This window comes from Ochrobactrum sp. BTU1 (assembly GCA_018798825.1).
Classification (GTDB): Bacteria; Pseudomonadota; Alphaproteobacteria; order Rhizobiales; family Rhizobiaceae; genus Brucella.
Genome location: CP076357.1, coordinates 797,501 through 840,417 on the forward strand (window position 1 = coordinate 797,501; position 42,917 = coordinate 840,417).

The window sequence follows — 42,917 nt, forward strand, 5'->3', positions numbered from 1 at the left end:
TCTTTAATAGCGAATTCGAGATTGTCGGCAGGAGAGTGAGGACAATCCAGGATCATGCGATCGGCTTTTTTCAACTTGACCCAGACGTGCAGACTATTGTGTTGAACAGCGTGGTAAGCGCATTAGTATTATAGAGTGCCTGCGCCGTCGAATGGGTTTTTTTTATCCCACTCATTAGTGTTACTAATAGCAATGCGCCAGAGACATATTCCTCCCCTTCCTTCCCTCCGAGCTTTTGAAGCCACAGCCCGACTTGGCAGCTTCACGGCGGCTGCTGCGGAATTACACGTCACTCAATCTGCGATAAGTCAGGCCGTTCGGCAGCTCGAACAACAAGTTGGCCGCAGGCTTTTTGATCGGGTTGGCGGGATGGTCCAACTGACGCCGGAGGCTAGACGGTTCGGAAGCAGGCTAGGATCATTGCTTGATGAGCTTCTTGAGGCCACAAACGCGGTGGCAATAGAAGAAACGCCGCTCATGGTCGCCTGTGCTCGATCCCATTTAAATTACTGGCTGCTACCGCGACTTTCAGATTTCCGGAAGTTCCGGCCGGATATCAGTGTGGAGGTCGTTGGCACGGATCGGGGGGAAGGCTACGCGACCGCAGATATCGTGATTGTGACTGCGCCGGTTGCTGCTCCTCCTTTCGACGCCGAGCCGTTGTGGAAAGATCGCCTGGTGATGGTTGCGTCGCCTCAGATTGCTCAAGAGGCAATCAACGCCGGTGCCTCTTTCGGCAATATCCCGAAAATTGGCACTTTTGGTACCGACTGGAGCAGATGGTTCGCTGAAGAGCCAACTTCTGCCTCTTCGGGCACCGCTGTGAGTCTGCGACTTCGAGAAACATCGGCGGTAGTTCGTGCTGCGACCGAGGGCCTTGGTATCGCCCTGGTGAGCGAATTCCTGGCTTCGGGTGAACTTAAAGCAGGTCGTTTAGTATTGCTGAGCGAAAAGCGACTACTACGCGATCACGGTGTTTGGCTGCAGGTCCGATTGAAGACACTGAGTATGAACGCAACTGCTTTTGCGCAATGGTTGAGAGAAGAAGCACGGCTGCAATCAAGCGCATTGCCGCAACTCTGACGCAGGTTGGTTCTCTGAGGCAGGTCACATTATGCAAAAACGCCGTGAGCAGCGATTGGCCATCACGAACTCACGCAGGATGGCGAATTGTGCAGATATATGCTAACCGCCCTCCATACAACATCAGGAGTAAAGCCGTGAGCGGGACTAACGTGGAAGACGCAATCAACAATGTCTACGAATCTCTTCAGAACGACAATGCTGACATCGATCTGCATATCGCCACTCTAAAATCGGCTTTGGCGCAGGCTGGCCTAAAAGAAGTCGAGCTGGACCCCGAGAAGCTCGCTCATAACAATCGCTCGGGGCGGAAGCTGCTGCAGGCTTACTTTCGTCAGCGCGGTGTAACTGTCAAACTTCGTATGGCTTAATTGCGGACAAATTGTTTGGCAGACCTTTGACAGGTCCACGGCGGTTGCAATATTTGTGCTATCGGCTAGACGAAAGCGGAAGGGGATTTCTCACGGTGCTTTTTGGCGAGAGATCCCTTTGATCCATCTTTAAATCAACATATATTTGAAATCGTTGCCTCCAGATGAGCGAACCTGAAAAAGTGATGCTCTCCAATCAATACGAAACCTTCGCTTCGCGACCGATCGGCCGGTTGCTAAGGCATGTTTTTCATCATGTCGTGAGTGACCGGCATCATGTTCTCGTTGAGATGGTGCATAACCCAAAGCGACCCGGCAAGCGCGATTCCTACAATGATCAGGGTGAAGATCAATGCCATCATTGTCCAACCACCTTCAGATCGTGGGCTCATATGCAGAAAGTAGACCATATGGACAACGATCTGGACAGCACCAATCCCCATCACCAATATTACAGTGAGTTGTTTGCTGGTGAATACATCACCAATAACGAGCCAGAATGGGATGGCAGTCAAAATGACCGAAAGCACAAACCCGGTCATGTAGCCGCTGAAGGTTGAATGCACTTCATGCAAACCTGACGAGTGGTGATCGTGGTCTCCTGACGGTGTACTGTGCGGCTGACTTTGAACGCTCATCCGACTACTCCTACGAGATAAACAAAGGAGAACACTCCAATCCAAATGACGTCGAGGAAGTGCCAAAACATGGAAAGACACATAAGACGTCTGCGATTTTCGATTATGAGCCCGTGGCGCTGCACCTGTGCCATCAGGGTAATCAGCCAGATAATGCCGAAAGTCACATGGAGCCCATGTGTTCCGACCAACGTGAAAAACGATGAAAGAAATGCCGAGCGACCAGGTCCGGCACCTTCCCTGATGAGGTGGCTAAATTCGTAGATTTCTATGGCAAGGAATATTGCGCCGAAAACCCCGGTGATCGCCAACCAAAACAGCGTTCCTGTTTTTTCATCGCGCTGCATTTTAAGCATGGCAAAGCCGTAGGTAATTGACGAAAGAAGCAGCATTGTAGTGTTGAGCGCAACGAGATTAAGATCGAAAAGATCCGCTGGTGACGGTCCGGCTGCATAATTTCGCCCGAGCACACCGTAAGTGGCAAAGAGGACTGCAAAAATCAGGCAATCGCTCATTAAATAGAGCCAGAAACCCAGCAATGTGCTATTTTCCGGATGATGATCTTCGGCCAGATAGAATTGCGGCTTCTCGTCTTCGGGCAGATAAATGTCTGTCATTGTTATAGCCCTACCCTGCGAGAAGGTTTGAACGGGCGGCTTCCGTTTCAGCTACTGTTTCGGCAGCAATGTAGAAGTCGCGATGATAATTGAAAGTATGGCCGATTGCAGCGACCACCAAAGCAACTAACGAAACCGCGGCCAACCACCAGATGTACCAAATCAGCGCAAAGGCAAGCACCACGCTTATGGCGGCGAGCACCACGCCTGCTCCGGTGTTTCGGGGCATGTGTATTGAACGAAATCCGGTAAGGGGACGTTCATAGCCGCGATTTTTCATGTCGTACCAACTGTCATGATCGTGAACCACTGGGGTAAAGGCGAAGTTATAGTCGGGTGGAGGCGAAGATGTGGACCACTCTAGTGTTCGCCCTCCCCATGGGTCGCCGGTGAAATCGCGAAGTTGATCACGTTTGAGGTAACTGACAACGAGCTGAACGAGGAAAGATGCGATTCCAAGTGCGATCAACCCGACACCAAGTGCCGCGATAACAAACCAAATTTGCAGTGACCCATCTTCGAACTGACTGACACGGCGGGTCACGCCTTTCAGGCCAAGAATGTAGAGCGGCATAAAGGCGACGAAAAAACCGATTTGCCAGAACCAGAAGCTCATTTTTCCCCAGAACGGGTCTAGTTTGTAGCCAAAAGCCTTTGGCCACCAATACACCAGTCCTGCCATCAGACCAAAAACGACGCCGCCAATAATTACATTGTGAAAATGGGCTATAAGAAAGAGCGAGTTGTGAAGCACGAAATCCGCCGGCGGGATGGCTAGCATGACACCCGTCATGCCACCGATAACGAAGGTGAACATGAAGCCGATTGTCCATAACATCGGAACCTCAAAGCGAATTCGACCGCGGTACATTGTAAATAGCCAGTTGAACATTTTCGCCCCTGTCGGGATGGAAATGATCATCGTTGTGATACCGAAAAACGCGTTAACGGATGCGCCTGAGCCCATCGTGAAGAAGTGATGGAGCCAAACGAGATAAGAGAGGATCATGATAACGCATGTCGCATAGACCATTGAAGCATAGCCAAACAAGCGCTTGCCGCAGAAGGTCGCAACGACTTCGGAGAAAATGCCAAAAGCGGGCAGTACCAGGATGTAGACTTCCGGATGGCCCCAGATCCAGATGAGATTGATATACATCATCGGATTGCCACCAAGGTCATTTGTGAAGAAATTCGTTCCCACATAACGATCCAGGGATAGCAATGCCAGCGTAGCGGTCAAAATGGGGAACGTCGCAACAATCAAGATGTTGGTGCATAGCGATGTCCAGGTAAATATCGGCATTTTCATAAAGGACATGCCAGGTGCACGCATCTTCACTATTGTGGCGATTAGATTGATCCCGGACAGCGTTGTTCCCACGCCAGCCACTTGTAGTCCCCATATATAGTAGTCGACCCCGACATCCGGACTGTAATCAATGCCTGAGAGAGGCGGATAGGCGAGCCATCCTGTGCGTGCGAATTCGCCGACAAAAAGCGACATCATGATGATAACAGCTCCACCCGTCGTCATCCAGAATGAGAAATTGTTGAGGAAAGGAAAGGAGACGTCACGGGCACCGATCTGAAGCGGAACAACGTAATTCATGAGTCCGGTCACAAATGGCATGGCCATGAAAAAAATCATAATCACGCCGTGGGCCGTGAAGATTTGATCATAATGATGAGGGGGGAGATAGCCTTCGTATCCGTTAAAGGCGATTGCTTGCTGTATTCGCATCATGACGGCATCAGCAAACCCACGCAGCAACATGACCAGCGCCAGAATAACGTACATTATGCCAATTTTTTTGTGGTCCACACTTGTAAGCCACTCGTTCCACAAATAGCTCCACAGCCTGAAATATGTAATCAGGCTCACGATTGCTAACCCGCCAATTGCGACCACAACAAAGGTCAGTAGGAGAATAGGCTCATGATAAGGGATAGCCTCAAGTGAAAGGCGCCCGAATATCGTACTCGTAGGACTGTTACCGCCGATCATGATAGAACATTCCCGAAGTTACCGTTATCAGATCCCGGCTCCCCAAATTTGAGAGCCTAATTGTTTTAACGAGCCTGAACTTCCCAGCAATTAACCTTAACCGCAAGGCTTCTAAGGCGTGGTATGCATGTCATGACCCTGATCCTGCATAGAACCGGGTGATGTCTGAACATCCGTTGCGTCAACCGGCGTCACGTCTGTGGTATGACGATTGTCGTGTTCGAGCCGAGCCTTGTTCTGGCGACTCTCAAGACCACCCCCGCCCATTTTGTCGATATGCATCATTTCGCTCATGCACATCTGTCCGGGGCGCACACACATGTTGAGAACGGCTTCAAACAGGCCATTTTCTACGGCCCCGAAGTACCGGACAGGTTCACGACTGCTCGGCTTTTCCAGCTTAAGATACGTGTCCCGATTTAGCGGCGTACCATGTTGCTTCACGCGATTTATCCAGCTTTCGAAACCCTCAGCATCAACGCCATGGAAGACGAAACGCATATGGGAAAAACCTTCTCCGCTGAAATTTGAGGAAATACCCTCGTACTCACCGGGCCGATTGATGACAGCGTTTAACCGCGTCTGCATTCCAGGCATCGCGTAAATCATGCCAGCAAGTGCGGGAATATAAAACGAATTCATTACCGATGAAGCGGTAATCTTGAACTCGATGGGCATGTCGACCGGAGCTGCCAGCTCGTTGACAGTAGCAATGCCGTAATCGGGATAGAAGAATAGCCATTTCCAGTCGAGTGCCACAACCTCGATGGTTAGAGGTTTGGTTCCCGCCGCCACAGCGCGTCCGCTATCTATTCTGTCAAGAGACCGATAGGGATCAAGTTTGTGTGTGTTCACCCACGTGATCGCGCCTAGCGCTATAATAATCAGCAGTGGCGCGGTCCAAATCACGACTTCAAGAGCTGTTGAATGGTGCCATTCGGGATCATAATGGGCGGACCGATTGGACTCACGATAGCGCCAAGCAAAGAAAAAGGTGAGGAATATGACCGGTACGATAATGATCAACATCAATATCGTCGATATAACGATGAGATCACGCTGTTGAGCTGCAATGTCGCCCGAAGGTGACATGACGACCATATTGCACCCTGCGAGCGCTGAAAGAATGATCAGGCTCACGATCGACTTCTTCAATAAACTCGAGAATGCGTGCATGTCGTACCTGACCTACATTCCGTTGCCTCATCAATGATAAGGCACAATTGCAAATCGGAAAGCCCTAAAATTCGCCATTTTTTCAAATTCGTCGGCAAACCAGCTTTCATTGTGCTCAAAGCACTTTTTTTCGGACCTGCTTCTTGATATCGTTGGGTTGTGCGACATCCTAAAGCACATGATCCATTTCCATCGGAGAGTTTCATGAGTTCGTCCGCTACGCCTTCCTCTTCCGGTCTCGAAAGAGACGCGCGCCGTATCCATCGGGACGGCAAGCCCCTGTCACCAGGAAACGTCGCCATTGGCGTCGTCATAGGACGTACGTCGGAATTTTTCGATTTCTTCGTTTACGGACTTGGCTCAGTCCTCGTTTTTCCCAAACTGATTTTTCCCTTCGCGCCTGACGCGGTGACAGCGACCTTGATGTCTTTTGCCATCTTTTCACTGGCATTTATCGCCCGGCCAATCGGGTCTTTCGTCTTTATGTGGATCGATCGAGAATACGGACGAGGGACAAAGCTCACCCTTGCTCTACTCATCTTGGGCGGTTCAACGGCTTCGATTGCTTTTCTTCCAGGCTTCGAAACGATCGGATACTGGGCGGTCGCATTACTTGCCCTCTTTAGACTCGGTCAAGGTTTTGCGCTTGGGGGGGCGTGGGACGGCCTCGCTTCACTGCTAAGCCTGAGTTCTCCGCCCAATCGACGCGGTTGGTATGCGATGATACCTCAGCTTGGAGCACCTATCGGGTTTGCTCTTGCGAGTATTCTCTTTGCCTACTTCGTGCATAATCTCAGTGAAGCTGATTTTCTGGCGTGGGGATGGCGTTATCCGTTCTTTGTAGCATTTGCAATCAACGTGGTTGCGCTATTTGCGCGACTTCGCATTGTTGCTAGTAATGAGTTCGGTGCGGCGATGGAATCGCAAGAGCTACAGGCACGCCCTGTCTTCGAGATGCTTAGCAAGCATAGTATTGATGTGGTGCTCGGCGCTTTTGTGCCGCTGGCCAGTTTTGCAATGTTCCATCTCGTCACAATCTTTCCGCTGAGTTGGGTTCTTCTTTCTGGCGCCCAGCCAGTTGAACGTTTCTTGTGGGTGCAAGTCATCGGTGCACTAATCGGTATCATCGGTATCGTTTTGTCTGGATTCATTGCTGACCGGATTGGGCGCCGTAAAGAGCTGATGTTTGGTGCAATTCTCATAGCAATATTCAGCTTTTCAGCGCCGTTTTTGCTTGACGCCGGGAGTCGCGGGCAAGATGCTTACATTCTGATTGGCTTTGGCGTGCTGGGTTTGACATTTGGCCAGTCGTCCGGTGCAGTCTCTTCGCGTTTCACTCAGTATTATCGATACACAGGTGCCGCCTTAACATCAGATCTTGCATGGCTCGTTGGAGCGGCATTTGCGCCTTTGGTCGCGCTTGGTCTCGCAAGCAGTCTCGGTATCATTTTCATTGGTGGATACCTGATATCGGGCGCCATCTGTACTCTTACAGCGCTTAGCTTGTCGCGTGTTCTCGATCAGAATTGAACGGCGTCAGCCACTTAAACGCAACATCTGAAGGGATTTGGCATTAGGCTTTTGGGAAATTTTATACCCGATCATGAGAATGTTTCGAGCTAGAAACTTCTCATGACTGGGCCAAAAGCTTGCCTTTACTTGGGGGTGGATCGTTCAATATCGGCGGTGGGCCAATAATTCATATTCTGCTGTCGTTTGATTTCTTCATTTAATGTTTCAAGGCATTTCGTGACACCAATGTTTGTTTGAACCGGCGGACGGTTTACAATTGGATTATTCCCCGCCCTAAGCGAAACGAATTTGGCTCTCCTTTAGAAGCTACGATACGGTCTGCGGCCCTCTTTCCGAGAATCTAGCATCCCCGTGAAGGTAGAAGACTGCGACACTGTTGAGGGTTGAGCCACGACGTTTGTTCCAGCGGCGTAAGAACGCATAAAAATGGGTGGTAAAAACATTTTCGAAAGCTACAGTCAGAACAAAACTAAAAGGAGACTGTTATGGCGGATGGCAACTTTTCTAGCGCTAAGCGCAGTATTGTGGTTGATGGTTTCACCAATAGTGTTCTGGACCCGCACGAGCCCATGCTTGGTCCTTTGCAAAGCGGCGGCACAATCATAGCCAACACCGCCCCGGGTTGCTGGGGACCAATGATAACTCCCCGGTTGCGTGGTGGTCATGAGGTGACAAAGCCTGTTTTCATTGATGGCGCCGAGGTCGGTGATGGCGTCATTATTCGTATTCGGGACATTTCTGTCACGTCGTTAGCGACAGCTTCCGGCCATGACACAGTGTCTAACCAGTTTTGCTTGGGCGACCCCTTTGTGGCCGCACGATGCCCCACATGTGACGAAGTTTGGCCTGAAACACACATTGAAGGCGTTGGACAAGATTCTGTCCGCTGTAATAAATGTGGAGAAGCCATAAAGCCATTTACGATGGAGCATGGCTACACTGTTGTTTTTGATGACACCCAATCGGTAGGCGTAACGCTGCCGCAAGATGCGGCCCGAAAAATCGCCGAAAATGCAGATCATTATGCATCGTTGCCGGACAACTCGGTACAGCATTCCATACTGAATTACGCTCCTTCTGACCTTATTGGCGCCATCGTTCGAATGCGGCCATTTTTGGGTCAGCTCGGCACGACCCCGTCGATCGCGATGCCCGATTCCCACAATGCAGGTGATTTCGGTTCATTCCTCGTCGGAGCCCCTCACAATTACGCGCTCACCCCAGCGCAGCTTCTAGAACATAAAACAGACGGCCACATGGATATCGATGCTGTTCGTGCGGGTGCGGTGCTAGTCTGCCCGGTCAAAGTTAACGGCGCTGGCGTTTATATGGGTGACATGCACGCGTCGCAGGGCGATGGAGAAATTGCTGGTCACACGATGGACGTCGCAGGGAGTGTGACGCTTCAGGTCGAAGTCTTAAAAAAATATAATAATGATGGTCCCGTACTGTTTCCGCTGCTGGAAGACCTGCCCCCTTTGGCCCGTCCATTTACCGATGAAGAAAAGCTGAAGGCTTCCAAGCTGGCGAAACATTGGGGCGTGGAGCGAACTGAAGAGGTGGCGCCGATATCTGTCATTGGAACAGCGCAGAACATGAATGCCGCTATCGTCAATGGCCTGGAGCGAGCGTCCAACCTTCTTGACATGACGGTTGCCGAGGTGCGTAATCGCGCAACGGTAAATGGAGCGATCGAGATTGGACGTGACCCGGGTGTCATTCAGGTTACTTTTCTTGCACCCTTGAAGAAGCTGGATGCGGCTGGTCTCGGAGATATTGCTCGCAAGCAATATAGCCTCTGATGATCCGAACCTGATTAGAAAAGCGGCCGGAGGGCCGCTTTTTTTACCTACTCTCGTACAAGATAACTTTGTTGAACCTGTTGGTTTGGCTTCTAATTAACAAAATTGCTGCTGCATCTGCCGATTTTTACGATTTCCCATGGGGAATAGCGCAACACTTGAGCAAAGGCGGGCGGACTGGGGCCGCATGCGACTTCCACGTACTCGTGAAGTAAAGGCATCGGCCAAGTTCCACCCTCTCTCCCAACTGCCCGCAGATGGGGCATGATCGGGATTGAGCTTCAAATGTAACAGCAAGACGGCACTCTCTGGTGTCTTAGTTCAACAGCGACTGTGTAGCCAGAACCCGATGCGCCGACCACTTTTGGCCAGACCTTGCAGTGCAAACAGATCGCCGAAACTTCCCTATTCAGATCCGCTTGCGATCAAATAGGCGATCAGATCATCAACTTCAGATGCCCAAAGCCCCCAAAACCTCATCTTGGTATTGGGAACCACGTCCCTTGGACTGCTCACAAATGCTCGCAAAGTCTGCTCGTCCCAGATTAAGCCATTCGCTCCGGCCTCACGCATAGCGGAAGAATAGATAAAGTCCGGTACAGTACCTGCTTTTCTGTTCAGAACAGACTTCAGATGGGGACCGATTAAATTTCTTTCGCCATCAAGAACATGGCATGATCGACATCGCGCCTGGAAAACCATTTTGCCATGATCAATGTCCTGCGCATTGGGCAGTGACGGCCATCCAACAGTGAAGGCAAACAGACCAGTTGTGAGGACGAACGTTTTCATGGGCACAATTTGTTCTGATTGAATGGTTAGCGTTTCTGACGCGCATCGCGCACCAATAGTTAACCGAGTGAAAGTTTCAGCATTTTGCTTAGCGTGAATCAACCTTACCATTGTGCTGAACGTTCGAAAGGCAACGGTCGGCGACAGAACGGCGACATCTCTGTAGCGAAAGTCTGAAGAAAAAGGTCCACGCGCCATTGCAGGCCAATCGGGAAGGTTTGATCACTGGTGCGATGCGGACGGCTGCAAGGTGTGGAAAAGCTACGGTGATAATACAAAGTATGGTCCGCTCTGATTCAGTTATCAACACCCACAGCTTGGCGAAGACGCGTTAACTGGAGGTCGACAGATCTCAGCTATTCTAAGGCACGCCAAGAGGAGTGCATGTGCGATCTCTATGATATAACGACGGCTCATGAGACCTTTCGCCATCTCTTTCCCCAGTCTTGTGACATGACAAACCGTGTTGATCCGCAGTTAGACGTCTATCCAAACTATCCAGCCCCGGCTTTGCGAAATCTATCAGGTAGTGAACACGAGCTTACACATCTTCGATGGGGAATGCAGACGCCGCCTATCTACGTCAAAGGTGAAGCTGCCAAGCCGCTGCATTGGTTTGCTCACAACGAAGAAAAGCCGCTCTTTGCATTTACCGGCATCTGGACAACTTGGGACGGTGCGAGGAAGAAAAAAGAAGGCCCGGTTGAGGACGATATCTTTGCCTTTTTGACCACAGAGCCTAACGCGGTGGTAATGCCGGTCCATCCCAAAGCAATGCCTGTAAGCCTGTGCACGGTCGAGGAAATCGATACATGGTCGCGAGCACCGTGGAATGAACCCAAGCAAATGCAAAAGCCGTTGCCCGATGCTGACTTGATCGACCTGACGCCGAGTAATGACAATAAAGAAGTGCAAGCAAGCCTGTTTTGATGGCTGGGCGCCACTCTATGGCGCACTACATCCTTAAGAAAAAAGGAGGAGGAGATGCGAAGTCCGAAACGCGAAGGTTTTTATCCAGATCGTGATGTCGATTGCCAAGATGCCGTATCGCAGAGCATCGCCGATCTGATCGAGCAAGCCACCCTGTCAAGTACATCGGAAGCCGATGCGGCCGCTGCTATTTCCGACACAGCTATTCCAGGTATTCGAGATTTGATTGGCCACGCTGTTGCTGCGGGCTGGTCCGCTGAAGAGACCGCGAACGCGATCGAAGTTGTCTCTGACGGCATGTATGTCGGCCACACAAGCAAAGAGCCAGACGAATAGCATCGACACTTTCGGTGCGATCGACCTGCAACCTTACGATAATCTGGCTGTCGTGGAGAAAAAACTCCGAGCCGCCCTATCACGCGCGAACTAAGTCATTTACTCAGGCTCTCTATAGCTAATTGACTTCCAACCCAAATGAGAACATTATAAGAACACTAGCAGTGAAGGCGAATTAGAAAACACATGGCAATTAAGTTTACGAATACACCTGTCCGTCCAGTGGAACCTAAAATGGGCAAAGCCAAAGGTTCAAAAAAAACGGGCGGGGCTTCGACACCCGATAATTCCGACCTCGATAAAAACGCCAACGGAAAGTGATTTAAATGGCCAATGCGCGTCTCATCGTGGTTGCCGCCTTTGATAAGAATGATGATGGCGAACTCGTTCCCGCATTTGATCCAATGTCGTTTGAGACCGAAGGCCGCGCAATGAAAGCTGCGACAGGCCTTGAAGGAAAGCATTCTGGGATTGTTGCCTGGAGCCGGGAAGCGGATCCAGATATTGGTGAATATGGACCTCCAACCATAATTTTCCAGTTTGGTGATATTCCGGATATGGAATAACAATCACCTGAAATGAAAGACCAGCTTGGTGGCCGGCCATACAGTTATGAGTGGCTTCAACAAAAACTAGCGTTCAATGGGTTTTAAAACCGCCAAAAATTTCTTTCTTCTACTTAATCTAATAGCTATGCGATGTGTGTGCGGAAGTCTGATTGACGCGATCGGAGACCACGCATAACCTTGGTGTTCCGGGAAGAGCGCCAGGGGTTTTTCATCAGCAGGTGAACAGTAACTTGCCCGAATATCCCGGATTGTCGCCTTTGCTTCGCGAGATCGCTCGCCCTGCAAACACGCTGACCGTTAACAGTGACACAGCAGTATTTCGGCCGTTGTCAGGACGACTTACTCGCCAAAATAAGGCTTAATCGGTCTGCCAGACGTCGCCCACTTCATGGGCCGAACCTAACTGTGTCGAAGCCTGGGCAACTGATGGCTGGGCAGTCTTTCGCTTATTTAACCACTTGGCAGCCATATCTGTGCGATATCTAACCGACCTTGTTCGAGGGCAAGAGCAATAAGCGCCTGCCAGTCGGCGCGTCAGGGGGAATGAGCCACCCTGACCTTGGCATAGGCTTTGCCCTCGAAATGGAGTGACACGAATGGGTTTTATACCTGTGAGTGTCACACTTACGATAAAGAAAACCCGCACAGGCTGGCAAGCACATGTGCGGGTATACCGTCCCAACGATAAGAAATCAGCGATTCAGAAATCCTGCTGTCTTCCGAGATAGGCTAGCCGCTAAAAGTTTCAGACAATTATCGCTCACGCAGAGTTGAACGAAGCCGCATACATCCTATCTGAAATCAATTGGATTTCAAAAAAGGGCTTAACGATGCAGTTTCTAGCCGAACATCTTGCATTCTTGTCGACGCCTGGAGGGTGGGCTGCACTTATTACCCTTGTCACCATGGAAGTTGTTCTGGGAATCGATAACCTCATTTTCATCTCTATTCTTACGAACAAGTTGCCGGCGCATCTTCAATCAAAAGCTCGACGGATCGGTATTGGGGCGGCACTAGTCTTGCGGCTCGCATTATTGTTTACAATTTCCGTCATTGTTCAGCTCACCCAGCCCGTTTTTGAGGCATTTGGGCACGGTTTTTCCTGGCGAGACATTATTCTGATCGCAGGTGGTTTGTTTCTGGTCTGGAAAGCGACCAAGGAAATCCACCACACGGTAGATCCGCACGACGGGAAGGAAGGCATCGGCGGAAAGGTCGTACAGCTTACAATGGGTGCAGCGATCGTACAGATACTGATCTTGGATCTGGTATTCTCGGTCGACTCTATCATCACTGCTGTTGGCATGACCGACGAAATAGCGATCATGGTAATTGCTGTCCTCGCCGCAGTCACCGTAATGCTTCTTGCGGCCGACCCGCTATCGCGGTTCATAGCAGCTAATCCCACGATCGTGATGCTGGCGCTTGGTTTCTTGTTATTGATCGGCACGACCTTGATCGCAGATGGCTTTGGCTTCCATGTCCCGAAAGGCTACATCTATGCGGCTATGGGCTTCTCAGCTCTGGTGGAAGCACTGAACATGTTGGCGCGACGCAGAAAGAAGGTTCATTAACCTGTTCTAACCCTTATTCGTCTTGTACGTTGCTGAAGGCTCTTGAGGAAGGGCCACAGCTGCATGGAGGCGAGATGGACCATGAGGAAGTTAGTGACGAACTTGTCGTAACGGGTAGCTCTCCGGCAGTATTTTGGGCGTTACGCATTGGTCGTTGACCAACTCACAAGCGCGGTTCGCTCTGCAGGCTCTATCGGACAGCACGATTGCGCGCGGGTCGAGATAGTATAGAGTATTTCCTGTTTTGATTGAGTCATTGGAAATGCTCTATCCATTTTTTTGCACGCATCTTTTTCCGAAGGCCGCTTCGCACTTTTCGGGGTGCGCTCTACCAGCGTGTTAACGATCGGTCTGTCGTCCTTATGGCGTGTTGTCTCATGCCGAGCCGGATGCCATGGCGTCACGCGATATGGTTGTCCGCTGTCGTAGGACTGAGGACAGCGGACAACCAAGATGATCGCACCGACATCGTCGTTCTTTTGAGGCTGGTTAGTTTTCAAGATCAGGAAGACGAAGTTAGTGAAGTCCTTGCACGTCAGGCCGCAGATCGCGAAAAGCGATATGCGCGGGCGGATCGAACGTCAGCAAGCGTCGTGAGAGTGGTTTTCGAGATGTATATTTGTTCATTGCGGACATGCCAAAAGTCTACAGATTGACGCAATTGGCAGAACAAAGGTGAGAGTTGCGGAGATCTTCTGTGGCACATCTCTCGTCCCAACGTTTTAAACTGATCGGCGAACCATTCCACTGATGCAGTCCACTGATAAGGTCGAGAACAGGGCAACTGCTGGACGAGTTAAATCGCATGAGAAATCATGTCGAAAAAATACACCTCTGAAACCGTCTAATATCCATCGACACTCGCATGCAAATCACCGACATCTAATAGGAAGAGTGAACACCCAAGAGAAGATCATGACGGCAAAAATCATCGATATCTGGAATGCAAAGACCTTTACTGAAGACATCCATGCGTTTCTCAGAGAGCATTCCGAGACGATTATCAGATTTCATCGATACGAACCGCAAACTGATAAAAATCTGGAATCACTCCAGCGATATGAGCGTCGAAATCGAAACCCGTTTGCGGACAACTACAATAGAATTCGAGACAAACTCGTAACCTTGATATCGACCAAGACAATTCGTGCATTCCATTACACGCGAATGGTCGACGACGAAGTGGCACACGTGTTGACCAACGGATTTTTTGCGCCCTCTTTGGATACCACTTTTGCGCACCTTTCGGACCGTGTTCGTCGACTTGTTGAAACAGGAATTCTCTCGATCCAGGAGGGGGACCGCATCTTTTCCGCCTCGCCCTTGAACCAGTCCGATCAACTGAAATCTCGTCAGGGCTTCTGGATGACCACTATTCCAATCACTCCTGAAGACCCTTCCATCAGTTTGCTGGTCAACAACTGGGGTGGGGAAGTGGGTTATTTCTGGCTAGACGAAAGCCAAGACCCTGAGTTGCTGACACGCGTGCAGTCAATCGGTCGCGGCCGTATTTTCGAATTGGCCGTTCCTATGTCAGATAAGGATGGACGTCCATTGCCGGGGTGTTGGTCGGCAGCAAAAGATATCGTGAATGTTCTGGCCAGGAGCCATGGCTTCCATACAGACACTCCTGGCTTCGACTTGTCAGTGAAGAGCACCCTGCCTGCTTCCGCAGTCATCACTGTTCACACGGAGGGAGATGAAACCTATTTAGATTTTGGTCAAAGTTTCCAGAACCACGCGAGCGCGGATTAAGCCGTATATTATGAGCACTGGCAAAGGAGGATGCCTATTGCAAGGTCGCGAATGGCACAAGGTCGATGGGGCTTTGACAGATGTAATATCTAAGCTGAAATCCGTCGCTCCCCGCGCCCTTCCCGACAAGTAATATGCGCTGCATCTTTCAGTAAAAGCGGTGAGGGGCTCTTAGCGCCATCCTGGTCGCGTCTTTATCCCGCTGAGGGAGCGGCTAGATAGAATGGGACGGGATCTTCCGAGAATACTTCGAAGGTCTGTTCGTAATTGGAGGCAACGGCGACGAAGCTTTAGCATTCGACCTGCGCGAGACAGAACGTTATCCGTTGGTCAACCTTTGATATAACGAACGTCAACCTGCCCGAAAGCGCCCGGAGCATTGCGACGTCTTTTGACACCGCTATAAGTTAATCGGTCGTCGCAATCATCAATCTGCTCCCGTATTTTTGGGGCTCACGGCCTTGGACTTCAAGCAAATTGGTTTGGTAACACCCATAGGCATGTTTAGCGGGACTGTTGGTTGGCGTTTTCGCGGCGACCCTCACAAGGTGGCTAAACGAACGTGGCTATGCGAAAATCCTGATGACGACACGCGAAGCGCGAATTGACTTACAGGGCATTCACAATCTTTTTGGTCTCGTTAGGCTAATGACGGTTGTCCTGCATGAAAACGCGGGTTCAAAAGCAGTCATTGGTCACCGAGTTTCAAATCATGGCGTGCACAAATGAGCCTACACCCAGATCCAATGGCGAGCGACCTGCTGGCCCGTAGCGACTTGATGTTCGAACTGCTGGACCCTGTCGTTGCATGGTTGTCTGTTTTCCATCACACTCTTCAGTCCAGACCTCAAATCTGTTGAGTTGATGCGGGCCGAAAGTTGAAAACAATGGGATATCGCTTGCGTCGCGACCACGCGCGACAACTATCCGGCCAATCCGTGGTTGATTATGGCGTGCATCAACGGTGAACCAACGTCCATCGAGGAAAACCTCAACCCAGGCGTTGTAATCCATCGGAGAAGGATCGGGTGCCACACCAATATCTCCCATGAAACCATTCACATACCGCGCCGGGATATTGAGCGCCCGACACAGCGTGATGGCGAGATGGGCGAAGTCTCGACAGACGCCTACACGCTCCTCATATGCTTCCAAGGCGGTACGGGTCGAGCGCGCATAGCCATATGAAAAAGTGAGGTAGCTGTTCACAAAATCACAGATGGCCCGCACTCGATGCGCACCTTTTGTTATATCGCCAAAGCGTTTCCAGGCGATCTGAGATAAACGGTCGGTTTCGCAATAGCGACTTCCTAAAAGATAAGGGAGACACTCCATCGGCAGGTCATTCGGATTTAACTGATCCGCATCATCGTCGAAGAAGTCGGGAGCACCACTAACTTTCACCACCGCATCGTATTTGAATACTGTTTCACCAGGTTCCATAAGAAGCCGTTGGCACTCGTTGCCGTGTATATCCTTGAAAGGTGAGGCGTTGGGCTGGCCAAAACTTGACCAAATCACATCTTGGCGATGCTCGGGGTGAACGTTGAGATATGAATAGACTGCAGTCGGGGCTGCAACTTCAACAGCAATTTCGTAACCAACGCGAATGAGCATGGCAATCTCCTCTGGCCAACGTAACTCGCGATGGTGGGGAAGGTTCCCCGAGTTAACACGCGTGTGGAGAGAACAATCGTCTGAAGCTTCAATCGTTATATTGCAAAGTGCCGTGATTCACTACGATGACGCATGGACAAGGAGCATTCCTCATTCATTCCTTGAGACTGTTTACCTGCAGGGCACTCACGCACCTGGTCGCCCGCGTGATCGACTAGCATCGGAGAAACGAAAGCAAAGATGGCGGTTGCTTTTTGCAAGCAATTGGTCGGTCTTGCGAGCCTTTCAAGCCAGGACATTTCGAGATTGACTTTCTCGGGAATAAAAATGAAGTGGGAAGAACGGTCCGACTGGGTCAAGAAAGCCTTGTATCCGCGATCGGCGTTTTCGATTTCGGCCACCTAGGCACACACGAGGCTTATATCGACGTACTGCGCCGAAATTCTGCCGATCCTTTCGCGGATATTGCTGAGTACGTGAAGCGCGATGTAGCCAACCTGGCGCTCGGCAATCCCGACAATCATGGCCGCAATTCCGCCTTGAGCAAGCATCAGGATGGGGCAATTCGCCTTTCTCCGCTCTTTGATTTCGCACCAATGCGGCTTGCCAAGGAGGGTATCGTTCGCTCCACGCGATGGGAAATGATGCGGGATCGTGGTCGCGACCATTTTCCCGATTGGAAGCAGGCTTATACTGAAGTTTTGCCCGATCCTGCTGAGCAGAAAGCACTTGCGGCTGCGCTTTGCGAATTTTCGGAAAATCTGATCCAGGTGCCAGCTATGGCGAAAGAGATGGGAGCGTCTCCAGATATTCTGGATTGGGCGATGGGACGCTGCATCGCGATAGCAACCAGCGTTTTAGAGACATGTCAATGATGGCAAAGGACCGCTAAATGGCTCGATGGAAGAAGCCGACGAAATACGAGATTTTTGAAAACCGGCGAACCCTGGCAGAACGTGCTCGAACAGGTGATTTAAAGCTGCCTGAGGCGGTTGCAGACATCCGCAAAGGTTTCGGCATGACGCAAGAGGAATTCGCTAAAATGCTCACTCTAACGCGGCTACAAGTTGCCGAGATCGAAGCGGGCAGCGCAAACCCAACGCTCGAAACATTGGAAAAGATAGGCCGACTGTTCGGATTCAGTGTTGGTTTTGTGGCCAAGTAGCTCCGCGCCACATGGGAAGCGAGCCAAGCATAGACTGAGTATTCAGATTTTAATGCCATGTAAAAGTCTGGTGTTGATATGAGAGCTCTCCGAGCAAACGAAGCCGAAAATCATCGTGTAAGATTGAATTGATCAACAAAAAAGCTGCCCAGTCGAAGCTGAGCAGCTTTGAAATTCTGATCTGTCAGAATTAGAACTTGTAAGCGATGCCGAGACGAACTTCATTTGTCTTGAACTTATCGCGTACCGAAACCAGATCGTCCGTTCCGAAGTCGAAGTCCTTGTGCCCATAATCTGTGTAACGATACTCGAGACGGACAATCAAATTGTCTGTCGCTGCGTAGTCAACACCAGCGCCCGCAGTCCACCCAGTGAGCGTCTTGCTCTGAGAGGTGCTGATGGTATCAAATCCGTCGCTTGCCGAAAGCGTGTTCTTCACGCTCCCAAACGCAACACCACCAGCGATATATGGCAGGAACCGATCGAAGGCTACGCCGGCTCGGGCACGTACTGCACCTGACCAGCGCAGTTTACTTTCGACGTCCGCACCAAACTCGCCATCACCGACAGAATAACTGTCCTTCAGGTTGTTGTAGGTCACGTCTCCGTCAATACCAAGAATAACGTTATTGCCAACGTCAAAATTGTAGCCTGCATAAAGACCACCGAGAAAGCCATCCGGCTTCACGCGCAGACTGTCAAAGCCATCACTGAATTCCGACTTGCCCCAGCCATATCCGATCTGGCCACCCAGATAACCGCCGGTCCACGAAAAGACCGGGGTCTCAATGACCGGGCCGGGCTCTTGGTATTGAATTGCGTCAGCGGCTTGAGCGCCGGATACGCCGAGAAAAAGAACCGTCGTGGCAAATAGTGCAGATTTCATCGCATTTCCTCCCTGTCAGCAAAAGCGCCTGAATGACACTCAGTGTCAAATTAGGGCGCTTGCCCAAAAAGACTGTAGTAATTTCGCAACAGTAACTCTGTCATCTTGACGGTGGCTGTGCGCCCAACGCAGAGATCTCGGGAAGGAAAAGAGATGGATCGGTATTGGGACAAACCCATTCAAGCGCGCGTGTTCGATGGAGCTTTTAGACAAATTCGTAGTGTTGAGGAGGCAGCGGCATTCATTTTCGATCGTCGACCTCAGACGAGGAACGGGCGCATGCTCTTACCACTTGCAACATAAAATGACATTCTGACGCTCGGATCCGTTGATTGGGATGCGCGTCTTTCAGCTCGCGCAATCCCGGATGTGAACTCTGCCAGGCTATGCCCGGGATATTTGCTTCGCTCGTCCATAGAAAACAGCAGGCTCTGGCGATGGACAAATGATGCTTGGCTCCGAATTCAACTACAGGGCCATTGTCTTGAGCGGAACAGGTTTTCTACCATCTGGGAGAATTTTTTGGAGATGATCGTAAACGACCTTTGCACTGAACGGTTTTTGTACAAACACGGCGCCGTCAGGCATTTCGCCGGCCTCTGGCTGCATCATCCCGGAGCAGACAAGAATACCAATATGCGGCCAGTTGGCTGCACACTCCCGCGCAAGGTCGAAACCAGTACGTTCACTAGGGGGCATTTGCACATCGGTGAAGAGGAGTTGGAAGCGCTCAGCATCAGCGTTGAGCAGCGCCAACGCCTCTTCGACATCGCCCGCTTCTTTGACCCGAAAACCGGCCGTCTCAAGGATCTCTACCGCGTGGAGACGGATGATCACGTCGTCGTCAGCAACCAGCGCATACGGCGTATAATTATCACTCATCGAACTTCCTAAATGTGAATTGGTCTTATTAAACAGTCCGCATCACAAAACGATCCCTCGGGAGAAGTTTTTTTCTCAATTTTAAAACCGCGTAGATTGAACCATCCGCCACTTTTTGACCAGGCAGACGAGCGTTGCAGTTAAAGAGAAACAAATAAGCAGGAAGCAGGTCGGCACAGAAGCCGCCCACTTTTGTTGCAATGCGGCTTTTCGCGGGGAAAATGCCGAACCTGCATTGAAACGGTTCGGCTAGAAGGCACCAATGCAACTTTGCATGTCCGAATAAAGCAAAGCCAACTGAACGTATTCACAACACAGTTGGCCTTCCCTGGATGGATTAGACCTAGAGAGAGCTACGCTATTCTAGCTCCGAGGTTCTTAGGAAGCCTCAAGCATCGATTTTATGCGGCGACCCAAATCGACCATATCAAACGGTTTGGTCATCACTTCCATGCCAGCCTCCATTTGACCTGCACCCAAGATCGAATTCTCAGCATAACCGGTGACAAAAAGAACTTTCAGGCCGGCGCGAAGTTCGCGAGCTGCATCCGCCACTTGACGCCCATTCATCCCATTGGGAAGGCCCACATCCGTTATCATCAAGTCAATCTGCACGTCAGATTGCAATATGCTCAAAGCGCTGGGTCCATCACCTGCTTCGAGCGGCTCAAGGCCCAATTCTTCCACTGCATCAACGATGAGCATGCGGACCAATGGTTCATCGTCGATGACCAAGACCTGCTGACGTGTTGCCATCATTGGCATTGTTTCCCGATTGAGTTCAATTTGTTGCTCCTCCTTTTCCGAGTGCCTTGGCAAAAAAACGCTAACTTGCGTCCCCTGCCCTAGCTGTGAATCTATTTTGGCGTAACCGCCCGATTGCCGCGCGAAACCATAGATCATCGAGAGGCCGAGCCCAGTACCGACGCCAATGGGTTTTGTTGTAAAGAACGGATCAAAAGCCTTTTCCACGACATCGGCAGTCATCCCGACGCCCGTGTCAGAAACCTGCATGACGACGTATTCGCCGCCCCGCACTTTGTGCTGCCGAGCTAGATCATCATTAATCTGTTGGTTGAATGTCCGAATTGAGATCCGCCCACCGCCCGGCATTGCGTCGCGGGCATTCAAGCACAGATTAAGAACTACATTCTCAAGCTGATTGGGATCAACGAGCGTTGACCAAAGGCTTTCGTCGCTCGAAGTTTCCACAATGATTTGTGGGCCAACCGTGCGCTGAACCAGCTCCTGCAAATCCAAGGTAAGGCGGTCGATATTTGTCGGTTTAGGATCAAGGGTCTGGCGGCGCGAAAACGCCAAAAGTCTGTGCGTCAGTGCAGCCGCTCGCTTCACTGCGCCCTGCGCCCCCTCCAGGTATCGTCCCAGTTCAGCGGTGCGCCCTTGCGCAATACGTGTTCTGATCATTTCCAATGATCCCGAAATACCCGCAAGCAGATTGTTGAAATCGTGCGCGAGCCCACCTGTCAACTGACCTACGGCTTCCATTTTCTGGGACTGGCGGAGCTCTTCTTCCCTTGCCATGAGTTCGGCCGTCTGTTGAGAAACGCGATGTTCAAGCGTCTCGTTGAGATCGCGCAACATTGACGTGACCCGGTCGCGCTCTTCTTCGATCGCGCGACGTCCCTCCAAATCAATCAGCACACCGGAAAAGTTCAGCTCTGTACCCTCCGCGTCACGATCAACGCGCCCATTGGCCTCCAGCCAGTAATAGTTTCCGTCAGCACGTCGAACGCGATATTGATGTGAAAAGCTGCCGCCCACTTCGATGGTCTTGTCAATCGCAACCGCCAGCTTCATTCGATCTTCTGCGTGGACTGACTCTAGCAGCTCTTTGAGGTGCGGGCCGCCCTCCACTCCGTTGCGATCAAGTCCAAAGGCTATCGTGAACGGTTCATCGATCGTCACCCGATCATTGCGTACATCCCAAAACCACGTCCCGATAATAGCCCCTGCTGACAACGCCAATTGGACACGTGTCGCATCGTCGCGTGCTCTTGTCTCACTCGCCTTGAGCTCGGCTTCTGCCGTCTTGCGCGCTGTTACATCACGAAAAAGCACTGAAACCTGATTGAGTGTTGCAGGTTCTACCCGCGATGCCGAGACTTCGATGTGCCTGCCAGCATCCCTGAACTCACGCTCAAAACGGATACGTTCGCCTGTCCGAAGCACATTTCCGTAGAGATCTATCCACTCTTTGGCATCACTGGCTGCGACCTCGTGAACTGATTTACCAACGATGTTCGGAATGCCTGTATGACGCTCATAGCCTGCATTGGCTTCAACATGAATATAGTCGCAAAATTCGCCTGAATTATCCGTGCGAAATTCTATGATGCAAAAACCATCATCGATCGCTTCGAACAGGGCTCGATACCGCGCCTCATTGACCGCGCCAGCAACGCTGGAAGAAGCTGCTGATGCGGAAGGTTCTAGTTTGTTCATTTGTGCCCTAAGTTCGGAGAAAACGCTCGTTCACGTGCCCTTGAACGCGTGGTTAAGTCTTTAGTTCCGAAAAATAACAGCAATCAAAGGATAAGTGCGGTTTCGCCAGGATTTGACGGCCAAGGAATTTGTAAATCGTCTGCTCCGAACCGTACAAGGATTCTTGTCAATCCACTGCTTCGTTTTGGCCGGGATCAAGAAGGATAGCGTGCAAAAAAAGCGGTTCCTGGCTTCAAGGTTGACGAACAAATCGTGAACCTATAATATTGTCCCATGGCTCCTACAACTTTGCAGAAAAAATTAGAAATCTTATCAGATGCTGCAAAATACGATGCGTCTTGCGCCTCGAGCGGCGGAGAAAAGCGCAATTCGTTGCAGGGTGGGATTGGCTCATCGGGCGGCAGCGGAATATGCCATGCTTATGCACCTGACGGTCGCTGCATCTCCTTGCTCAAAATTCTGATGACTAATTTTTGCATGTTTGACTGCGCTTACTGCATCAATCGTGTGTCGAGTAATGTCGAACGCGCTCGGTTTTCGGTGGAAGAGGTCGTCTCCTTGACGCTCGAATTTTACCGCCGAAACTACATCGAAGGTCTCTTTCTCTCCTCTGGCATCATTCGCTCTCCTGACAAAACCATGGCAGAGATGGCGCAGATTGCACGAACTTTGCGGACTGTTCACGGTTTCAAAGGCTACATACATCTGAAAACCATCCCTGATGCTGCGCCGGAACTCATTCGCGAAGCGGGACTTTACGCCGATCGTTTGTCGATCAACGTTGAACTTCCTCAAGATGAAAGCGTGCGCCAATTGGCACCCGAAAAACGTCCGGAGACAATCCGGGCAACAATGGCGCAGGTGCGCGTGGAGGGCGAAGCCGCTTCAGATAAGACGTTAAGCGGGAAGAAGCCTCCGCGTTTTGCGCCAGCAGGACAAAGCACACAGATGATTATTGGCGCGGATAGCAGTAATGATAGCGTTATTTTAAACACTGCCGTGCGACTTTACAACGGATACAAATTGCGCCGGGTCTATTATTCGGCGTTCAGCCCGATCCCCGATTCAACTTCCGCGCTTCCACTTATCAAACCACCGCTTGAGCGCGAGCACCGGCTTTACCAGGCTGACTGGCTGATGCGTTTTTATGGCTATGATGCAAACGAGATTACGGCTGGCGCAAAAGACGGTTTTCTCGATCTCGACATTGATCCGAAACTCGCTTGGGCCCTAAAGAACCGAGGACACTTCCCCCTCGACGTCAATCGAGCAACAAGGGAGATGTTGCTAAGAGTGCCTGGTTTCGGGGTGCGTACTGTCGATCGTATTATCGATGCGAGACGAAACCATGCTCTGCGCATGGGCGATTTAATCCGAATAGGTGCGTTAACTCGCAAAGCAAAACCTTTCATAACGCTTCCCGATTGGACGCCACGCGCGCTGTTAGACAGTAGCAATTTACGGCAACAGTTTATGCCGCCACCCAAACAGCTCAGTTTACTCTAGCGAAATTGAGGGAGCGCTGTAATCCAAGCAGCGACGCCGTATGTCCTTTTCTATTACGATAGCAGATATCGGTGCTTTCGATGCTTGGCGGCATGCCGCTCGCAGAGCCATCTCTCACCAAATAGAACCCAAAGAGCTCGATTGGGCATCGCAGAAGAGTTTATTTGTTGGTCAGCCCCTGCCTGAAACTGATGGCGTACATAAAGCAGTCGTGACGCGCAATTTTCTCGATTTAGCGCGCAATGTCGTATGGCACTCAGATGCAGAACGGTTTCATCTGCTTTACGAAGCTTTGTGGAGAATAAGCATGGATGAAGGAGATCCGCTCTCCTCCGTTGACCCGCTTGGCAATCGACTTATGCGCATGGCCAAGAACATCGGGCGCGATCTTCACAAGATGCACGCTTTTGTACGTTTTCGCGAAGTGACATCAGGAGCCACCCGCAGACGTTTCATGGCGTGGTTTGAACCAGATCACCATATTGTCGAACCTGCTTCGGATTTCTTCGTGTCGCGGTTTTCGGACATGGATTGGACAATTCTCACTCCAAACTGCACTGCAGTTTTTGAAGACGGGAGGCTCAATTTTCAACCTGGCGCTCAAAAGCCAGATCTTCCGTCAGACGCCAGCGAAGCGTTGTGGCAAACCTATTTCACCAATATATTCAACCCTGCGCGGACGAATGTGCGTGCCATGCTCTCCGAAATGCCAAAGAAGTACTGGCGTAATCTTCCAGAGACCCAACTCATTCCAGAAATGCTCAAGGAAGCTGAGGCACGCGTCAATGCAATGGCAAAAGCCCAAGCCACTCAACCGCGCAAAGGTTCAGATCGGATTTCGCAACGCTATCGCAGCATTATCGAGAAGCCGGTTGGTGAAATTCAATCCATGGTCGATCTGAATAAGGCGGTTCGCAGTTGTCAGCGCTGCAATTTGTGTGAGCAGGCATCGCAGGCAGTTTGCGGCGAAGGACCTGAGAATGTTGATTTGATGATTGTCGGCGAGCAGCCAGGAGACCGCGAAGACCTCAGCGGCCGCCCCTTTGTCGGCCCCGCAGGTCAACTCCTTCGAAAAATTATGCATGAAGTCCAAATTGAACCGGAAAAAGTTTGGCTAACCAATGCCGTGAAGCATTTTAAGTTCGTTCCCCGCGGCAAGCGACGCCTGCATCAAAGTCCCAACCGCCATGAAATTGATCATTGCCGCTGGTGGCTGCAACAAGAAATATCACTTTTGAAGCCTCGTATTATCTTAGCGCTGGGCGCATCGGCCGCTTATGCTTTGACACTTTCAAATGAACCCATTTCAAAACGAAGGGGCCGGGTCGAGCGTTCGCCAGATGGCGCTCCGCCCATTTTGTTTTCCTGGCATCCATCCCACATTCTTCGTCTTCCAGAGAAAGAGCATCAAACCAAAGCCGAACGCGAGCTCGCATGCGATCTCAAGAAGGCTGGAAATCTCATTGCAACGTCGCAGGAACAGAGTGGTGAAGAAAGCTTCAGGCGCTAGTATGTTGATTAATTGGGCACCAGTTGGCATTGCGTCTTTGTGTGTTTAAACATTGAAGATGCAATGGCCTTAGTTATTGCCCTAGATCAATCCAAAAGGTGCCATTTAGTGGCACCGCGAGAAAGCGCTGGTTGATTTCCGCAAGTGTTTGATTTGGATCGATGTGTGAGAACCGTTCTGGATGAAGCCATTTGGCGAAGCACTCGACGATCAGAATATTGAGCGCCGATATCGAAGCCTGATGAGAAATGCCATATGCTCTTTTGTCGTGAACAGCCGTGAGATCACGGCGCACGGTTTCAGAGACGACTTTCCGCAAGGACGCACGCGCGAGATCTCCAGAGATACCGCCTCCTACGATCAAAGCAGTCTCCGAAGTGGCTTTCGGTGTCCCTGTCGCAATATAGACCTTCGGATCGGCTTTGAGCACATATTCTGGATTAAGTTTTCCTTCGTAGCCGGGGACAGCATCCGCGCCGATACTCACGCCGCCCGCTAATGCTATATTCTGCGTCATGCGATTGTTGCGCCCGGGGGTTGAACAGCAAGCTGAATTTGCAAATCCGTCGACCAGCACCGTGGTAGGAGCCGCAACATTTTCTAAAGAGCGTGTGATAACCGCGTAGTGATCTCGGACAAATTGTGTGTATTCGGTCGCTTGCGCTTCTCGCCCAATTGCCTTCCCAAGGAGATCGATCGAGAACGTCGTTGCCTCCACGACATTTCGCTCGTCATTTCTTGGGCCATCGAGAAAAATGACAGGAATCCCCGCGGCCTCCAACAAACGCGTCGTATCCTCCCAGCCGGCTTGCCACTGGTTAACGACAAAAAGATCCGGCTTTACACCCATAATGGTTTCAGCCGATGCCTGTCCGGGTTGCAGTGCGCCGACGGTTGGCACTTGATCAATCGCCGGAAATTTCTGGCGAAATGCATCATAGATGCCTTGATCGATGCGCTGTGGATTAGCCCATCCTGCAATCCGCTCGACCGGTTTACGATCTATAAGCGCAAGCGAAAGCAATAACAGGCTTTCATTCAGCACAATGCGCTTTGCGGGCGATTGAAGGCGTATCGTACGGCCAGCAGCGTCTTCGATGACAATCTCGGCATGGGCATGGGTTCCGGCAAAGAAAAACAACCATGATGCAGCCAAAGTTAAAAAGATTGCCACTCGTGAAATGCTGTGCGGTTGCTTCGACATATTGGTGATCACCAGCTGTATTTCAGGCTTGCGTTGACTGCCCGGCCTGCACCGTAATTGCAGCTCCCGCCGGTGTCATTAAGACAATGCGAAACATATTTTCGGTCAAAAAGATTGCTCGCGTTAACGCGTAGCTTCATCCCATCAAGATCCTTCCTGATTGCACCAAAATCCAGCTCTGCGCCCACATCAACAAGGGTTTGACCCGGAATTCTGAGCTTTTCGAGATATTTGGCGTCCGTTTGGTAAGAAGACCAGCCACGAACACCTGCGCTCAGCGAAAGGCCGGGGAGGAAATCGGGACTGTATCTGACCCAGACGCTGGCTTGATGTTCTGGTAAGCGGAGAATTTCTCGTCCGCGTTCAACCGCCAGATTGGATTCCAGTATTTCGGAATTCGAGTACGCATAGGACCCAAGCACCTCGATCTCCCGGCTTAGCTCGTACTTTCCTTCCAACTCGATGCCGCGTACACGCTGTTTCCCCGACTGAACATAACCGGTCTGAATCCCGGTCGTAAGGTAAGGCGTGAGCGCGTTCTCAATATTGAGATTAAACACCGAGATTGCCATCATGGCGTTCGTTCCCACGGGTTCGTATTTGAGCCCGATCTCAAACTGACCTGCACGCTGCGCTTTATAAGGAGTGTCGAACGCATCCACACCCAAAAGTGGTGTGAATGTCGTCGAATAGCTCATATAGGGTGCAAGACCGTTATCGAAGAGATAGGTTAGACCCGCACGCCCCGATATCTGGCCTTCACTGTTTTCAACCAGCGCTTTGGCTGCAGCAGCGCGTCGGTTATATGTTGAGATTTCGGAGTGATCATATCGAAGGCCGAGTGTTGCGACCCATCGATCATAGCGGATCTGATCCTGTAAATAGACACCGAGCTGTTCTTGCTTTTGAAGTGCAGATGCTGAGTAGGCGGGATAAGGAATGGAAACTCCACCATAGACCGGATTGAGATAATCAATCGATGGGACCCCGGCAGTCGCGTTACCGAAATTGCGATCCGAGGTTGCGCGCAAATATTCCAAACCCAGGAGCACTGTGTGATCCAAGGCTCCTGTTTCAAATCTCGCTTCAGCTTGCGTATCGACGCTGAACGACGTGAGCGTGTCTTCCGAAGCGCCTGACGCACGATTGAGCGTATGTCCGTCAGAGCCATAGGCAAAAGCTGGATTGACCAGCACAAGGAACATGTCCTGCTCCGACCGGCTGTATCGGAGATTTTGCCTCACACTCCAGGTTTCATTGAAATCATGCGAGAACTCATAACCCAGAGTGTAGAAATCTCGGTTGAACTCATTAGCTGCCGGATCACCAAGGTAAAGATCGCGCGGGATCTGACCAAACGAATTGGGAAGCAAGGTCCCAACAGCCGGATAGAACCTGGGATTAAAAATCGCCCGATCGCGCTGATAATACCCTGACAATGTCAAAGACGTGTCCGTCGAGGGCGTCCAGGTCAGGCTCGGCGCAAACATAAGCGCACGATCTTTCTCCTGATCAATTTGCGTGTTCATGTTACGCCATTGTCCGACAAATCGATATAACCAGTCTCCGTCCTTCGTGATGGGACCCGTTGTATCGACAGATGTCTGGATTCCACCAAAGGCAGACGTGCCCACCACGATCTCGTTTGCAGGAGACGCTTGCGGACGCTTGCTCACATAATTAACGAGCCCCCCGGGCATTGTACGTCCATAAAGAACTGAAGATGGACCCTTGATGACATCGATACGCTCAAGGGCATATGGATTGACGCTGGGCGTCGCATAGCTGCTGGGATCACCAGGCAGCGCGAGGCCGTCCATCCATATGGTGCCATAGGTATTATAGCCGCGAATATGAATCCAGTCGTAGCGAATGTCATAACCATTGGCCTCTGAAAGGACCCCAGGGGTATAACGCAAGGCTTGTGGCACCGTGTCCGCGCCTTGTTCCTCCATTTGGCGACGCGTCACCACGCTTACGGCCTGCGGCGTTTCTAACAAGGCCGTATTGGTTTTGGAGGCTGCCTTGCTCCGTTTAGCAACAATGGAATTGTCGATATCTTTATCGCTTCCATTAGCGTCAATCGTTATCGTGCCTAAAACTGTCGGCGCGGCCGCCTCTTGTTGGGAAAACGCGGTTTGCAGCTGTAGAGCAATTGCCACGGCTGTGGTGAGCAAAAGAGCCGTCTTCCGCTTTAAACGAAGTGCGTTTTCTTCACGCGCATCTGCTTTAGTGCGCAACATTTTATATTCCACGACAACCCCATTACTCTTCTGCATCGACGCTTAATCGGAATCGAATTAAACTTGACCTTGAAAATCATATTAAGATACGAATACGGATTGCAGGGCCTAGCCTGCAAGACTTCAACCTTTGGCAAAGGCAGAAAAAACTTTGTCAAAAGCAGAAAGAGCAAATTCGGACTTATGCAATGACCGGTGGTGCTGAAGGGATAAGTTTGGAACAGGGTTGTCATTACCGTCACCGCACAACATCTGAAAGTGACAGCAGATGAATTCCGCTGAAAAATTGCTGCATCGACCAGTTGGGTCTGAGAAGTTATTGGTCGGTGATTTTTTGCGGCGTGACGGTGTCAAACTTGATAGCCCGGACGATAGTTTGACGGCCGCTGACACCTTGATTGAAGGTCGATTTTTCCAGCAGGAACTGCGCGAAGGCTTATTTTTACACGTCAGTGACGCGGTCGAAGAACGCGCCTTCACAGCAACATCGTCTCTTTCAGCTGGTCTCTCCTGTATTTTTTTCCTCGACGGCAGCGTCGATCTGAAAATGGGAGACAGGGATTTCCATTTCCAAGGAGCAAAGGGTGGTCGTGTTGAAGGGACGGCAATAATGAACGCGCGTTCTGAACTCTTCCAACGAAAATCTTTGGGTGGTCAGCGCCTGCGCCATTTGGTTGTTTCAGCATCACCCGAATGGCTCGATCTTGAGGGCCTTGAGGAAAGCGGCCTTGAAGGCGCTAATACGAGAAGCTTTAGCGACCATCTCGCGAATTTCCGGTGGACGGCAACACCGCGAACGGTTGAACTCCTCCATCAAATTGTTGCGCCCTCTTCTCTTACTCCTGCCTTACGAAAGCTTTATCTCGAAAGCCGGACCGTGGAACTGATATCTGAAACGCTTGCAGCAATCACGAAATCCACCACCATCGTTTCGGTCGGCTCCATTCTCACACAGCAGGATAAAATACGCCTTGAACGGGCAAAGGAATTCATCGCGGCGAACCTTAATGCTTCAATTAACATGCAGGTGATTTCGCGGGCCGCGGGGATTAATTCCAGCGGCCTTCAAAAGATTTTTAAGCTTTGTGAGGGGATGAGTGTTTTTGAGTATATTCGACAAAATCGCCTTCAACACGCTTTTGCCTTGCTCGTCTCTGGCGAAGCAAACATTTTAACGGCGAGCCTCGTCGCCGGTTATTCGCGGCCCGAGAATTTCACCACCGCATTTCGACGCCAGTTTAATATAACGCCGAGACAAGCAGTAAAACGGCAACTGTCTTAAACCTATTGTGTGATCGAACAGTGCAGGCTGAGAACATCGCGCTTGTCTGGAAAAGCACATTCCGATCGAATGTCTCAGTTTGTTGACGCGGGGCGGTTGGAAAAGTGTGAGGTAGCGGTGAGAATGCCGCTCTTGAGAATACTTTTATTGGCCAAACGAAAGCGTGATTTAACTCAACCTATGCGCCGCAAATTGAACTTATAAAGAAGACCGCGTGAAGGGATCACGCGGTCGGGGCTTTAGGTTTGATTTTGCGATCAGAATTTCTGTTCGCTGTACCAATTATCGACATCTTTCCGGACCTGGTCCTTTTCGATACCGTAACGCTCCTGGATTTTTCCTTCCAGCTGGTCGCGCTTTCCGGCGATCTTGTCGAGATCGTCATCGGTCAAGTCGCCCCACTTTTCCTTAATCTTACCCTTGAACTGTTTCCAGTTACCTTCAACGCGATCCCAATCCATCTACTTTCTCCTTTAATATTCGTTTCTTAAATCGTTGTATATCCTCGGTGATTAGCAGTCGCCTTGTCATATTACAAATAATACAATTGACTGAGCCACATTATGACTTGCACCTTGCTATAGTAACGAATGAGATAAACTCAGGTTCCACGAAAAATTATTCTATCCCCCTGTTTTGGAAGAGAATATGAAAAAAGCGGCCTGAAAGCCGCTTTTCTCACTCAATGGGATGAGTTACTTTATGGAGATGTGTTACTTGGCCCAACGGCCCTCGTACTTAAATTCAGGAGCCTTTTCGAGGTCTTCCTTGGTCGTGTCCATCTTGGCTGACCACTTCTTGTCATTCTCTGAATAGAGAATTTCGACGTTGTTTGGTGCGACCACCACGTATTTCTCACCCACTCCGAGGAAGCCGCCTACGGAAACAATATAGCCAGTTAGAGCGCCTTCCTCGATGACCAGATCCTGAACCTTGCCAATGGCTTCATCCTTGGCATTTACAATGTCCAAACCGAGTATGTTGTTGGTAATGACGTCCGTTGGCTTCGCTGTCACGAAGACTTCCGTCTCGGTTGTTGTAGCCGTTTGTGCGTTTGCAAATGAAGCAAGTGCAACAGTGGCGACAGCAGCTAACAGAATACGGCGCATTTAAATTCTCCTAATGAATTCCTGACGTTAATGTCTTGATAGAAATGCGAAGGCCCTTGAATTGGTTCCAAGGATAAACAAAAATCTTTGCGCCTGAATGCGAAAGGGTTCCAACGTTTACTGAGAAAACGATCAGTAAGACCGCGTCTTGACGACATAAAGTGACATTCCTTTAACAACAGCAGGCAATGCAATAAAACCTCGCGCTAAAGCATGTCGCGGAAAAGTGGGAACCGGTTTTCCGATAACGACATGCGTAAAAACAATGAGTTAGAGCGAGCGTTGTGGATACAATTAACCGCGACACGCTCTAGGCCTGCTGTTCCCCACTTTTTTGACAACGCCGCTCGTCGTGATCGCGTTGAAGAAACGCAAAGGCTGAACGGGCCGCTTCTTCGGTCAAAGCGATCTGCATCCTCCCCTTGAACGTTATCGCGCGGCGTGTCCCTTTTTCCAGAACCGACCAAGATCCGTCACCATTCCGCTGAAGTTCGTATCCGCTCATTTTCCCCTCCACTCAAACAAGATGCTTCTTGAAACCTTAACCTGTCGGCTGGATCACCGTTTGCGATAGCTTCAGAAAGAACACAGCGCACGGTATATCCAACTTCTTGCTAGCCCAACTCCGCTAGCGTTGATTTGTTTCCGAGAGGCGAAACGGACAATTAATTCGCCTTACGTTGAAATGGCAGGTCGATGGCAGGCGTTCTTTGATAATTAGCTCCGGGCGATAATCAGCGTTGGCATCAAGCCCTAAGGTTCAACAGAAGCGATGCGGCTTTCTTTCGTTGCCCCCATCAAAATCGACGCTCAAGCCACAGTGGAATTGCAATTCTGGTTTTCAGCAAAACGAGGGCGCGCAAAGGTTAAAGTTGTGCTTTAAGCACTTCCCCAATCGCAATAAATCGGTGTTGAAATGTCCATAGAGGCCTCTACTTCCCACTAAATTAAGAGAGTAGGTGCACCATGAAATATAAGGTCCTAGCGTTGGCTTCGCTGTTAGCACTCGTTGGCTGTGTGGGATATAATAAATCAGTTGCAAGGCAAGCAGGCGTAGTGCCTGTACGTGATTTCGACGCAAAGCGTTATCTTGGCAAGTGGTACGAGCTGGGACGGATCGAAAATCGCTTCGAACGCGGCATGACGCAAACCACTGCGCAATATTCGCAGAATGGTGACGGCACGATCAAGGTCGTTAATGCCGGTTTTGATCCTGCGAAAGGACGCTTCCGAAGCGCTGTGGGCAAAGCCAAATTCGTTGAAGGTGAGGACGTCGGTGCACTCAAAGTTTCATTCTTCGGGCCATTTTATGGCGGTTACAATGTGGTTGCCCTTGATGCCGATTACCAATGGGCGATTGTTGTGGGACCCAATCCAGATAAATATTTCTGGGTTCTCTCGCGAAAGCCCCGCTTGACAAGCCAACTGAAAAACAAGGCATTAGCGGTTGCACAAGGTCTCAACGTTAATCAAGACAAGATCCTTTGGGTTGAACAAAAATAGCTTTGTTCAGACCATAGCTGTTATGCATTTGTTAACCCTAGTGACTGCGATATGTATGAAAAGGTCCAATGGAGCTTGGTGTTGCAGTAATACTACAGACATTTTTCGCGAGAGGTTTATGTTGATCTCCAGAACAGATTTTAGCTGCTGAAGCAGAATTGGAGAAATAGAGATGAATATTAAATCCGCTTTACTTGCATCAACAGTAGCATTCTTTGGTTTTTCTGCAGCACAGGCGGCAGACGCCATTGTTTATGAAGAGCCAGCGCCTGTCGTTACAGCGCCTGTATTCACTTGGACCGGCGGCTATGTTGGCGGCCAGATCGGTTACGGCTGGGGTAAGTCACGTTTCAGCAATGAATTCACAGCGATCAACGTGAAGCCTGACGGCTTTCTTGGTGGCCTTTATGCTGGCTATAACTTCGATCTTGGCAATAGTTTCGTTCTGGGTGTCGATGGCGACGTCACCTATAACAACCTCAAGGACAGCTACTCTGTCGGCGATGGCGAGTTTGGTGCGGGCGTTGAAAGCAAACTACGCTGGTCGGGTGCTGTCCGGGCTCGTGCAGGCGTGGCGATGGATCGCTTTCTCCCATACATTGCCGGTGGTGTAGCATTCGGTAGCGTCAAGAATACATTGTCTGCGAATAACGCTGTTGAAGAAGTCAGCATCTCGCAGAGCAAAACGCTCACTGGCTGGACCGCAGGCGCTGGTGTCGACTATGCCGCGACTGACAATGTTATCGTTCGCCTCGAATATCGTTACACTGACTATGGTCACAAGGATTTTGACTTTGGCGTCTCAGACGTTGGCGTCCGCGACAAGTTCAAAACCAACGATGTCCGCCTTGGTGTAGCATACAAGTTCTGATCTGCTCGCAGACATCTAAAGCCGCCCAGTTCAGCTGGGCGGTTTTTCTTCGTAATGCGTATGCCGAATAATATCGGCTGAATTTGAGCCGGGGGACATCTCAAGCAAGGACAGCGGGCGTCCGTCTTCATTCAGGCCTTTATTACGACGCAGTGGTTGTAGAGCCGAGACAGAACGCCAATTTTTCCGTCAATCTTCGGCTCTAAAAGTAAACGGTACGCGCACCCTGCCTCTTATGGAGGTTTTATATGGCTGGCACCTTTTGACCCCATTAACAGCCACAAGTCCAACTAGATAATTGGCCAGTCCGGCTGCTTTTACCACTTCTATATCAGTGACGTTGCCTTCGTCTCGCAAGGTAAACTCAATGATTGCGTTACCCGATAGATTAGCTGGCATCTTAATGCAGCTTCTAACCTGCTCTGCCAACGATCTTGGTTCTTCCTGGCTGGAAAGCTCTTTTGTAAAGCCGTTATCAATACCCTGCGCAAATATCAGCGCCGCGCAACCTATCAAGAACTTCATACTGTCCCCAGTGTCGTTATTGAGCAGAATTCTAGCCAATAATTGCTTGGTGGATCGTTGATAAATGCGTGCCTTTAACTGCTGTCTGCTAAGCGCGGTAATGTGCGTGAGGACGGGACAGATAAAACAGCGAACTAGCTGAGGAATCTGCGCACTCGACGGATCACCTTCTTCACCGAGACATTTATACCGAACTTCCACAATGAGCCTGCGATTAATTGGGGTCGATATCCAACTTTCTCGCTGACGGGGCACAATCTGTCTTCTTGCAAGCAGGTATCAATATAATCTGATCGGGAAGCTGCACAGCTAAGATATTTCAAACACTGACTATGCAGCTCAGATGGGCCTAATCTTTAGACCTGTCAGGATATGGCTCGGTTGGAACCTTCTTTTTCGGGTTACCGGGCGCGTTGGTTTGTTCATGCGTCGGTGTTTCGTTTTGGTCTTTGGGCTCGATGGGTGCCGGGTCAACGACCTTCGTTTCTCTATTGAGATCTGGATCAGACCAAGGACTCTTTTTCCTGTTCATTGCTGGCTCCTATTTTCCGCTTCTTCGATATTGAAAGTGCTAATCAAGCCTTGAGCGACAATAGCAATAGCTGCAGCTGTCTCCGCCTCTTCCCATCCAGCATTTCTTGCCGAAGCGATCAGACCCATGATTTCGTTGGCGACGGCTTCCTGGCAATCAAGCTCTCGTTCCGGGTATTTTCCAGGATGTCTTGGCTTGAGCATTTGCGTTCTCCTGATTTCCGCTAGTTACAACGCGTGAAACGGAAAAAAGGTTCTGACGTAAACTCGGTTTCTCAGCGCGGATTTGGGCTCAAGCGAAGAACCGGCAGCAAGTTTCGCCAACCTCACCACGGCGGTTGCACAAAAGGCGGCCCCATCGAAAAGGTGAAATCTTATGATGCCAATTCGTCCCCCCTGTGATGTCTTGATGATTTAAACGTTAATTTCCGTTCCCACTCATTCGTATAAAGCTCCAAGTGAGCGACATCTCTCATCTCAATCCATACTAGGCTCTTTTCGCTGGCGGGTGTGGCCGGAGCCGTCGCCACCCCGATCGCCTGACGTATGGCGGATACCGGCGTGCCTTGAATTTGTTCGGCAATTCCTGTCGCGAAACTCGCCTGCAAAAGTCTGACTTTCGCGAAGGACATTCGCGACGCCTTTAGCTCCCAAATCGACGGCTTATTTTTCTTGCTGCTGGCGCGGATGGGACCAGAGCGGCGCCAGCCTTGACCGCCTCCCACCGCTCCAGTCGGGGCTCTCCAAGCTGACAAGGACGGATTGAAGGCGCATAGCGCTCCCCATCGCGGAACGGAAAGAGGCCGCACGGCTGGATATGTCTCGTAATAAATAGGGCATATTGCCGTATATTATTCGGATGAAGGAGGCCGTCATGTCCAAACCGTTTGCAGAGCCTGATACCGCCCGACTGGAGGCGCGTATTCCGATCCATGTCTATGACCAGATGCAGCGCGCCGCGCGCCTGCGTGGAATGACCCTAACGGGCTATCTGATCGCCACTGCTGGCGAGGATGCCCGGCGCGTTGTTGAAGATGCCGAGGTCATGCGGCTGGCGCGCGCCGATCAGGTTCGTTTTGCCGAAGCGTTGATCGATCCGCCCAAGCCGAATGAGCAGCTGGCTCGTGCCGCCAAACGTCATGCCGAATTGATCGAACGCCGGTGAGTGCCCGCTTTGTCATCGAGCCGCTGGCGAAGAAACTGCCGCGTTACCCGTCCATTCCAGCCGTGCTGATATGCTGGCTTGGTCAGCACAACGACTATGCCAGTCAGGGGCTTGGCGAAGCCTTGCTGTTCGACGCCGTCAAGACGGTCGCGACGTCGCCCATTGGGGCACATGCCTTCTTAGCGGATGCCATCGATGACAAGGCTGCGTCGTTTTACGCCGCGTTCGGCTTCTCGGCCCTGATTGAAAAGCCGCGCGCCCTCTATCTGCCGGTTGCGACCGCGTTGAGTCTGGTGTCGTCATGAGGGGGATCGGGCAAGCGAGCGGCAAAAGACGGCCATTGGCGGCACATAGGCTATTCGTGATCGGGGATGCGCATCCGATCCTTGGCGCATGTCCAAGACGCGCGCCCATCGCAGCCCGATCTGAACCGCCAGACGCCAGAGAAGGCCGATAGCCGGGATGATGCAAAAATTTCTTAACCGAGCTTCGAGTGCGGTTGTAATGATGAAGCCGGCAAAGCTCACGTTAAAGCTTCGATATCGATCATCGACTCCGCCAAATCATGTAATTACGGAAAGGAGTTTGGTCGAAAGCATACAGGACAATGCGGTTGCAGTGAAAGGAGATCATGCTGATGCTCGTTTACGCATAGTCTAGCCATATTAGTTCCCTCAAAAAAGTGTTTCAGGGCACACTAAAGTCGGTGTTCGAGTACGTTAACTACGATTCCGGGGCACCAAGCGCACCAACACCGAACAGTTCGAAAAAAACGAGACTGTGAAGGTTTAAGCCAAGCCGCCCCGCTGGTTCAAAGCTTCGACGCCGCGTGGCACTACGAATCTGGTTAGGCGGCTCTGGTGCGGGTGGACGGCGAGATACGCCTGTATTTGTCGCTGAGACGAAAAGGAAGCCTGTTCACCCACGACCTCGCACGACAATGAAGCCGCTGAGATCGCCTACGATGAGGCGCATCTCAAGCCGGCCCGCTACGTCAAGGCGGCTGCGCTCTACGATGTGCTGCGCCACGCTTCGAGAGTTGCATTGCGCATCAGATGTCGTGCGCGGTGCTGCGATGTTTGAGATGTTCGCTCTGCGTGCCATCCGTGACGCCTGGCCCTCCTAGGGTTTCCGCCACAGATCAATATCAGCACCAACGGCGCGTGATGAAGAGAATAGCTGATCGCCCGACGCCAGGTGAAAATCGAACTTGAAAACGGTACTAAGAAATGATACTGGATGCTCCATGAAAAAGCGTCTTAGAGCTACGCTGGAACTGATCTTCGCCCGCCCAGTTAGTGGTTCGATCCGCTGGGCCGACATAGAGGCGCTGTTTGTGAGCCTCGGGGCGGAAGTCAGCGAACGGGAAGGTTCGCGTGTCGGCGTGTTCCTGTTCGGCGAGGTGCGTGTTTTTCATCGTCCGCATCCGTCACCGGATACGGACAAAGGAGCGGTTGCCAGCATCGGTAAATGGCTGGACGAACACGGAGTAAAGCCATGAACAATGTCGTTGAAATCAATGGCGAGAAAGCGGTGATCTCTTTCGAACCCGAGATTAATTTGCTGCGCGGTGAGTTTGTCGGCCTCAATGGAGGGGCCGACTTCTATGCCGACAGCGTCCACGATCTGATTGAGGAAGGCCGCAAGTCGCTGGCCATTTATCTCGAAATGTGCCGGGAAAAGGGTATCGAGCCGCGCCGGAAGTTTTCAGGCAAGTTCAATGTCCGCCTCACCCCTGACGACCACGCCGCCGCGGTTATTGCCGCAGCAGCATCTGGCAAGAGCCTGAATGAATGGATCATCGGGACGATCCGAGAGGCCGCTGAATAGCGGCCACGTTCGGTTCGACCGGATTTCAAAGAAGACATCGCGATAACCGCTTCCACCACGCCGCTGCGCGCGGTCCTTTGCCTGCAGGTTTCGACGGCAGAGAGCTTTGCTTCAAGGTCGTCCCTGAATGTAATATCGTATCGCAGGTGATTGCATAATGACGCAGGTGGTTACACCGCTTCGAAGGCCTTGGCGTATTCCGGTGCCCCATTCTGCGAACGTTGAGTTATTTAAGCAATCAGCCTTTGGCTTAAATTGTGGGCAAGCTAAGATAAGCGCTTTTAAATAAGGTGCGATACCATGATCGGTAGGCGCACGGAAATGTACTTGGCAGTATTTTTCCATTGATACCTATGACACTTGGTAGAAGAGTAATACAGGTATCGGATACGGACTCCGATTTGAGTACCAAGTTGGTGCCTTTTGAGAAAGGCGGCTGGCCTAACACCCGGTCCTAAAGCCGCCCTGAATACCTTTAGACCACAGTCTCAACTAAGCTTCGTGAGCGGACTGGCACTTGTTTGGTCCATCAACTGGTTCAATCAAGCTGGAATTCGTGAATGCGCGGTGGTTGCTACAGCTTATCAGCTCACTTTTGGATCTAGAGATGATCCGCTCTGGAATGACGGTCGAACTGACTGTTTTCTTTTAGTTTTTGGTATAAGGCCATCGCGTTGGGCCTTCTTTTTTGCATCCTTCTTCGCTCGACCTATTGCCGCATCTTTTTCGCGGATACGCCGCTCAGATGGTTTTTCATATGCACGGCGTGCTTTTAATTCCCGGAATATGCCCTCGCGCTGCATTTTCTTTTTAAGGACGCGGAGCGCTTGGTCGACGTTGTTATCTCTGACAAGAACCTGCAATTTATTTCCTCTTTTGCTAGTTAAGCATTCTGATCGCGAGCGATCCGAGCCGCTCTTAAACGGAGGGTCTTTTCGTCTTTTAGGTTTTTTTCCTGGCTCAGGATTGCCTTTGCGCTCTTGTCCGTTGCAGCTTTCTGGACTTCCATCCGCGTCGGTTTGAAGAGTGTTTCTTTAGTGTGTTCTTTAATCATCGCTTCGCTCCCAGATATACGTTTTCCTATCGTGCACGGCTGGTTGAGCAGCCGCCACCGCTCCGTCGCAATACATTCGACAGTTTCGACCATTCGACGGGCAGAGTTCTAGGCGGGTGCTTCAATAGAGGCGTGATTGATGTCGGATTCAGATCTCTGCGGCCAGTGGTGTAACCATTTGATGAACTTTCATTTATTGTTTTCAAAACGCTCTCCTTAAAAATCCGCACTATTAAAAATCAAAATAAAAAAGGCCGAGCGTGCACTCGACCTTCAAAAGCATTCCTCTTATTCAATGCCAGTACATCCGTGGTCAAAGAATAGAAGAAAACTTATTAAGCAGCCTGAAGATTACAAGCCGACATTTTACCCGACTTACGATCCTGTTCGACATCGTAGGTCAGTTTCTGGCCTTCATCGAGAGAACGCAAACCCGCGCGCTCAACTGCTGAGATGTGAACGAATGTGTCTGCTCCGCCATTATCAGGCTGAATAAAGCCAAAGCCTTTTGTGGAGTTGAACCATTTAACTGTTCCGGTGTTCATGACGAACCCTTTCTTAGAATTAAAAATAACGGCACGAGAGTACGTGCTGAAAGTACTACGATTTTTAAAAGGGGGGTTCGATCAGCGCACGGTGCTAAATGTGCAATAAGCAAAAACTCTTTAACAAAATATCGATTTTCAATACATAGATACTATTCAACAGAATGTCAATCATTTATGAAAATATTTCAATATTATTATAAGAGAAAGAGATCCATTCAATTTTCAGACGAGTAAATTTAATAATTACTTCAGGTGAGTATACGAACAAGTCACCGGCTCACCTTTCGCTCATGTTACATATTATGGGGTTCCATATCCAAGTTTATCATCCGGAAATAGAGCTGATGCGACGCGTTGGTCGCGCATCACACCTGACATGAAATTTGCCAAAATCAAGCTGGATTGATGAAACAGCGGACCAGGAAGAGGCCTCATTTTGGATGTCACATAACCGGCCTTCAGCATCATCTTATTTAGTATTCTGTTGCTGATCTGGAATTCGACAAGTGAAACATTGGAAGACATTTAGTCCTCCTTTCAGATTGCGGGTATGGACAAAAAAGCCCCGTCAGCGACCCGGAAGAAATAAAAGGCTGACACTTAAGGCTCGCGTGTTCGTGTTGGAAAAGCAATGAAACAATTAAGGTCACTTAAAGGCGAATTGTCGGAAACGTGCTCGTCTTCTGTCCGGTCCCAGATGCGACTGAATATTTCATGGAGCAAAGGAACGCGAGGTGGAGCACTATTCCGCCGACAATGTTGCAAGGGGAACCAACAGCGTAGAAACGCATTTTACTGTGTGATTGCGAAGCGGCCTTAGCTGCCCTTTTGTCGGGTTGTCAGGTACTGATTTGCGGCAGATGTGTTTGAACGGGAAGGAAAAAATATGCTCCCCACCATCCATCATGATAATGCAGAAGAGACGGGGCGTAGCTTAACCCGATCACAGCAAAACGCGCTCCGCGCCATCGCATTCTTTCGTCACCAAAAGAAAATAGGAACTGGTTGGCTCGTGGGCGACCAGCGCCTTTCAAACCGGATCATCGACCGGTTGGAGCAACTCGACCTTGTCGAGGAAAACGTCCTTCGTGGCGCGCCCATTCTCCAGCTTACAATTGTTGGAGAAGCCATGAAGGCAAAGCTTTTGCAGTGAAAAATTTGTTCTGAGGGCCCCTGGCCATAAAGCGGAGCAACGCCGGCCTCGAACTTTCAGTTCGTTCTGCTTCGTTGAAAGCGTTTTGTCCAGGCTTGGCTGAGTTTCGTGGAGACTGGAAAGTGGCTTGATGTTCTCTTATCTTTGAGAAACTATTCGAAAAAACACCAAGTGAGAACGCAATGACCGTCTTCGCCATAACTGACGATGAAACAATGCGCATTGAGATACTTCCGCCAGAATCGGCTCGCCCGACCATGATGATTTGCGATTGCTGTCAGGAGAAGAGACCAGCAAATGCGTTCGATTTAGACAGCTGCGGTCTTTGCCGTGAATGTGTCGAATGCGATACGTGGATTATTCCCGACAACGCGGACTGGTAGCAGCGAACGCAGAACTGCGATCGCATCTATGAGCGAAAAGCCGTAAGGGGCGCGCAGCGCTTTCGATATCCTGTCTCGCTGGTTTCTCGCCTTCATCCAGCGAAAAAAAGCTGCAGGTCAGGATATTGGTATTATTTCCACATGCTGCGCATTCTGGCACCTACATCTATTCTGACTTGTCGAGCGCTGCGTTCCCCGGCTGAGTGAGAAACTTTCGGCCAACTCGTCGCTTCGAAATATTGAAGCAGGAAAGCTGGGATAAAGCGGGTTCTTGACGCGTAAACGTGACGATCTCCCTGAGCGTTCTGCCCATAAGTGAAGAAACGCTGTGGCGTGATGAGCGAGAGACTATCGCGCGCACGCGTCATGCCGACATAGAGCAGACGCCGCTCCTCCTCCAGTTCCGCGGTAGTTCCAGCGCCCAAATCAGACGGAATACATCCATCAACCACGTTGAGCATAAAAACCGAACGCCATTCCTGTCCTTTTGAGGAATGAATGGTTGAGAGGATCAAATAATCCTCATCAAGCAAAGGCACACCTGCCTGGTCGCTTGTCGCATCGGGCGGATCAAGCGTTAATTCGGTCAAGAACCGTTCGCGGTTCGGATATCCGCCTGCGATTTGTTCGAGCTGCAAGAGATCCGCTTTTCTTGTGTCTGCATCCTCATGAATGCGATCCAGATGCGGTTCATACCAGGTTCGCGCCAAAGCGATCTCACCCGGCCAGCCGCCATCTGCTTTTCGTAAACTCACGAGTAAAGTTACAAAGGCTGGCCAGTCCTCTGCGGTTTTTGGCGGCGGGGGAATTTCCGCAAGCGCCATGAGCGGCTCGGGATCGTCAGCGATTGTATCAAGAATCCGGGCTGCGGTCTGCGGGCCTATTCCGGGCAGCATCTGAAGAAGGCGAAAACCTGCAACTCGATCACGCGGATTTTGAGCGAAACGGATTGTTGCGAGCAAATCTTTCACATGCGCGCTGTCGAGAAATTTCAGCCCGCCAAATTTCACGAAAGGAATATTGCGGCGTGTGAGTTCGACTTCCAGAGCCCCGCTATGACTTGAGGTGCGAAACAACACAGCCTGTTGTTTAAGGGTGATGCCCACCTCACGATTGGCAAGCACCTGCTCTACGACATAATTTGCTTGATCTGTTTCGTCTTTTACGGTGACGAGTAGCGGCCGCTGTTCAGACTGACGATCCGTCCAAAGGTTTTTGGTAAACCGCTCACGCGCCAGATCAATAACTCCGTTGGCTGCAGCAAGGATGGGCTGGGTCGAGCGATAATTCCGATCAAGCGTGATGACGTCTGCAGGTTCGGGGGAAAACTGGTTTGGAAAATCAAGAATATTGCGCACTGTCGCTGCCCGGAACGAATAGATCGACTGCGCATCGTCGCCAACAACGGTCAATCCGCGCCCACCCGGCTTCAAGGACAATAGAATAGACGCCTGCAGACGATTGGTATCTTGATATTCGTCGACGAGAATATGATCGAAGCGTCCACCGATGTCGTCCGCTAATTCCGGGTCTGACACCATCTGAGCCCAGTATAAGAGCAGATCGTCGTAATCGAGTACGTTCTGGGCCTGCTTTGCCTCAACATAGGCTGCAAAAAGTTTTTTCAGTTCCTCTTCCCAGCCGATGACCCAGGGATAGGCTGATTTCAGAACCTCGCTAAGGGCACATTCCGCATTGACTGTACGCGAATAGATCGCAAGACAAGTTCCCTTGGTCGGAAAGCGGCTTTCCGTTTTAGAGAACCCGAGCTCATGACGAATGAGGTTCATAAGATCGGCGCTATCTTCACGGTCATGGATAGTAAAATCCACATTCAGGCCGATTTGTTCGGCATAAATACGCAGTAGCCGTGCGCCGATACCATGGAACGTCCCAGCCCAGGCCAATGCATCCGTCATAATGGCTGAATTATCGCCTAAAACCTGCCGGCAAATACGCTCGACCCTCCGCCCCATTTCGGAGGCGGCTCTGCGCGAGAACGTCATCAGCAAAATCCGGCGAGGATCGGCACCGTTAACAATCAGATGAGCAACACGATTGGCCAAGGTATTGGTTTTACCAGATCCGGCACCGGCAATTACCAGCAAGGGGCCACCAACGTGACCCTCGGCAAGGCCGACGCCGTATTCGACAGCCTGGCGCTGCCGCTCATTGAGTTTTTCTAGATAAGCCGCCATTGTCCCCATCTGAGAAGAAAAAAATCCTGACTACCTTGCTCGCTGATATCTCTTTGAATCGTTTGTAGGATTCATCCAAATCCCACCTATATCAAGAATTTTTCA

General features: G+C 50.7%; 46 protein-coding genes (1 of these 46 cut by a window edge). 21 read left to right on the forward strand and 25 right to left on the reverse strand.

Annotated elements, in window-relative coordinates; genetic code table 11:
* On the reverse strand, nt 1-56 hold the start of the coding sequence (locus tag KMS41_27160; GenBank protein QWK81898.1) for a 2-hydroxyacid dehydrogenase. Its footprint begins 973 nt before the window's first position; 56 of the gene's 1,029 nt are visible here — the first part of the coding sequence; it begins with the start codon at nt 54-56; its stop codon lies off the left edge, out of view.
* A gap of 136 nt (nt 57-192) precedes the next feature.
* Here KMS41_27160 and KMS41_27165 point away from each other — a divergent pair, with 136 nt between their 5' ends.
* Together KMS41_27165 and KMS41_27170 are read left to right on the forward strand one after the other, a co-directional pair.
* Entirely contained in the window at nt 193-1,083 is an 891-nt protein-coding gene (locus tag KMS41_27165) for a LysR family transcriptional regulator (GenBank protein ID QWK81468.1), read from the forward strand.
* A gap of 137 nt (nt 1,084-1,220) precedes the next feature.
* Nucleotides 1,221-1,454, forward strand: a complete 234-nt coding sequence (locus KMS41_27170; GenBank protein QWK81469.1) for a hypothetical protein — start codon at nt 1,221-1,223, stop codon at nt 1,452-1,454.
* Between the two features lie 236 nt (nt 1,455-1,690).
* On the opposite strand, the gene cyoD is transcribed toward KMS41_27170, so the two are convergent.
* From cyoD to cyoA, 4 genes are all read right to left on the reverse strand, one after another.
* On the reverse strand, nt 1,691-2,092 hold the full coding sequence (gene cyoD, locus KMS41_27175; GenBank protein QWK81470.1) for a cytochrome o ubiquinol oxidase subunit IV: 402 nt from the start codon (nt 2,090-2,092) through the stop codon (nt 1,691-1,693).
* A complete protein-coding gene (gene cyoC / locus KMS41_27180; protein ID QWK81471.1) occupies nt 2,089-2,709 on the reverse strand; it encodes a cytochrome o ubiquinol oxidase subunit III in 621 nt (206 codons plus the stop codon). The genes cyoD and cyoC overlap by 4 nt, the downstream gene beginning before the upstream one ends.
* Before the next feature lie 10 nt (nt 2,710-2,719).
* Nucleotides 2,720-4,717 carry a cytochrome o ubiquinol oxidase subunit I gene (cyoB, locus tag KMS41_27185; protein ID QWK81472.1) on the reverse strand — a complete coding sequence of 666 codons (1,998 nt, stop codon included), beginning with the start codon at nt 4,715-4,717 and terminating at the stop codon, nt 2,720-2,722.
* A 111-nt stretch (nt 4,718-4,828) separates the two neighbouring features.
* The gene (cyoA, locus tag KMS41_27190; GenBank protein QWK81473.1) at nt 4,829-5,893 is read right to left on the reverse strand and encodes a ubiquinol oxidase subunit II; all 1,065 of its coding nucleotides are present in this window, start codon (nt 5,891-5,893) and stop codon (nt 4,829-4,831) included.
* A gap of 204 nt (nt 5,894-6,097) precedes the next feature.
* On the opposite strand from cyoA, the gene KMS41_27195 reads away from it, so the two are divergent.
* Both KMS41_27195 and KMS41_27200 read left to right on the forward strand, forming a co-directional pair.
* Nucleotides 6,098-7,423, forward strand: a complete 1,326-nt coding sequence (locus KMS41_27195) for an MFS transporter (protein QWK81474.1) — start codon at nt 6,098-6,100, stop codon at nt 7,421-7,423.
* 488 nt (nt 7,424-7,911) lie between these two features.
* A complete protein-coding gene (locus KMS41_27200; protein QWK81475.1) occupies nt 7,912-9,228 on the forward strand; it encodes an acetamidase/formamidase family protein in 1,317 nt (438 codons plus the stop codon).
* Between the two features lie 405 nt (nt 9,229-9,633).
* On the opposite strand, the gene KMS41_27205 is transcribed toward KMS41_27200, so the two are convergent.
* Entirely contained in the window at nt 9,634-10,218 is a 585-nt protein-coding gene (locus tag KMS41_27205) for a c-type cytochrome (GenBank protein QWK81476.1), read from the reverse strand.
* A gap of 186 nt (nt 10,219-10,404) precedes the next feature.
* On the opposite strand from KMS41_27205, the gene KMS41_27210 reads away from it, so the two are divergent.
* The 5 genes from KMS41_27210 to KMS41_27230 all read left to right on the forward strand — a co-directional run bounded on the left by KMS41_27210 (nt 10,405) and on the right by KMS41_27230 (nt 15,184).
* Nucleotides 10,405-10,950: an SOS response-associated peptidase family protein gene (locus tag KMS41_27210; protein QWK81477.1), complete on the forward strand. Its 546-nt coding sequence runs from the start codon at nt 10,405-10,407 to the stop codon at nt 10,948-10,950.
* Between the two features lie 54 nt (nt 10,951-11,004).
* Nucleotides 11,005-11,286, forward strand: coding sequence for a hypothetical protein (locus tag KMS41_27215; GenBank protein ID QWK81478.1), 282 nt, complete (start codon nt 11,005-11,007; stop codon nt 11,284-11,286).
* Between the two features lie 326 nt (nt 11,287-11,612).
* Nucleotides 11,613-11,852 carry a hypothetical protein gene (locus KMS41_27220; protein ID QWK81479.1) on the forward strand — a complete coding sequence of 80 codons (240 nt, stop codon included), beginning with the start codon at nt 11,613-11,615 and terminating at the stop codon, nt 11,850-11,852.
* A gap of 833 nt (nt 11,853-12,685) precedes the next feature.
* Nucleotides 12,686-13,429 carry a TerC family protein gene (locus KMS41_27225; protein ID QWK81480.1) on the forward strand — a complete coding sequence of 248 codons (744 nt, stop codon included), beginning with the start codon at nt 12,686-12,688 and terminating at the stop codon, nt 13,427-13,429.
* 915 nt (nt 13,430-14,344) lie between these two features.
* On the forward strand, nt 14,345-15,184 hold the full coding sequence (locus KMS41_27230; GenBank protein QWK81481.1) for a hypothetical protein: 840 nt from the start codon (nt 14,345-14,347) through the stop codon (nt 15,182-15,184).
* 705 nt (nt 15,185-15,889) lie between these two features.
* On the opposite strand, the gene KMS41_27235 is transcribed toward KMS41_27230, so the two are convergent.
* Entirely contained in the window at nt 15,890-16,801 is a 912-nt protein-coding gene (locus KMS41_27235; protein QWK81482.1) for a transglutaminase family protein, read from the reverse strand.
* Between the two features lie 254 nt (nt 16,802-17,055).
* Here KMS41_27235 and KMS41_27240 point away from each other — a divergent pair, with 254 nt between their 5' ends.
* Complete coding sequence (locus tag KMS41_27240) at nt 17,056-17,676, forward strand: HipA domain-containing protein (GenBank protein ID QWK81483.1); 621 nt, start codon at nt 17,056-17,058, stop codon at nt 17,674-17,676.
* Nucleotides 17,677-17,693: 17 nt separating this feature from the next.
* Nucleotides 17,694-17,966, forward strand: a complete 273-nt coding sequence (locus tag KMS41_27245; protein ID QWK81484.1) for a helix-turn-helix domain-containing protein — start codon at nt 17,694-17,696, stop codon at nt 17,964-17,966.
* A 190-nt stretch (nt 17,967-18,156) separates the two neighbouring features.
* On the opposite strand, the gene KMS41_27250 is transcribed toward KMS41_27245, so the two are convergent.
* The 3 genes from KMS41_27250 to KMS41_27260 form a co-directional block, all read right to left on the reverse strand.
* Complete coding sequence (locus KMS41_27250) at nt 18,157-18,852, reverse strand: porin family protein (protein QWK81485.1); 696 nt, start codon at nt 18,850-18,852, stop codon at nt 18,157-18,159.
* Between the two features lie 468 nt (nt 18,853-19,320).
* Nucleotides 19,321-19,734: a response regulator gene (locus KMS41_27255; protein QWK81486.1), complete on the reverse strand. Its 414-nt coding sequence runs from the start codon at nt 19,732-19,734 to the stop codon at nt 19,321-19,323.
* 378 nt (nt 19,735-20,112) lie between these two features.
* Nucleotides 20,113-22,197, reverse strand: coding sequence for a PAS domain S-box protein (locus KMS41_27260; GenBank protein QWK81487.1), 2,085 nt, complete (start codon nt 22,195-22,197; stop codon nt 20,113-20,115).
* Nucleotides 22,198-22,470: 273 nt separating this feature from the next.
* Here KMS41_27260 and KMS41_27265 point away from each other — a divergent pair, with 273 nt between their 5' ends.
* Together KMS41_27265 and KMS41_27270 are read left to right on the forward strand one after the other, a co-directional pair.
* Nucleotides 22,471-23,703 carry a putative DNA modification/repair radical SAM protein gene (locus tag KMS41_27265; protein ID QWK81488.1) on the forward strand — a complete coding sequence of 411 codons (1,233 nt, stop codon included), beginning with the start codon at nt 22,471-22,473 and terminating at the stop codon, nt 23,701-23,703.
* A gap of 40 nt (nt 23,704-23,743) precedes the next feature.
* Nucleotides 23,744-25,213 carry a UdgX family uracil-DNA binding protein gene (locus tag KMS41_27270; GenBank protein QWK81489.1) on the forward strand — a complete coding sequence of 490 codons (1,470 nt, stop codon included), beginning with the start codon at nt 23,744-23,746 and terminating at the stop codon, nt 25,211-25,213.
* A gap of 73 nt (nt 25,214-25,286) precedes the next feature.
* On the opposite strand, the gene KMS41_27275 is transcribed toward KMS41_27270, so the two are convergent.
* Both KMS41_27275 and KMS41_27280 read right to left on the reverse strand, forming a co-directional pair.
* The gene (locus KMS41_27275; protein QWK81490.1) at nt 25,287-26,417 is read right to left on the reverse strand and encodes an ABC transporter substrate-binding protein; all 1,131 of its coding nucleotides are present in this window, start codon (nt 26,415-26,417) and stop codon (nt 25,287-25,289) included.
* 8 nt (nt 26,418-26,425) lie between these two features.
* Nucleotides 26,426-28,660 (reverse strand): TonB-dependent siderophore receptor, encoded by a 2,235-nt coding sequence (locus tag KMS41_27280; protein ID QWK81491.1) that lies wholly within the window; start codon nt 28,658-28,660, stop codon nt 26,426-26,428.
* A 268-nt stretch (nt 28,661-28,928) separates the two neighbouring features.
* On the opposite strand from KMS41_27280, the gene KMS41_27285 reads away from it, so the two are divergent.
* Nucleotides 28,929-29,942 (forward strand): AraC family transcriptional regulator, encoded by a 1,014-nt coding sequence (locus tag KMS41_27285; protein ID QWK81492.1) that lies wholly within the window; start codon nt 28,929-28,931, stop codon nt 29,940-29,942.
* A 257-nt stretch (nt 29,943-30,199) separates the two neighbouring features.
* On the opposite strand, the gene KMS41_27290 is transcribed toward KMS41_27285, so the two are convergent.
* The 3 genes from KMS41_27290 to KMS41_27300 all read right to left on the reverse strand — a co-directional run bounded on the left by KMS41_27290 (nt 30,200) and on the right by KMS41_27300 (nt 31,556).
* Nucleotides 30,200-30,403, reverse strand: coding sequence for a CsbD family protein (locus KMS41_27290; GenBank protein ID QWK81493.1), 204 nt, complete (start codon nt 30,401-30,403; stop codon nt 30,200-30,202).
* Between the two features lie 252 nt (nt 30,404-30,655).
* The gene (locus tag KMS41_27295; GenBank protein QWK81494.1) at nt 30,656-31,051 is read right to left on the reverse strand and encodes a PRC-barrel domain-containing protein; all 396 of its coding nucleotides are present in this window, start codon (nt 31,049-31,051) and stop codon (nt 30,656-30,658) included.
* A 310-nt stretch (nt 31,052-31,361) separates the two neighbouring features.
* Nucleotides 31,362-31,556, reverse strand: a complete 195-nt coding sequence (locus KMS41_27300; protein QWK81495.1) for a hypothetical protein — start codon at nt 31,554-31,556, stop codon at nt 31,362-31,364.
* A gap of 461 nt (nt 31,557-32,017) precedes the next feature.
* Here KMS41_27300 and KMS41_27305 point away from each other — a divergent pair, with 461 nt between their 5' ends.
* Together KMS41_27305 and KMS41_27310 are read left to right on the forward strand one after the other, a co-directional pair.
* Nucleotides 32,018-32,554: a lipocalin family protein gene (locus tag KMS41_27305; GenBank protein ID QWK81496.1), complete on the forward strand. Its 537-nt coding sequence runs from the start codon at nt 32,018-32,020 to the stop codon at nt 32,552-32,554.
* Between the two features lie 172 nt (nt 32,555-32,726).
* A complete protein-coding gene (locus KMS41_27310; GenBank protein ID QWK81497.1) occupies nt 32,727-33,425 on the forward strand; it encodes a porin family protein in 699 nt (232 codons plus the stop codon).
* Nucleotides 33,426-33,614: 189 nt separating this feature from the next.
* On the opposite strand, the gene KMS41_27315 is transcribed toward KMS41_27310, so the two are convergent.
* From KMS41_27315 to KMS41_27325, 3 genes are all read right to left on the reverse strand, one after another.
* Complete coding sequence (locus KMS41_27315) at nt 33,615-33,950, reverse strand: energy transducer TonB (GenBank protein ID QWK81498.1); 336 nt, start codon at nt 33,948-33,950, stop codon at nt 33,615-33,617.
* Between the two features lie 528 nt (nt 33,951-34,478).
* Complete coding sequence (locus KMS41_27320; protein QWK81499.1) at nt 34,479-34,685, reverse strand: hypothetical protein; 207 nt, start codon at nt 34,683-34,685, stop codon at nt 34,479-34,481.
* 170 nt (nt 34,686-34,855) lie between these two features.
* Entirely contained in the window at nt 34,856-35,113 is a 258-nt protein-coding gene (locus tag KMS41_27325; protein ID QWK81500.1) for a hypothetical protein, read from the reverse strand.
* 242 nt (nt 35,114-35,355) lie between these two features.
* Between KMS41_27325 and KMS41_27330 the strand changes: the two genes are divergently transcribed.
* Nucleotides 35,356-35,646, forward strand: coding sequence for a DUF1778 domain-containing protein (locus tag KMS41_27330; GenBank protein QWK81501.1), 291 nt, complete (start codon nt 35,356-35,358; stop codon nt 35,644-35,646).
* The gene (locus KMS41_27335) at nt 35,643-35,951 is read left to right on the forward strand and encodes a GNAT family N-acetyltransferase (GenBank protein QWK81502.1); all 309 of its coding nucleotides are present in this window, start codon (nt 35,643-35,645) and stop codon (nt 35,949-35,951) included. The genes KMS41_27330 and KMS41_27335 overlap by 4 nt, the downstream gene beginning before the upstream one ends.
* A gap of 613 nt (nt 35,952-36,564) precedes the next feature.
* Here KMS41_27335 and KMS41_27340 read toward each other — a convergent pair.
* The gene (locus KMS41_27340; GenBank protein QWK81503.1) at nt 36,565-36,750 is read right to left on the reverse strand and encodes a hypothetical protein; all 186 of its coding nucleotides are present in this window, start codon (nt 36,748-36,750) and stop codon (nt 36,565-36,567) included.
* A gap of 142 nt (nt 36,751-36,892) precedes the next feature.
* Between KMS41_27340 and KMS41_27345 the strand changes: the two genes are divergently transcribed.
* Nucleotides 36,893-37,147, forward strand: a complete 255-nt coding sequence (locus KMS41_27345) for a type II toxin-antitoxin system HicA family toxin (protein QWK81504.1) — start codon at nt 36,893-36,895, stop codon at nt 37,145-37,147.
* 167 nt (nt 37,148-37,314) lie between these two features.
* Nucleotides 37,315-37,476 (forward strand): toxin-antitoxin system HicB family antitoxin, encoded by a 162-nt coding sequence (locus KMS41_27350; protein QWK81899.1) that lies wholly within the window; start codon nt 37,315-37,317, stop codon nt 37,474-37,476.
* A 584-nt stretch (nt 37,477-38,060) separates the two neighbouring features.
* On the opposite strand, the gene rpsU is transcribed toward KMS41_27350, so the two are convergent.
* The 4 genes from rpsU to KMS41_27370 form a co-directional block, all read right to left on the reverse strand.
* Nucleotides 38,061-38,339: a 30S ribosomal protein S21 gene (gene rpsU, locus KMS41_27355; protein ID QWK81505.1), complete on the reverse strand. Its 279-nt coding sequence runs from the start codon at nt 38,337-38,339 to the stop codon at nt 38,061-38,063.
* A 20-nt stretch (nt 38,340-38,359) separates the two neighbouring features.
* The gene (locus KMS41_27360) at nt 38,360-38,623 is read right to left on the reverse strand and encodes a hypothetical protein (GenBank protein ID QWK81900.1); all 264 of its coding nucleotides are present in this window, start codon (nt 38,621-38,623) and stop codon (nt 38,360-38,362) included.
* 242 nt (nt 38,624-38,865) lie between these two features.
* Nucleotides 38,866-39,075 carry a cold-shock protein gene (locus tag KMS41_27365; protein ID QWK81506.1) on the reverse strand — a complete coding sequence of 70 codons (210 nt, stop codon included), beginning with the start codon at nt 39,073-39,075 and terminating at the stop codon, nt 38,866-38,868.
* 303 nt (nt 39,076-39,378) lie between these two features.
* Nucleotides 39,379-39,603 carry a hypothetical protein gene (locus KMS41_27370; GenBank protein ID QWK81507.1) on the reverse strand — a complete coding sequence of 75 codons (225 nt, stop codon included), beginning with the start codon at nt 39,601-39,603 and terminating at the stop codon, nt 39,379-39,381.
* Nucleotides 39,604-39,964: 361 nt separating this feature from the next.
* On the opposite strand from KMS41_27370, the gene KMS41_27375 reads away from it, so the two are divergent.
* Complete coding sequence (locus tag KMS41_27375) at nt 39,965-40,231, forward strand: hypothetical protein (protein ID QWK81508.1); 267 nt, start codon at nt 39,965-39,967, stop codon at nt 40,229-40,231.
* A 308-nt stretch (nt 40,232-40,539) separates the two neighbouring features.
* On the opposite strand, the gene KMS41_27380 is transcribed toward KMS41_27375, so the two are convergent.
* Together KMS41_27380 and KMS41_27385 are read right to left on the reverse strand one after the other, a co-directional pair.
* Nucleotides 40,540-40,710 carry a hypothetical protein gene (locus KMS41_27380; protein QWK81509.1) on the reverse strand — a complete coding sequence of 57 codons (171 nt, stop codon included), beginning with the start codon at nt 40,708-40,710 and terminating at the stop codon, nt 40,540-40,542.
* 35 nt (nt 40,711-40,745) lie between these two features.
* Nucleotides 40,746-42,821, reverse strand: a complete 2,076-nt coding sequence (locus KMS41_27385; GenBank protein ID QWK81510.1) for an ATP-dependent helicase — start codon at nt 42,819-42,821, stop codon at nt 40,746-40,748.
* Nucleotides 42,822-42,917 lie beyond the last annotated feature (96 nt).

Coding starts and splice junctions, on each gene's coding strand:
- KMS41_27165 (QWK81468.1), top strand. CDS start 193: ATGCGCCAGAGACATATTCCTCCCCTTCCTTCCCTCCGAGCTTTTGAA.
- cyoD (QWK81470.1), bottom strand. CDS start 2,092: ATGAGCGTTCAAAGTCAGCCGCACAGTACACCGTCAGGAGACCACGAT.
- cyoC (QWK81471.1), bottom strand. CDS start 2,709: ATGACAGACATTTATCTGCCCGAAGACGAGAAGCCGCAATTCTATCTG.
- cyoB (QWK81472.1), bottom strand. CDS start 4,717: ATGATCGGCGGTAACAGTCCTACGAGTACGATATTCGGGCGCCTTTCA.
- cyoA (QWK81473.1), bottom strand. CDS start 5,893: ATGCACGCATTCTCGAGTTTATTGAAGAAGTCGATCGTGAGCCTGATC.
- KMS41_27195 (QWK81474.1), top strand. CDS start 6,098: ATGAGTTCGTCCGCTACGCCTTCCTCTTCCGGTCTCGAAAGAGACGCG.
- KMS41_27200 (QWK81475.1), top strand. CDS start 7,912: ATGGCGGATGGCAACTTTTCTAGCGCTAAGCGCAGTATTGTGGTTGAT.
- KMS41_27205 (QWK81476.1), bottom strand. CDS start 10,218: ATGGCGCGTGGACCTTTTTCTTCAGACTTTCGCTACAGAGATGTCGCC.
- KMS41_27210 (QWK81477.1), top strand. CDS start 10,405: ATGTGCGATCTCTATGATATAACGACGGCTCATGAGACCTTTCGCCAT.
- KMS41_27215 (QWK81478.1), top strand. CDS start 11,005: ATGCGAAGTCCGAAACGCGAAGGTTTTTATCCAGATCGTGATGTCGAT.
- KMS41_27220 (QWK81479.1), top strand. CDS start 11,613: ATGGCCAATGCGCGTCTCATCGTGGTTGCCGCCTTTGATAAGAATGAT.
- KMS41_27225 (QWK81480.1), top strand. CDS start 12,686: ATGCAGTTTCTAGCCGAACATCTTGCATTCTTGTCGACGCCTGGAGGG.
- KMS41_27230 (QWK81481.1), top strand. CDS start 14,345: ATGACGGCAAAAATCATCGATATCTGGAATGCAAAGACCTTTACTGAA.
- KMS41_27235 (QWK81482.1), bottom strand. CDS start 16,801: ATGCTCATTCGCGTTGGTTACGAAATTGCTGTTGAAGTTGCAGCCCCG.
- KMS41_27245 (QWK81484.1), top strand. CDS start 17,694: ATGGCTCGATGGAAGAAGCCGACGAAATACGAGATTTTTGAAAACCGG.
- KMS41_27250 (QWK81485.1), bottom strand. CDS start 18,852: ATGAAATCTGCACTATTTGCCACGACGGTTCTTTTTCTCGGCGTATCC.
- KMS41_27255 (QWK81486.1), bottom strand. CDS start 19,734: ATGAGTGATAATTATACGCCGTATGCGCTGGTTGCTGACGACGACGTG.
- KMS41_27260 (QWK81487.1), bottom strand. CDS start 22,197: ATGAACAAACTAGAACCTTCCGCATCAGCAGCTTCTTCCAGCGTTGCT.
- KMS41_27265 (QWK81488.1), top strand. CDS start 22,471: ATGGCTCCTACAACTTTGCAGAAAAAATTAGAAATCTTATCAGATGCT.
- KMS41_27270 (QWK81489.1), top strand. CDS start 23,744: ATGTCCTTTTCTATTACGATAGCAGATATCGGTGCTTTCGATGCTTGG.
- KMS41_27275 (QWK81490.1), bottom strand. CDS start 26,417: ATGTCGAAGCAACCGCACAGCATTTCACGAGTGGCAATCTTTTTAACT.
- KMS41_27280 (QWK81491.1), bottom strand. CDS start 28,660: ATGTTGCGCACTAAAGCAGATGCGCGTGAAGAAAACGCACTTCGTTTA.
- KMS41_27285 (QWK81492.1), top strand. CDS start 28,929: ATGAATTCCGCTGAAAAATTGCTGCATCGACCAGTTGGGTCTGAGAAG.
- KMS41_27290 (QWK81493.1), bottom strand. CDS start 30,403: ATGGATTGGGATCGCGTTGAAGGTAACTGGAAACAGTTCAAGGGTAAG.
- KMS41_27295 (QWK81494.1), bottom strand. CDS start 31,051: ATGCGCCGTATTCTGTTAGCTGCTGTCGCCACTGTTGCACTTGCTTCA.
- KMS41_27300 (QWK81495.1), bottom strand. CDS start 31,556: ATGAGCGGATACGAACTTCAGCGGAATGGTGACGGATCTTGGTCGGTT.
- KMS41_27305 (QWK81496.1), top strand. CDS start 32,018: ATGAAATATAAGGTCCTAGCGTTGGCTTCGCTGTTAGCACTCGTTGGC.
- KMS41_27310 (QWK81497.1), top strand. CDS start 32,727: ATGAATATTAAATCCGCTTTACTTGCATCAACAGTAGCATTCTTTGGT.
- KMS41_27315 (QWK81498.1), bottom strand. CDS start 33,950: ATGAAGTTCTTGATAGGTTGCGCGGCGCTGATATTTGCGCAGGGTATT.
- KMS41_27320 (QWK81499.1), bottom strand. CDS start 34,685: ATGCTCAAGCCAAGACATCCTGGAAAATACCCGGAACGAGAGCTTGAT.
- KMS41_27325 (QWK81500.1), bottom strand. CDS start 35,113: ATGTCCTTCGCGAAAGTCAGACTTTTGCAGGCGAGTTTCGCGACAGGA.
- KMS41_27330 (QWK81501.1), top strand. CDS start 35,356: ATGTCCAAACCGTTTGCAGAGCCTGATACCGCCCGACTGGAGGCGCGT.
- KMS41_27340 (QWK81503.1), bottom strand. CDS start 36,750: ATGGCACGCAGAGCGAACATCTCAAACATCGCAGCACCGCGCACGACA.
- KMS41_27345 (QWK81504.1), top strand. CDS start 36,893: ATGAAAAAGCGTCTTAGAGCTACGCTGGAACTGATCTTCGCCCGCCCA.
- KMS41_27350 (QWK81899.1), top strand. CDS start 37,315: ATGTGCCGGGAAAAGGGTATCGAGCCGCGCCGGAAGTTTTCAGGCAAG.
- KMS41_27360 (QWK81900.1), bottom strand. CDS start 38,623: ATGGTCGAAACTGTCGAATGTATTGCGACGGAGCGGTGGCGGCTGCTC.
- KMS41_27365 (QWK81506.1), bottom strand. CDS start 39,075: ATGAACACCGGAACAGTTAAATGGTTCAACTCCACAAAAGGCTTTGGC.
- KMS41_27370 (QWK81507.1), bottom strand. CDS start 39,603: ATGTCTTCCAATGTTTCACTTGTCGAATTCCAGATCAGCAACAGAATA.
- KMS41_27375 (QWK81508.1), top strand. CDS start 39,965: ATGCTCCCCACCATCCATCATGATAATGCAGAAGAGACGGGGCGTAGC.
- KMS41_27380 (QWK81509.1), bottom strand. CDS start 40,710: ATGAAGGCGAGAAACCAGCGAGACAGGATATCGAAAGCGCTGCGCGCC.
- KMS41_27385 (QWK81510.1), bottom strand. CDS start 42,821: ATGGGGACAATGGCGGCTTATCTAGAAAAACTCAATGAGCGGCAGCGC.